Annotated in this window: 50 protein-coding genes (1 of these 50 running past the window's edge); 37 read left to right on the top strand and 13 right to left on the bottom strand. The window is 70.8% G+C overall.

What is annotated here, in order from left to right; all coding sequences use genetic code 11:
- The 9 genes from BM396_RS15625 to BM396_RS15585 all read left to right on the top strand — a co-directional run.
- Positions 1 to 383, top strand: the 3' portion of a protein-coding gene (locus BM396_RS15625; protein WP_007565544.1) for a DUF305 domain-containing protein. Its footprint begins 109 nt before the window's first position; the window shows 383 of its 492 coding nt (coding positions 110-492); its start codon lies beyond the left edge, outside the window; the stop codon is at positions 381 to 383.
- Between the two features lie 68 nt (positions 384 to 451).
- Positions 452 to 2,890, top strand: coding sequence for a heavy metal translocating P-type ATPase (locus BM396_RS15620; RefSeq protein ID WP_007565546.1), 2,439 nt, complete (start codon positions 452 to 454; stop codon positions 2,888 to 2,890).
- A 10-nt stretch (positions 2,891 to 2,900) separates the two neighbouring features.
- Positions 2,901 to 3,656 (top strand): aminoglycoside adenylyltransferase domain-containing protein, encoded by a 756-nt coding sequence (locus BM396_RS15615; protein ID WP_007565548.1) that lies wholly within the window; start codon positions 2,901 to 2,903, stop codon positions 3,654 to 3,656.
- Positions 3,657 to 3,723: 67 nt separating this feature from the next.
- Positions 3,724 to 4,026: a metal-sensitive transcriptional regulator gene (locus tag BM396_RS15610; protein WP_007565550.1), complete on the top strand. Its 303-nt coding sequence runs from the start codon at positions 3,724 to 3,726 to the stop codon at positions 4,024 to 4,026.
- A 99-nt stretch (positions 4,027 to 4,125) separates the two neighbouring features.
- Positions 4,126 to 5,298 (top strand): SIR2 family protein, encoded by a 1,173-nt coding sequence (locus BM396_RS15605; protein ID WP_007565552.1) that lies wholly within the window; start codon positions 4,126 to 4,128, stop codon positions 5,296 to 5,298.
- 609 nt (positions 5,299 to 5,907) lie between these two features.
- The gene (locus BM396_RS15600; RefSeq protein WP_007565553.1) at positions 5,908 to 7,269 is read left to right on the top strand and encodes a hypothetical protein; all 1,362 of its coding nucleotides are present in this window, start codon (positions 5,908 to 5,910) and stop codon (positions 7,267 to 7,269) included.
- 11 nt (positions 7,270 to 7,280) lie between these two features.
- Complete coding sequence (locus tag BM396_RS15595; protein WP_007565555.1) at positions 7,281 to 8,114, top strand: hypothetical protein; 834 nt, start codon at positions 7,281 to 7,283, stop codon at positions 8,112 to 8,114.
- 92 nt (positions 8,115 to 8,206) lie between these two features.
- Entirely contained in the window at positions 8,207 to 8,941 is a 735-nt protein-coding gene (locus tag BM396_RS15590; RefSeq protein WP_007565557.1) for a DUF4396 domain-containing protein, read from the top strand.
- A 637-nt stretch (positions 8,942 to 9,578) separates the two neighbouring features.
- Positions 9,579 to 10,967 (top strand): DNA-binding protein, encoded by a 1,389-nt coding sequence (locus tag BM396_RS15585; protein ID WP_007565560.1) that lies wholly within the window; start codon positions 9,579 to 9,581, stop codon positions 10,965 to 10,967.
- Between the two features lie 200 nt (positions 10,968 to 11,167).
- Here BM396_RS15585 and BM396_RS15575 read toward each other — a convergent pair whose 3' ends face one another.
- The 4 genes from BM396_RS15575 to BM396_RS15560 form a co-directional block, all read right to left on the bottom strand.
- On the bottom strand, positions 11,168 to 12,490 hold the full coding sequence (locus BM396_RS15575; RefSeq protein ID WP_007565562.1) for a hypothetical protein: 1,323 nt from the start codon (positions 12,488 to 12,490) through the stop codon (positions 11,168 to 11,170).
- Positions 12,491 to 12,677: 187 nt separating this feature from the next.
- Positions 12,678 to 12,992 carry an ArsR/SmtB family transcription factor gene (locus tag BM396_RS15570; RefSeq protein WP_007565564.1) on the bottom strand — a complete coding sequence of 105 codons (315 nt, stop codon included), beginning with the start codon at positions 12,990 to 12,992 and terminating at the stop codon, positions 12,678 to 12,680.
- A 628-nt stretch (positions 12,993 to 13,620) separates the two neighbouring features.
- On the bottom strand, positions 13,621 to 13,953 hold the full coding sequence (locus BM396_RS15565; RefSeq protein ID WP_007565566.1) for a hypothetical protein: 333 nt from the start codon (positions 13,951 to 13,953) through the stop codon (positions 13,621 to 13,623).
- A 17-nt stretch (positions 13,954 to 13,970) separates the two neighbouring features.
- The gene (locus BM396_RS15560; RefSeq protein WP_007565568.1) at positions 13,971 to 14,756 is read right to left on the bottom strand and encodes a hypothetical protein; all 786 of its coding nucleotides are present in this window, start codon (positions 14,754 to 14,756) and stop codon (positions 13,971 to 13,973) included.
- A gap of 759 nt (positions 14,757 to 15,515) precedes the next feature.
- On the opposite strand from BM396_RS15560, the gene BM396_RS15555 reads away from it, so the two are divergent.
- The 16 genes from BM396_RS15555 to BM396_RS15485 all read left to right on the top strand — a co-directional run bounded on the left by BM396_RS15555 (position 15,516) and on the right by BM396_RS15485 (position 33,429).
- On the top strand, positions 15,516 to 16,544 hold the full coding sequence (locus BM396_RS15555) for a hypothetical protein (protein WP_007565570.1): 1,029 nt from the start codon (positions 15,516 to 15,518) through the stop codon (positions 16,542 to 16,544).
- An 89-nt stretch (positions 16,545 to 16,633) separates the two neighbouring features.
- Positions 16,634 to 17,065 (top strand): hypothetical protein, encoded by a 432-nt coding sequence (locus BM396_RS15550; RefSeq protein WP_007565572.1) that lies wholly within the window; start codon positions 16,634 to 16,636, stop codon positions 17,063 to 17,065.
- A 51-nt stretch (positions 17,066 to 17,116) separates the two neighbouring features.
- The gene (locus BM396_RS15545) at positions 17,117 to 17,908 is read left to right on the top strand and encodes a metallophosphoesterase (RefSeq protein WP_007565574.1); all 792 of its coding nucleotides are present in this window, start codon (positions 17,117 to 17,119) and stop codon (positions 17,906 to 17,908) included.
- Between the two features lie 84 nt (positions 17,909 to 17,992).
- A complete protein-coding gene (locus tag BM396_RS15540; protein WP_007565576.1) occupies positions 17,993 to 19,936 on the top strand; it encodes an AAA family ATPase in 1,944 nt (647 codons plus the stop codon).
- Positions 19,933 to 20,913 carry a metallophosphoesterase family protein gene (locus BM396_RS15535; protein ID WP_007565578.1) on the top strand — a complete coding sequence of 327 codons (981 nt, stop codon included), beginning with the start codon at positions 19,933 to 19,935 and terminating at the stop codon, positions 20,911 to 20,913. The genes BM396_RS15540 and BM396_RS15535 overlap by 4 nt, the downstream gene beginning before the upstream one ends.
- A gap of 68 nt (positions 20,914 to 20,981) precedes the next feature.
- Positions 20,982 to 21,857: a 3'-5' exonuclease gene (locus BM396_RS15530; RefSeq protein ID WP_230364973.1), complete on the top strand. Its 876-nt coding sequence runs from the start codon at positions 20,982 to 20,984 to the stop codon at positions 21,855 to 21,857.
- 510 nt (positions 21,858 to 22,367) lie between these two features.
- Positions 22,368 to 23,774 carry a hypothetical protein gene (locus tag BM396_RS15525; protein ID WP_007565582.1) on the top strand — a complete coding sequence of 469 codons (1,407 nt, stop codon included), beginning with the start codon at positions 22,368 to 22,370 and terminating at the stop codon, positions 23,772 to 23,774.
- Positions 23,775 to 24,302: 528 nt separating this feature from the next.
- On the top strand, positions 24,303 to 24,812 hold the full coding sequence (locus BM396_RS15520) for a hypothetical protein (protein WP_007565585.1): 510 nt from the start codon (positions 24,303 to 24,305) through the stop codon (positions 24,810 to 24,812).
- Between the two features lie 464 nt (positions 24,813 to 25,276).
- On the top strand, positions 25,277 to 25,447 hold the full coding sequence (locus tag BM396_RS32805; protein ID WP_007565587.1) for a hypothetical protein: 171 nt from the start codon (positions 25,277 to 25,279) through the stop codon (positions 25,445 to 25,447).
- 108 nt (positions 25,448 to 25,555) lie between these two features.
- Positions 25,556 to 26,755, top strand: a complete 1,200-nt coding sequence (locus BM396_RS15515) for a hypothetical protein (RefSeq protein ID WP_007565589.1) — start codon at positions 25,556 to 25,558, stop codon at positions 26,753 to 26,755.
- Positions 26,755 to 27,450, top strand: coding sequence for a TnsA endonuclease N-terminal domain-containing protein (locus BM396_RS15510; protein WP_007565591.1), 696 nt, complete (start codon positions 26,755 to 26,757; stop codon positions 27,448 to 27,450). Before BM396_RS15515 ends, BM396_RS15510 begins: the two co-directional genes overlap by 1 nt.
- The gene (locus tag BM396_RS15505) at positions 27,447 to 27,668 is read left to right on the top strand and encodes a hypothetical protein (RefSeq protein WP_007565593.1); all 222 of its coding nucleotides are present in this window, start codon (positions 27,447 to 27,449) and stop codon (positions 27,666 to 27,668) included. Before BM396_RS15510 ends, BM396_RS15505 begins: the two co-directional genes overlap by 4 nt.
- Positions 27,650 to 29,911: a DDE-type integrase/transposase/recombinase gene (locus BM396_RS15500; RefSeq protein ID WP_007565595.1), complete on the top strand. Its 2,262-nt coding sequence runs from the start codon at positions 27,650 to 27,652 to the stop codon at positions 29,909 to 29,911. The genes BM396_RS15505 and BM396_RS15500 overlap by 19 nt, the downstream gene beginning before the upstream one ends.
- Positions 29,912 to 29,921: 10 nt before the next feature.
- Complete coding sequence (locus BM396_RS15495; RefSeq protein ID WP_007565597.1) at positions 29,922 to 31,049, top strand: ATP-binding protein; 1,128 nt, start codon at positions 29,922 to 29,924, stop codon at positions 31,047 to 31,049.
- A 10-nt stretch (positions 31,050 to 31,059) separates the two neighbouring features.
- A complete protein-coding gene (locus BM396_RS15490) occupies positions 31,060 to 32,919 on the top strand; it encodes a TniQ family protein (RefSeq protein ID WP_007565600.1) in 1,860 nt (619 codons plus the stop codon).
- 168 nt (positions 32,920 to 33,087) lie between these two features.
- Positions 33,088 to 33,429 carry a hypothetical protein gene (locus tag BM396_RS15485; protein ID WP_039903404.1) on the top strand — a complete coding sequence of 114 codons (342 nt, stop codon included), beginning with the start codon at positions 33,088 to 33,090 and terminating at the stop codon, positions 33,427 to 33,429.
- Positions 33,430 to 33,691: 262 nt separating this feature from the next.
- Here BM396_RS15485 and BM396_RS15480 read toward each other — a convergent pair whose 3' ends face one another.
- Positions 33,692 to 33,907: a DUF1289 domain-containing protein gene (locus BM396_RS15480; RefSeq protein WP_007565605.1), complete on the bottom strand. Its 216-nt coding sequence runs from the start codon at positions 33,905 to 33,907 to the stop codon at positions 33,692 to 33,694.
- A gap of 87 nt (positions 33,908 to 33,994) precedes the next feature.
- Between BM396_RS15480 and BM396_RS15475 the strand changes: the two genes are divergently transcribed.
- A complete protein-coding gene (locus tag BM396_RS15475; protein WP_007565607.1) occupies positions 33,995 to 34,273 on the top strand; it encodes a metal/formaldehyde-sensitive transcriptional repressor in 279 nt (92 codons plus the stop codon).
- Between the two features lie 13 nt (positions 34,274 to 34,286).
- On the top strand, positions 34,287 to 35,411 hold the full coding sequence (locus tag BM396_RS15470) for a nickel/cobalt efflux transporter (protein ID WP_007565609.1): 1,125 nt from the start codon (positions 34,287 to 34,289) through the stop codon (positions 35,409 to 35,411).
- A gap of 299 nt (positions 35,412 to 35,710) precedes the next feature.
- On the opposite strand, the gene BM396_RS15465 is transcribed toward BM396_RS15470, so the two are convergent.
- Together BM396_RS15465 and BM396_RS15460 are read right to left on the bottom strand one after the other, a co-directional pair.
- A complete protein-coding gene (locus tag BM396_RS15465; protein WP_007565612.1) occupies positions 35,711 to 37,045 on the bottom strand; it encodes an MFS transporter in 1,335 nt (444 codons plus the stop codon).
- Positions 37,046 to 37,053: 8 nt separating this feature from the next.
- Entirely contained in the window at positions 37,054 to 37,326 is a 273-nt protein-coding gene (locus tag BM396_RS15460) for a metal-sensing transcriptional repressor (RefSeq protein ID WP_007565613.1), read from the bottom strand.
- Positions 37,327 to 37,433: 107 nt separating this feature from the next.
- On the opposite strand from BM396_RS15460, the gene BM396_RS15455 reads away from it, so the two are divergent.
- The 3 genes from BM396_RS15455 (at position 37,434) to BM396_RS15445 (ending at position 42,342) form a co-directional block, all read left to right on the top strand.
- Positions 37,434 to 37,745, top strand: coding sequence for a hypothetical protein (locus tag BM396_RS15455; protein WP_007565615.1), 312 nt, complete (start codon positions 37,434 to 37,436; stop codon positions 37,743 to 37,745).
- 70 nt (positions 37,746 to 37,815) lie between these two features.
- Positions 37,816 to 39,045 (top strand): efflux RND transporter periplasmic adaptor subunit, encoded by a 1,230-nt coding sequence (locus tag BM396_RS15450; RefSeq protein WP_043380997.1) that lies wholly within the window; start codon positions 37,816 to 37,818, stop codon positions 39,043 to 39,045.
- A 3-nt stretch (positions 39,046 to 39,048) separates the two neighbouring features.
- Positions 39,049 to 42,342: an efflux RND transporter permease subunit gene (locus BM396_RS15445; protein ID WP_007565618.1), complete on the top strand. Its 3,294-nt coding sequence runs from the start codon at positions 39,049 to 39,051 to the stop codon at positions 42,340 to 42,342.
- Between the two features lie 617 nt (positions 42,343 to 42,959).
- Here BM396_RS15445 and BM396_RS15440 read toward each other — a convergent pair.
- Positions 42,960 to 43,553: an Nmad2 family putative nucleotide modification protein gene (locus BM396_RS15440; RefSeq protein ID WP_007565619.1), complete on the bottom strand. Its 594-nt coding sequence runs from the start codon at positions 43,551 to 43,553 to the stop codon at positions 42,960 to 42,962.
- A gap of 7 nt (positions 43,554 to 43,560) precedes the next feature.
- A complete protein-coding gene (locus BM396_RS15435) occupies positions 43,561 to 44,088 on the bottom strand; it encodes a hypothetical protein (RefSeq protein ID WP_007565621.1) in 528 nt (175 codons plus the stop codon).
- A 204-nt stretch (positions 44,089 to 44,292) separates the two neighbouring features.
- On the opposite strand from BM396_RS15435, the gene BM396_RS15430 reads away from it, so the two are divergent.
- The 5 genes from BM396_RS15430 (at position 44,293) to BM396_RS15410 (ending at position 50,289) form a co-directional block, all read left to right on the top strand.
- Positions 44,293 to 45,444: a nucleoside triphosphate pyrophosphohydrolase family protein gene (locus BM396_RS15430; protein WP_007565623.1), complete on the top strand. Its 1,152-nt coding sequence runs from the start codon at positions 44,293 to 44,295 to the stop codon at positions 45,442 to 45,444.
- Entirely contained in the window at positions 45,441 to 46,109 is a 669-nt protein-coding gene (locus tag BM396_RS15425) for a uracil-DNA glycosylase (protein ID WP_007565624.1), read from the top strand. Before BM396_RS15430 ends, BM396_RS15425 begins: the two co-directional genes overlap by 4 nt.
- Before the next feature lie 312 nt (positions 46,110 to 46,421).
- The gene (locus BM396_RS15420; protein WP_007565626.1) at positions 46,422 to 47,705 is read left to right on the top strand and encodes an SIR2 family protein; all 1,284 of its coding nucleotides are present in this window, start codon (positions 46,422 to 46,424) and stop codon (positions 47,703 to 47,705) included.
- Positions 47,706 to 47,779: 74 nt separating this feature from the next.
- Positions 47,780 to 48,235: a hypothetical protein gene (locus tag BM396_RS15415; RefSeq protein ID WP_230364976.1), complete on the top strand. Its 456-nt coding sequence runs from the start codon at positions 47,780 to 47,782 to the stop codon at positions 48,233 to 48,235.
- Positions 48,232 to 50,289: an ATP-binding protein gene (locus tag BM396_RS15410; RefSeq protein WP_007565629.1), complete on the top strand. Its 2,058-nt coding sequence runs from the start codon at positions 48,232 to 48,234 to the stop codon at positions 50,287 to 50,289. The genes BM396_RS15415 and BM396_RS15410 overlap by 4 nt, the downstream gene beginning before the upstream one ends.
- A gap of 1,518 nt (positions 50,290 to 51,807) precedes the next feature.
- Here the strand turns inward: BM396_RS15410 and asd are convergent.
- A complete protein-coding gene (asd, locus tag BM396_RS15405) occupies positions 51,808 to 52,710 on the bottom strand; it encodes an archaetidylserine decarboxylase (protein WP_043380867.1) in 903 nt (300 codons plus the stop codon).
- A 32-nt stretch (positions 52,711 to 52,742) separates the two neighbouring features.
- Here asd and BM396_RS15400 point away from each other — a divergent pair, with 32 nt between their 5' ends.
- The gene (locus BM396_RS15400; protein ID WP_043380866.1) at positions 52,743 to 54,434 is read left to right on the top strand and encodes an aminotransferase class III-fold pyridoxal phosphate-dependent enzyme; all 1,692 of its coding nucleotides are present in this window, start codon (positions 52,743 to 52,745) and stop codon (positions 54,432 to 54,434) included.
- Between the two features lie 40 nt (positions 54,435 to 54,474).
- On the opposite strand, the gene BM396_RS15395 is transcribed toward BM396_RS15400, so the two are convergent.
- On the bottom strand, positions 54,475 to 55,086 hold the full coding sequence (locus BM396_RS15395; protein WP_043380864.1) for a membrane protein: 612 nt from the start codon (positions 55,084 to 55,086) through the stop codon (positions 54,475 to 54,477).
- A 51-nt stretch (positions 55,087 to 55,137) separates the two neighbouring features.
- Complete coding sequence (locus tag BM396_RS15390; RefSeq protein ID WP_043380861.1) at positions 55,138 to 55,824, bottom strand: class I SAM-dependent methyltransferase; 687 nt, start codon at positions 55,822 to 55,824, stop codon at positions 55,138 to 55,140.
- Between the two features lie 680 nt (positions 55,825 to 56,504).
- On the opposite strand from BM396_RS15390, the gene BM396_RS15385 reads away from it, so the two are divergent.
- Complete coding sequence (locus BM396_RS15385) at positions 56,505 to 57,299, top strand: lytic murein transglycosylase (RefSeq protein ID WP_043380860.1); 795 nt, start codon at positions 56,505 to 56,507, stop codon at positions 57,297 to 57,299.
- Positions 57,300 to 57,478: 179 nt separating this feature from the next.
- Here BM396_RS15385 and BM396_RS15380 read toward each other — a convergent pair.
- Positions 57,479 to 57,671: transposase (locus BM396_RS15380; RefSeq protein ID WP_210187138.1), on the bottom strand; the 193-nt coding region annotated here is incomplete at its 5' end.

Below are 57,671 nucleotides of genomic sequence, written 5' to 3'. Positions count from 1 at the left end.
CCGTGAGGCTGCCGGAAGCGTGCAAGGCGGCCTCGGCGGGCAAGGAGGCGATGGTGAAGGACATGCAGGCGCACATGTCCCAGGCCATGCAGGGCATGGGCGGTCAGATGACCGAGACCCAGAAGGGCCTGCAGCGGGCGATGATGTCGATGAATGGCCCGATGATGCAGGGGATGATGGCGGGCGATCCCGACGTCGCGTGGGTCTGCACGATGATCCCCCACCACCAGGGCGCCATCGACATGGCCCGAGCGGCGCTGAAGGGCGCCGACAACGCCGAGAGCAAGCGCCTCGCCGAGAAGACCATCGGTGAGCAGGAGAAGAGCATTCAGGAGCTCGTCGCCTGGCTCGACAAGAACGCGAAGAAGGAAGGCAACCGGTAAGGCGCCGCGCGCCGCCGGACCGTTCGCGGTCTGGCGGCCAGGCCCTCGGCCATACGGAAGGAGCGGTGATGAGCGACGCGTCGCAGGGACATCCTCAATCTGCGGGAGGCCACGCCTGTGTCGGCGGCCACGATCATTCCGCGCACGCGCACGGCCACGGGCACGACCACCGTGCGCACAGCCATGCCGCACCTGCCTCGTCCGATGGCGCCTTCCGCGTGAAGGACCCGGTCTGCGGGATGACGGTGGACCCGCACGCGACGAAGTACCAGGCCGAGCACGACGGGCATCCGTACTACTTCTGTTCGAACGGCTGCCGGACCAAATTCGAGGCCGACCCCGTCCGCTACGTCGACCCCGCCTCCCCCGCGGCGAAGTCCGAGCCGGTGCCGGAGGGCTCGATCTACACCTGCCCGATGCACCCGGAGGTGCGCCAGGTCGGGCCAGGGGCTTGCCCGATCTGCGGGATGGCCCTGGAACCCGCGATGGTCGGTGCGGACGACGGTCCGAGCGAGGAACTCGTCGACATGACGCGCCGGTTCTGGGCCGGGCTGGTGCTGACCGTTCCGGTGTTCGTGCTTGAGATGGGCGGCCACCTGCTCGGGTTGACCGACCGCCTCGGCCAGCAGACCTCAAACTGGATCCAGTTCGCGCTCGCCACCCCGGTCGTGCTCTGGGCCGGCTGGCCCTTCTTCGTTCGGGCCTGGCACTCCGTCCTGTCCCGGAACCTGAACATGTTCACCCTGGTCGCCCTCGGGACGGGCACGGCCTACCTCTACAGCGTGGTCGCGACGCTCGCCCCCGGGCTGTTCCCGGAGGCGCTGCGCGGGCACGGCGGGGCGGTGCCGGCCTACTTCGAGGCGGCGGCGGTGATCACCGTGCTTGTGCTGCTCGGGCAGGTCCTGGAGCTCCGCGCCCGCGAGAGCACCGGCGGCGCGCTGCGGGCGCTCCTCGACCTCGCGCCGAAGACCGCCCGCCGCATCCGGCCGGACGGCGAGGACGAGGAGGTGCAACTCGATGCCATCGGGGTCGGCGACCGCCTGCGCGTGCGCCCCGGCGAGAAGGTCCCGGTCGACGGTGCGGTGGTGGAGGGCCGCGGCTCCGTGGACGAGAGCCTCGTGACGGGGGAATCGATGCCGGTCGCCAAGGAGGCCGGCGCCCCCGTCATCGGCGGCAGCCTCAACCAGTCCGGCTCGCTCGTCGTCGAGGCGACCAAGGTCGGGCGCGACACCATGCTGGCCCGCATCGTCCAGATGGTGGCCGAGGCCCAGCGGAGCCGGGCCCCGATCCAGCGCCTCGCCGACCGGGTCGCGGGCTGGTTCGTGCCGGCGGTCATCGGCGTGGCGGTTCTCGCCTTCGCCGCCTGGATGGCCTTCGGGCCGGAGCCCCGCTTCACCTTCGCGCTGTTGGCCGCGGTGGCGGTGCTGATCATCGCCTGCCCGTGCGCGCTCGGCCTCGCCACGCCGATGTCGATCATGGTCGGCGTCGGCCGCGGCGCCGGGGCCGGGGTGCTCGTCAAGAACGCGGAGGCGCTGGAGCGGATGGAGCGGGTCACGACCCTGGTGGTCGACAAGACCGGCACCCTGACCGAGGGCAAGCCGGCCGTGACCCGGATCGTGGCGGCGGCCGGCTTCGACGAGGACACGCTCCTGCGGCTCGCGGCGAGCGTCGAGCGCGCGAGCGAGCACCCGCTCGCCCTGGCCATCGTGGCGGCGGCCGGGAAGCGCGGGCTCTCCACAGCTCCCGTCACGGATTTCGACAGCCCCACCGGCAAGGGCGCGCTCGGAACCGTGGAGGGCCGCCGCGTGGCGCTGGGCAACGCCGCCTTCCTTCGCGAGCAAGGGGTCGACGTATCGACCCATGACGCCGAAGCCGACGAGCTCCGGCGCGACGGCGCCACGGCGATCTTCGCCGGCGTCGACGGACGGGTCGCCGGCGTCCTCGCCATCGCCGACCCGGTCAAGGCGACGACGGCCGAGGCGCTCGCGGCGCTCCGGGCGGAGGGCATCCGGGTGGTGATGCTGACCGGCGACAACCGCACGACCGCCGAGGCGGTGGCGCGTCGGCTCGGCATCGAGGAGGTCGAGGCGGAGGTGTTGCCCGACCAGAAGGCCGCCGTGGTCGAGCGCCACAAGGCGGCAGGGCAGGTGGTCGCGATGGCCGGGGACGGCGTGAACGACGCCCCCGCGCTCGCCGCGGCCGACGTGGGCATCGCGATGGGCACCGGCACGGACGTGGCCATCGAGAGCGCGGGCCTGACGCTGCTCAAGGGCGACCTCCTCGGCATCGTGCGGGCGCGGCGTCTGTCGCGGGCGGTGATGGGCAACATCCGCCAGAACCTGTTCTTCGCCTTCGTCTACAACGCGGCCGGCGTGCCGGTGGCGGCGGGCATCCTCTACCCGTTCCTCGGCATCCTGCTCTCGCCCGTCATCGCGGCGGCCGCCATGGCCTTGTCGTCGGTGAGCGTGATCGGCAACGCCCTGCGCCTGCGGGCCGCCCGGTTGTGAGACGGGCCGCGTGACCGAACTCCTGGACGCGACGGCTGTGATGCACCCGCTCGCCGCGGCGGCGGCGGAGCGGTACCTGACGGCGGTCGACGCGGCGCTGCCGGGCCTCGTCTCGGGCTTCCACGTGGTCGGTTCCGCGGCGCTGGACGACTTCGTGCCGGGACGGTGCGACCTCGACTTCGTCGCCGTCGTCGCCTGGCCCCCGGGGGCCGACGCGCTGGATCGGCTCGCGGACCTGCACGAGGGCCTCGGCGCGATGGGCGGCCCCGCCCTCGACGGGATCTACGTCGCCGCGGCGGACCGGCAAGGACCGGAGGACAAGGGTCCGGCGGTCCGGGTCGGCCGCTTCGAGCCGCTGTCCGGGCACAGGCGCCGCCCGGTGGACAGGCTCGCCCTCGCCGAGCACGGGCTGACCCTGCGGGGTCCGCCGCCGGGCTGGCTGAACGTGCCCGGGGTCGACGGGTGGGCGGCCGAGGCGTTCGGTTCCCTGCGGGACTCGGCTGGGACGGCCGAGGTCGACGAGGCCGTGCTGGGCGCCTGCCGGCTGCACTACCTGCTCGCGCTCCGGCGCATACCCTCGAAGTCCGAGGCCGGTCTTTACGGCCTGATCGCTCTCGACGAACGCTGGCGGCGGATCATCGACGAGGCGCTGCGCCTGCGCCGCACGCCCGACGTGCCGGCTTTGTACCTGAACGAGGACGAACGCCGCAGGGACGCGCTCGCCTTCGTCGAGGCGACGGCGGAGGACGGGCTGTCCCTGCCCTGAATGCGCGCCCCGGGGTTCCGGCGGCGCGCCCGAGCGCCTATCTTGGCAGTCGCAACACGGGCCCGAGATGAGCGAACCGGACGACAGACACGGCGGCGTGGCCGTGGACCATACCCGCCAGATCGCCCGGCTGCGCCGCATCGAGGGGCAGGTCCGCGGCCTGCAGCAGATGATCGAGAACGGGCGCTACTGCGTCGACGTCGCCCACCAGGCCGACGCCGTCATCGCGGCCCTTCGGCGGGTGCAGTCCGACATGCTGCGCGACCACCTGCAGGCGCTGGTACAGGCCACGCTAACCGGGAACCTGCCCGAGGAGGAGCGGGGTCGCCTCGCCGACGAGATGAGCCGCCTGATCGCCAAGGTGGTCTGAAGGGGGAGGAGCGCCGTGCCGAGAAGAAAACTTTTGCTTGTCGTCGGCGCCGGTGCGTCCCTCGAATTCGGGATGCCCCCGGTCGCAGGGGTTCGGGCCATGATCAACGACGCCATCCAGGTTCGCTACCCGTTGCTCGCCGAGCCCGCGACGAACCTTTACGAGCATGTCGAGGGTTTGGTCAGGACCCACTGGCAGCGGACGGTGCCCGAGTTCCTGCGCCGCGAGCCGCACTACGAGGACTTGCTGTACGCCATCTTCGCCGTCGCCGCGGCTTACCCCGCTGGCGCCGCGACCTCGGCGTTGGGCGCGGTCGTGACAGCCAAGGGGATGCCCGACGTCTCGCTTTTCGGTCGGCACGCCACGCCGGTCGGGCCGGACACCCTGCGCGATCTCGGCCGCGCGTCGGTTGATGCCGTCGTGGAGGCGTTCCGCGAGCGCTGCGCCGCCAGCGAGGCGGACAAGGCGTCCGAGTTCGCAAGGCTTCAAGTGCTGGTCGCCGCGCTGCAGGCCGAGTTCGACGTCGCGGTGGTCACCCTGAACTACGACAACGTGATGTACCGCGCCTTTCCCGGGATCGAGACCGGCTTCGACCCGGCGACCGGCATTTTCGACCAGGAGCGCATCCTCCGGCGGTCCGGCTGGGCATGCATGCTGCACCTCCACGGGTCCGTCCATTTCGACATGCAGCCCGGCCCGACCGGAGACATGCACGAGATCCGCTGGCAGCCGGATATCCGCGGCCGTTTCCATCAGAACGCCGGTGGCCGCAGCACGCGCTCCCACGTCGAGGGCATCGATTTCCCGACCTCGGTCATCGTCGCGGGATACGGCAAGACGACCCAGATCCTGAAACGGCCCTTCCGCACCTACTACTCCGAACTCGACCGCCTCGTGGCCGGCTGCGACGCCGTGCTCTTCGCCGGGTACGGGTTCGGCGACGAGCATCTGACAGTGGCCTTCGAGGGCTTCCGGGATGCACGGAACCGCCCGGTCGCCATCATCGATTTCGCTCGGGACGACGCCATGACGATGGGCGGCGCCGATCTCGGAGGCCCCAACGCCATGGTCGACGAGATGGTCCGGACGTTCCTGACCGAGCCGAGGACCATGCGCGCCCTCGGCTACTCCGCCCCGCAAACGGTCGCGGATCTCAGGGCTGCCCGGGAATTCGAGACCTGCCTGGACCCCGCGACGCCCCTCGCCATCTGGTACAACGGCATGCTCGCAGCCTGCGACGCGCCATCCAAGGTGCTCGCGCGTCTGGCGTGACGTTCGGGTCGAGGGACTGGTGCGCAACGACCCGGAGGGCGGTGCCGAAGGACCGTGGCTCTCCGGGACCGTACCGAAGGAATTCCGATTCCGCACCGTCCAGGAGGTGGCGCAGCTCAGGCGCCGACGCCAAGTCGACGTTGCGCTGGCGAGCCTCCCGTCGGGGCGGCCAGCATCGCCGCGACGCCCTGGTCGAAGGTGCCGGGTATGTCTTGGCTGGAATCATGATCCCTGCCCGCAGGGTCGCGGGACCGGTGTCGGTCGACAGAGCCAAGGGTTCGGTTGACGAGCTTGGCCAAGCGGTATGCGGCCAGCGTTCCGCGGAAGTCGTCGGAGGCGATGCAAGCCCTCCTTGCAGGATGACGGCGCCGTTCCATCGGGTTGATGCGCCGAGCGACGGCCCGAGGTCTTCGGAGATGGATGTAAATCTTGCTTCCGGTATCCGCAGTTGCAGTCGGCTGGGATGATACGGGGCTTCAGAAGCGCGTTAGTAGCTCTTCCGCAACACCGGCGGCGGAAAGCCTGTCCAAGGCGTGCATTCGCCCGACCGACCCTTCCAATATCCGCCCGACCAAAATACCCCTAAGGGGTATCGAGTCGGAGGGTGGCATGATCGGACGGCGGACATTCCTCACCGGCGCCCTGGCGTCGGCGGCCTCGGCCCCCTTGGCAGGGACCGCCGCGCGAGCCCTGGACGGCATCGAGCGGCGGGACGAGGTCAGCTTCCTCAGGGGGCCCTACAACCTCGCCTTCTACTACCGGCTCAACAAGGCCTACCGCATCGGCGCCGGGATGCACTTCTTCCACTCGAAGCAGCACGACCTGCTGCAGCACACGCGGTTCGAGGACCGCGCCGGGGTCGATGCCCGCTTCGACAAGGAGGCGCAGGAATGGCTGCGCGATCCGCCGGCCATCGAGCCGGAGATGCCGTACTACTCCAACTACGTCGACCGGGCGATGCACACGCTGTTCCGGACCATCGACTGGACGCACATGCATCACGAGCAGACCTACGACGTGATGGCGTTCCGCGAGATCCCGTGGGCCGAGAAGAAGGCGTGGACCGACCGCGCGGTCAGATACTACCTCACGATGCAGACGCCGGGCGTGCCCCGCAGCGTCGCCCCGCTGGAGCTGACCATGCGGCGGGCGGGCATCATGATGAAGCCATACTTCAACTACTTCCGGAACTTCTACCCGCTCGACCAGAGCCTGTTTTACGTCGCCCACTGGTGGCACCCGGCCGCGTACGAGACGCAGATGATCTCGGGCAACAGCGACCAGGAGGCCGCGATGGCCCAGACCATCGACCTCATGTACCGCGAGGTGATGGCGGACCGGCCCGGCCGCATGCTGCTCTCGCGCGAGATCATGCCGCGCTACGCCCGGATGAGTCCCGAGAGCGCGAACATCTTCGACAACCTGCACATGCTCCACGGGATCGCCTACTCGATCCTCGCCTATCCCGGCTGGTCCATCGAGGAGAAGCGGGCTGAAATGTACCGGGTCATCGAGGCCATGGGCTACCAGCCCGGCGACGAGGCCTACACGCGCAGGTTCCGGGAGCCCCATCCCGAATTCGATCCGAGGACCTATCCGGCGTGGGTGCGCTCGCCCCAGGGCGCCATGGGCATGATCATGATGGACATGCTCATGGAGATGCTGCCGATGATGTACCCGGGCGGCCTGTCCAAGGCATCCCACGCCGCCATCATGCAGCAGATGATGAAAAACGGGCGGCTTGGGATCGAGCCCGGCGAGATCCCCGGCTCGCTCCACGACGCATTCATGCAGGTCGCCCCCGGCATGCGGATGATGCCCGGCTCGACCGAACCCGGCGAGACCCCGACCATGATGGTCGAGCACATGCTCTCCGCCTGGAACGCCAAGGCCGCCGGCATCCCGGACGTGGCGCCCATCGACATGACCGTCGAGCCGAGCCTCGGCCCGGCCCGTGTCGCCGTCCGCTGAGGAGCCGCGCCATGCCGAAGCTCGTCCGCACCGCCCTCGCGGCCCTCCTCGCCCTCTCCGCTGGCTCGGCGATCGCCGCGGACCACTCCAACCTGGAGGAGGGGCTGCCCATCACCATCGAGGACGCCTACCCGATCAAGGAGAACGGCCTCGAAGTGCAGTCCTACTTCCAGTACAACCGCATCCGGAACGACCCGCGCGGCGCCAGCAGCCTGATGGCGGTGCCGCGCCTGGAATGGGGCGCGTTCAAGAACTTCCAGCTCTCGGTCGAGGCCCCGTACCGGCTCGGCAACGCGAGCGACACCGACCAGGGCGAATTCCTGGCGCAGGGGTTCTACAACTTCAACCAGGAGGGGCTAGTCCTGCCCGCCATGGCGGTCGCGCTCGGGGTGAACACGCCCTACGGCCATATGGCCGGCGGCACGGAGACCGAACTCAAGTTCCTGGCGACCAAGTCGCTCGGCACCCCCGATCCGGAGGGATTGTCGCCGTATTCCTACGTCCCGCGCCAAGTTCACTTCAACGCGTCGTGGTTCCACAACTACGACCCGACGACCGGCCGGGAGGCCGAGCGGCGCGACCGCTACCGGGTCGGCGTCGCCTACAGCCAGCCGGTCTCGAACTCCGTCGTGCTGGTCGCCGACGTCTACCGCGAGACCGACCGGGAGCGCGGCCGGGCGGTCAACCTGGCCGAGATCGGCGCTCGCTACATGGCGACGCCGCAGACGGTGCTGGTCGGGGCGGTCGGCGTCGGCTTCGGCGGCGACCGCCGGCAGGACTTCCGGGTCACGGCCGGCCTGCAGCACTCCCTGAGCTTCCCGTACTCCTGGGACCCGCCGCGCTGATCCGCCCACCGCCGGCATGGGAGGGTTGCACCGCGTCGGGGAACCTTACCCCTAGGGGGTATGTTGCACCGGCATTTCCGTGGGGGTGCCGCATGTTCCCGGAGTGGTTCCACATCCTGTCCGTCTGCGCCCTGCTGCTGGGCGCGGCGTGCTCGCTGCTGCTGTCGGTGCAGGTGATCCGGCAACCGCAGCACATGACGGTCATGAACGTCGTCTGGCCGGTGAGCGCGCTGTTCGGGACGCTCGTCGTCGTCTGGGCGTATTACCGCTATGGACGGCTAGCCACGATGGAGGCGCACCATAACGCCAAGGAGCGCGGCGAGAAGCCGCCGAACATGACGCAGACCCCGTTCCCGGTCATGGTGGGCAAGGGCGCGCTCCACTGCGGCAGCGGCTGCATGCTGGGCGACGTCGCCGCCGAGTGGCTCGCTTTCCTGGTTCCGGGCGTCGCCGTCTGGTTCGGCTGGCATTCCCTGTTCGAGGAGAAGATGTACGCGGTTTGGGTGCTGGATTTCGTGTTCGCCTACGCGCTCGGGATCGCGTTCCAGTATTACGCCATCGTGCCGATGCGCGGGCTCTCTCCCGGCGAGGGTCTGGTGGCGGCCGTGAAGGCGGACACCGTCTCGCTGATCGCCTGGCAGGTCGGCATGTACGGCTTCATGGCGTTCGCCCAATTCTTCCTGTTCCCGCACTTGACCGGCCAGCGCGCGCCGGTGAACTCGGTCGAGTTCTGGTTCGCCATGCAGGTCGCGATGGTGGCGGGATTCTTGACCAGCTATCCGGTGAATTGGTGGCTCGTCGGCTCCGGCATCAAGGAGCGGATGTAGGCCGGTCCGCGCCTATCGGCGAATCACGAGGAGCCAGAAGAGGACGGCGCACGCGGTCGCGAGCATGCAGATCCGGTATGCCGCCTCGTTCGGGGCAGGGCGCATGCCCGCCCCGGTGGCGGCGCGACAGCTCGGGCACCTCGTCGCCTCGGTGCGAACCGTCCGCCCGCAGCAACCGCACTTGGATAAGAGCATGGGCGCCCCTCCCGTCCCGTGCCGAGATCTCGCGGGCCGCCGCACCTCGGTGAGGCCTCTGCGTACGGGCCGACAGGATCACCCTCTGGTCGACCGCGATGGTCCTGAATGCCTTCGTAGTGCGGCGGGGCAGGCCGACGAAGTACGTCTTCGGTGGTAGCGAGGTTTCCGGCGGCTCAAGGCGGGATGGCGGCTGCTGCCGCCGGCGGTTGGCACGCGACTCAGAGACGTACGCATAATGAGTAACGTTATGCGTACGCGTTACACGACGGGGGCGTTCGCCGACTGGGCGTTCCTCAATCCGAAGGCCTCCCGCGGCCTATCTGTCCGGTCGCCCTCGGGTCCGGCTCGCTCTCGCGCCCACACCGAGCCTCCACGCGGACCGCGACCGTTTCTTCACCGCTCGCGGCGATGATACCGGTAACGGCTTGGGATGGCGGGCATGGTGACGGAGAACGGGGTCTGGACAGCCGCGGATCGGATACGGGCCAGGCCGGCACCGCCCGGTGGCACCAAGGAGCGGGTCTCGGTCCGCACGGTCCGGAGGGAACTCGGCGGCGGGTCGTTCGGCGACATCGCTCGCGAGCTCAGGAAGTGGAAGGACAGAGAGGACTACCGGCCGGCCATCGAGCGGGCGGACCTGCCGGAGGCGTTCGAGAGGCGGCTCACGGTGATCGGGCGGGAGCTGCTTGAGATGGCCCGGGTCGAAGCGGCCCGGGCGGGTCTGGCGGACTTCGTCGGAGCGGAGGATTGCAGGGCCGCGGCGAGGGATCTGCTCGACGAGGCGCTGGACCGGGTCGATCTCTTGGAGGAGCGGGTCGCGGCATTGCAGGCCGAGCTGGACCGGGTGCGGGCCGTCGGCACTCAGGCCGGCGGGGCCGCGCCGCCCGTTTCCGCCGCGGGTGAGGCGGACTCCCTCGCGCAGGGTCGCGCCGGGCCCAGGTTTGTCGATACCGCGCACGGGCTCAAGCTGGCGCGAGAGGCGAACGACTTCTGGGGACAGGTGCGGGACGCGGTCGAAGCGGCGGTGCGCCAACGCGGCCCCATGGCGGTCCACCCGCTCCTGAGAGCGCTCTCGACCCGGCTCAAGCAGGAGGGCGAGCGGGCGGGTTTCCCGCTCACAGAGGCGTGGCTGCGCTATCACCTCCTGCGCCTGGTGCAGGACGGCAACGGGCTGACCCTCGTCGGCCACCGGTTCGGGCTGGCCGAGCCCGAGCCCGAGCCGGACGTCGCGGCGACGTCCGAGCCGCCACTCGCCGAGGCGGTCGCGGCGATGGGGAAGCGGCCGTTCTGGCGCTTGTTCATGCGGGAGGTCCACGCCCTTCTCGCCAGGAGCGGGGCCCAGACGGCGGAAGGCATCCTCGGCGGCCTGGATCCTGAGTTGGTCGCGGCGACGGGGCGCTTCCAGAGGATCACGCCCCGGCTGCTCCGGTGGAAGCTGCGCCAGCGCATAGCGGAGCGGAGGCCGTTCGAGGAACTCCCGGATGGGCGCTTCGCCGCCCTCGTGGGCGAAGCTCCCTGGGACGGTGAGAGCCCGGCCGGGGTCCCGGCGGCGAGGGCCGGACGACGCCCGCGGCCGAGGCCCGCGGCGAGCGGGGCCACCGCGGCGCGACAGCCGACTTATCCGACGCCCGCCCGCAGGCTACGCCGCGGGGTCCGGCCGCACCGGCGGGGTTCGTTGTCGTGGGGCCACCGGCATCCCGGCCGGCGGCGGGGCATCGGCCGCGCCGCGAACGTCTTCGGCGACCGTCGGGATCTGCGCGTGCGGTCCGGCGCCCTCGGAACCCGCGCCCGCGGCCGGACGCCCGATGACGACGGCGGCCACCCGTGACACGGTGCTCGCCCATCGCGCGATGGTCGGACGGCACCAGCGGGTCGGGTCCAGGGCGTCGGCGTGGTGGTTGGTCGGTCCCTCGTCGAGGACGGCGCGATGGAGGCCGATGCGGTTGCGCGACCTCCGGACGCTCTCGGCCAGCCGCTGGAATGACGACCGAATCCCTCCGGCCGGCTTCGTCGCGCCGGTCACCGGGGTCAGCGCGGACGCCCGACGGGCTTAGCGATGGCGAGCACGCCCTTCAGGCCGCTCCCGAAGCGGGCGATCGTCTCCCGGTGCCCGCGCAGCTCGCTGTAGGGCAGGTAGCGCAGGTCGAGCTCGGCCACACGCGAGAAGGCGGGCCGGGCGAACTGCGCGCGCACGTCCTCCTCGCGGTTGTCGGGCGCCACCAGGAAGAAGTTGCGCGCGGCCCCGCCCTCGACCCCGAGCGCCAGGTCGAGCATCCGCACGATGCCCGAGTAGATGCTCGTCGTGTGCTCGACCTCGAAGGCGGCCGCGACGTCTCCGGCCGACTTGTCCAGCCAGATCACGTCGATGAGCCGGACCGTCTCGGCCGACCCGTTCGCCGTCAGGCGCCCGGGCAGGCGGTCGAGGCAGCCGTCGGACAGGCGGCCCGCGGCGTAGGGGCGGTTGCCGTCGTTCGACGCGATCCAGACGTCGAAGCCGAGGGCGAGGCCGAGGTCGCGCAGCCAGCCCTGGACCTCGGTGTGGGTGTGGTCGGCCTCACGCGCGGCCAGCGCGGCCTTGGAGGCCGTGTCGGCGGCCTCCGCGCGCACGCGGTCGAGGTCCTCGCGCCAGCGGGCCAGCGCGGCGGCCCCGTCGCGCTCCGGCAGCGGGTATCGCCCGGACCCGACGTCGAACAGGAAGCCCGCGATGGCGCCGTAATCGTTGGAGAGCAGGCCGCGATGGGCGGCGTTGAGGGCGACGATGCCCCGGCGCATGGCGAGGTACTCGTCCCACTTGCCGAGCTTCACATTGGCGCCGGCGACGGCGTTGTAGCCCTTCACGATGGCCGTGTTGAACGGGGGCACAAGGGTGGGGTGCAGGAAGTACAGCAGGTTCGCCGCGGCCGGACCCAGCCCCTTGATGCGTTGCCGGTCGAGGGCGTGGATGGCGGCCAGCACCCCGTCCTCTGCGCTGCAGCACAGGCAGGCGTCGAGGAACCGGCCGAACGCAACCTGGTTGGCGCGGTCTTCGTAGATGTCGGGGATGCGCAGCTTAGGCTTCCAGAGGAAGGCGTGGTCGGCGCCCTTGAAGACCTGGCGCTGCTCCGCGATGGAGTGGACCACCGTTTCCAAGGACGAACCGCGATAGGCGTTGCCGAACGCGTCGGCCCGGATCTCGTCGATCACCGCCTGGAGGCCGCGCCGGATCGAGCGGAAGTTCTTGATGCGCTCCTCCCACAGGAACCAGGTCCGATAGGAGGCGCCGGGGTCCTCGCGCCAATGCCGGATCAGGTTGCCGATCCAGGCGTCGTCCGAGGGGCGGTGATCCGTCCCGGTCTCTTCCGTCAGGCGCATCGGCGCGGCATTCCCAAAATCCGGATTCGGGCCGGAGCATACCATCGCCGCCCCGGTCGGCGCTGTCGTCGGCAAGTCTCAGCGGCGCGCCTCTGCCGGGCAAGGCCGCGCGGGCCCGGACAGGTCGCGGCGGTCGGGACGGCGCCGTTCGGGCGGCGGTTCCATGCCCGGTCGCGAGCCCGGTCCATCAGGCCGACACCGAACCGGGACCGGCCGACCACTTCCGGTGCCCCCCCTCAGCGAGGAAGCCGATCAGGGCGTTCATCGCCGGATCGACCGCCCGGCAGACCAGCGTCGTGGCTTGGCGTTCCTGGGCGACCAGACCGGTCTGGATCAGACGGTGGAGATGATGGGAGAGCGTCGAGGCCGGGACATCGATGCGCTGCTGGAGGGCACCGACCGGCAGGCCGTCTCGGCCCGCCCGCGCGAGCGTACGGTACACCCTCAGGCGGGTCAGATTGCCGAGCGCCTCCAACTGTCGTGCCGCTAGTTCGAGCTCCATGGAAGCACCATGAAGACGCGGGACGGGGTGCGCAACCCTTATTTCTATATATCTAGAACTATCGCCGCGGAATGGGCGTTCGACCACGCGCGCCGACGCAGGGAGGTTCCGCTCCCTCGCGACCGACCGCTGCGCCCCTTCACGCTCGGATGCCCGACCCCATCAGCGCGGCGCGATGCCGTGGGGCAGCGGATCCATCGCCACCGGCGCCGAGATCGGTCGCGAGGCGCGTGACCACGGTAACCGGCTCAATCTTCCGGCACGCACGCGAACCCGAACCGTCTCCGGCGGCACCGCCTGCCCGGGCGTCCGGCAGCGGCGCGGCATCCCCGATGCGCCGTCGCCTCGTCCCTCCCGGACAAAGCTTGGGCAGCTCGATCGACCGTTCCCTGACCATGGCGCAACCCCCGTGTCCCGGCTTGCCGATTATGCCGGGAGTCGGCCACCCGTAACGCGTTACGCATAACGATACCCGTTACACGTTCGTCGAGAGGGCGCGTCCGGGACGATTTCCGAGGCTTCGAACGCCGGTCTTTCGACGTGCGCCGGCTCGCGCTGCGAAGCGGAAGCCGGTCCTCGTCGGCTCGCATCCTCCGGGCGCCCTTGCCGTGGGCCGCCTGGGAAGCGGTCAAGCGTCGTCCGGCTCGTCGCCGCGGTACGGCGACAGGCCGACGAGAACGCACGGGTCCAAGTCCCAGTCGTCGAAACCGGGGTCGAGCAGGCCGACCCCGTCCGCCGACAAGGCGTAGAACGCCTCGTAGGGGTTCGCGTCCCGGTGCGGAGCCGCCGTCGGCGCCCGGTCGCGGGAGAGGTCGCCCTGACCGATCCGGGCGCGCGAGGAGCCCGCCCCGGCGCGCACCCGGCGAGCGCTTCCGGAGCGACCGGGACGAACGGTCCCGGGCGAGGCGACGCGCGGCCGGGGTGCCGGCGAGACGCGGTTCGGTTTCGTGCGGTCGATCATCGCTCTGGTCCTTTCCGTCAGGCGCGAAGGCGGGCGGGTTGCAATGCGCGGAGGCGAGCGGTCGCCACCGGCGTCGGGCGGGCTTTGCGGACGCGGTCGCCGACGGCCTCGGCGGTGCCGACGGGCGCGTCCCGGAGAAGCGGGTCGCCCAGGGCGGCGGCGCAGTCGAGGAGCCGCTCGTGCAGGGCACGGTCCCGGGCCGGGGAGAGCGGCGACATGAGCGCGGCCAGGTCACCCGCCTCGAAGCGCTCGGCGTCCGGATCCGCCGAAACGGCGAGGAGGGTGGCGGCGAGCGCGACCGCCGCGTACCGCATGCCGCCGCCGAGATCCCCCGCGAGCAGCCGCATCTGTTCCAGCGGCGAGAGCCTCGGCAGCCGGAGCGGCAGGACGCGCGGGGCGATCCGCCAGGCCGGCTGGCCGAGCCCGCTGTCGCAGCGAAGGTGCCACGCCCCCGACGCGGTCGCGTGCAGGGCCTGGGCCGCGGTCAGCCGGCACGCGGTGGCCACGACGCGAAGGTGCCCGGGTTCGCCCGGACCGCCCTCGCGAAGCAGGTCCGTCGGCAGGACGGCGATCACGTCGCCTTCCGACCGTGCCGCCAGTCCCGAGAGGACGGCCGCCGCGTCGCCGGGATCGGGGCGGAGCAGGTCGAACGAACCCGAGAGGCGTGCCAGGCCACAGGCCTGGGCGCCGTTGGCGCCGACGGCGACGACGGTCGGACGGGTGCCGGCGGCGGTCAGGCCGCCGGCCACCAGCGCTGCGGCCAGGAGGCCGGTGCGGTCGTTGGAATGGATGGTCGCGATCACGGCGTCCTCCTTTGGGCCGATGCATCGAGGGAATCTTGCCATCTATATTTCCATAAGTCTAGAAATACAGAAATTACTGGTTATCGGATCCCTGGTCGCGCCCGGCGTACTGTCTATCGCGCTTCGCGCGGTCCCGTGCTCGTGACGACCGCCATCGGCGTCCCGCCCTCCTCGAAGGCCGGGCCGTGGGCACGGCCCCTTGTCGCGTCCGTCAGCGCCCGCGAGATCCGCACCCGTCAATTCCTGAAAGGCCTGAGGTGTGGTCCCCTCGTGCGACGCCGCCGCCGGCTCATCCCGGCATCGGCGCCTGAACGGGCGACCGTCGCGCCGAACCGGCGATCACGACGGTCGGTCAAGGCCGGCTCTCAGGGGCGCAGCGGGTCGTCTGCGCGACGACCGCCTGGGGCGTGGAAATCCAAGGACCGGCCGGCTTCGACCGCAGGTAGCCGCTCGGGTCGCCGGGCGCGGTTCGAAAGTGTCACACGATGCCTCATGCCGGTCGCGGGGAGCGGCCTCCGGCATCGTGACGCCGTTTCACCTCGGGCGTATGCGTAAGTAATTCGAGGCGCCCAACACTGTACGCCACGCCACCGTTAACCATTCCAAAAATATGGCTCTTGATAATAGTTGGAATATGCTGTTCATTTCCGCTCTTTTGCCTTAAGATTCGCGGATCAATCACAACGTGTCCGACGTCGCGCGCCCTGTGGCCATTCCACCGGGCGTGCCGGCGTCCGGATTCCGTCATGGAGATTGCCCTTGATCTCTGCCTTCTTCGGTTCCGCTGGCCGGACCCATGCCGCCTACGCCGCGCTCCTTCTCGCCGACGCCTATGGCGTTCTCGGCCGCCCCGTCACGCTCCTGCGCGTCAGGTTCCCCGAGGAGGCCCCGTTGCCGGGCCGGACGGTCACGGAGGAGGGCCTCACCGTCAGCGAGCGCGAGGCGCGCGACGCACGGGAGGCGGGAGAGATCGCGGCCGAGGCCGTGGGGCGGGACGATGATCTCGTCCTCGACCTGCCGGCGGCGTGCCTGGGGAACCTCGGGCTGAGGGCGCGCATCGACGCGCCGGTGCTGCCGGTGGGCCCGACCCCCTTCGAGGAGCATGCCGCGGCGTCGGCGCTCGCGGGCATGAACCCGTCGGAGGATTTCGGTCTGGACGTGGTCTCGCCGCCCTGGCTCCTCGGGTGCGGGCGCAGCGGCGGAGCCGCCGCTGCCGACGCGTTCGGCCGCGTCATGCGTGGGCACGAGGCGCTCGTGCCGGGTCGAGGCCGTGTCCGGACCCTGCCGACGGTCGTGCCGGCGTTCGGCCGCGGGGAGGCACAGCGCATCGCCGAAGGGGATCGCACGAGCCGCAGCCTCGGGGCCTCCGTCACGCTGCTCGCCGCCCTGCGCGCCGCCGCCGCGAACCCACATGCCGCCGAGGTCGACCCCGCCGCGTTCGCCGCGAACCTCGGTGTCGACGTCGAACAGGCTCGGGCGCCGGACGAGCGCGAGGCCGGCGACCGGCTGCGCGACCTCGCCGACGAGCTCCAGGGGATCCGCGACCAAGTCAAGCCGACGCGGGAGGACCTGCACGGCGCCCCGCGCCTTGAGCGGTGGCGGGCCTCCACCCGGTCCGTGAGAGTGCTCACCGGCGAGGTCCACGGGCATCCGAACTTCCCCGACGGCCGCCGCATCACCACGAGCGATCTGTACGCGTCCGATGGCCGGCGCTGGGCGCGCACCCTGTCGAGGTATTTCGTCCTGGGCCAACCCGACACGGGCGCCGAGCGCCTCGACCGGCACTAGCCACCGCCATCCCGTCCGAACGAACCCCGCCCGCGCGCCTCGGCGCGCGGGAGCGGGTCCGTCTTGCCCGTCACGAGCCCGGAGGACGCATGCGCGCGAGCGACGATTCCCATCCCCGCGACCGGACCCTCCCGCGCCGCGAGCCGCCCGCGGGAAGCCATCCGCTCGCGCTCTGGCGCACGGAGCGGCTTCCGGACATCGAGGCCTCCGCGATCCGGGAGGTCCGCCGAGCTCTCGCCGGCGGCGTTTGCCTGCATCATCGGTCCTGGCCCGCGGCCCGGAGGGGCGAGGCCGCGGCCGCCATCGCCGTCACGCTCGACCTAACGCGGCGCGCCGAACCGGACCCCGCCGTCGTGGACCTCGCGCTCTCGACGGTGCTCGTCGCCGCCTGGCGGGGCGATGCGGCGGCCCGCACCGTCCTCGCCCACGTCCTCGCCGGCCTGCCGCCGGACGTGCGCGGCGGGCGTCCGGGCCGACCCGGAAGGCGGCGGCCCGGACGCCGCCCCCCGCCGCGGCGGTGACCGCCGCATCCCGAACAACGGGACGATCCCGACAACCAAGGAGTCGATCACGTGCGGATCTGGACCTTCAGCGACTTGCACCGCGACCTGTCGCGGGCGCCGTGGACGCCCGGGCACATCCCCGACGCCGACGTCGCCGTCGTCGCAGGCGATGTTGGGCAGGGCCTGGCGGACACCATCCTCTGGCTGGGCCAAGCCATCCGACCGATCATGCCGGTCGTGGTCGTGCCGGGAAACCATGAATTCTACGGCTCGGCCGTGGACGAGGAGCGCGCGCTCGGACGCCGGGCCGCGGAACGGCACGGCGTGACCCTGCTCGACGACGACACCGTCGAGATCGGCGGCGTCGCCTTCTCCGGCGGCACGCTCTGGACCGACTACGGCCTCGACGGCGCGGGAAACCGCCGGCGGGCCGTGGCGGCCGCGCAGGCCGGCCTCAACGATCACCGTTGCATCGCGACGACGCGCAACCCGGGCTGGCGCACCTTCCGGCCGGAAGACGCGGCGGCCCTGCACGCCGCCAGCCGCGCCTTCCTGGAACGCGCGCTGCTGGAGGTCGACCCGCCGGGCGCGCGGGCGCGACCGCACGTCGTGGTCACGCACCACGCCCCCGCCCGTGCCTCGCTCGACCCGAGCTTCGCCGGCAGCGTGCTGAACCCGGCCTTCGCGAGCGACCTCGGCGGCCTCATCGCCGCCAGCCGCCCGGACCTCTGGCTTCACGGCCACGTCCACGCCAGCCGCGACCACCGGATCGGTCCGACCCGGATCCTGTGCAACCCCCTCGGCTACGACGGCGAGAACCCCGCCTTCGACCCCGCCTGCGTCGTCGAGGTGCCGTCGTAGGCCGTCGCCGGCGGATGCCTGCCGCGACCCGGGCCCGACGTGACCCGGCCCCGGACCTCGACCCATCCTCGGAGCAAGGCGACCATGCCCCACCTGACATTCCTGCGCGACGACCTGAACGAGGCGGAGACCGGGGACGTCGCCGCCGACGAGCGCCGTCCCGCGACCGAGACGCTCGCGGCCTTCGCGCTCGAAGCGGCGCTCTCGCCCGCCCAGCGCCGCCGCATCGCCGCCGACCCCGCCTTCGCCCTCGTCGTCCAGGTTCCGGCCGCCGACTGGGTCGAGCCGGTCCGCGAGGCGTGCGGGCGCCTGGCGGCGTGGGGTCACGTGGTGGCGCGCAACGGCGGTTCGAGAAGCGAGGACCGTGCGGACCGCGGAAACGACCGAGTGGCGGACCGGCTCGCCCGCGGCGACCGGGTGCTCGGGGTCTCGCAATCGCCTGCGCGCTACCTGCCTTCGGCCCTCGTCGCCGCGGCGGACCTGCACGTTCGGCTCCCTGGCGCGACCGACGCCGTGATCGCGCGGGTCGTCCGGGCCGCCACGGGGCGGCGTCCGACCCTGCCGCCCGGGATCGCCCGCGGGCTGGACTTCTTCGAGATCGCCGCCGCGGTGCGCGGGACGACGGCGCGGTCCTGCGTCGCGCGCCTCGCCGCGGCGGCGCGCTCGAAGGCCACCGCGGATCCCGCCGTCGGGTCGGCGCCCGATTTCGCGACCCTGGTCGGCTTCGGCGATGCACATGCCTGGGGTACGCGCCTCATCGACGAGATCGCGACCTGGCGCGCCTCCGGCGGCGCGCCCGCGTTCCAGCGGCTCGACAGGCACGTCGCCCTCAGTTCCGCCCCGGGGTTAGGAAAATCATCTTTCGTCCGCTCGCTCGCGAAGGCCGCGGGCCTGCCGCTGGTCGCGACCTCGGTCGGCGCCTGGTTCACCGGATCCGACGGACACCTGGGTGGCGTGCTCCGCGCCTGGGATGCCGCGTACACGCACGCGTGCGCGCTGGCGCCTAGTATTTTGTTCCTAGATGAGGCTGATAGTATTCCTAACAGAGCCACGATGGACAACCACGCGCGCGAGTGGTGGACCCCCTTGTGCACGAGCATTTTGCTCGGTTTCGATGCGCTCAACGCGCCCGGCGCCCCCGAGGTGTGCATCATCGCGGCGACGAACCACGGCGACAGGCTCGATCCCGCCTTGATCAGGCCCGGACGGCTGGGCCGGGTGATCGAGATCAAGCCGCCCTCGGCCGCCGACCTGGCGGTCATCTTCCGGCAACACCTCGACGACGGCGAGGTGCCCGACATGGACCTCGCGCCGCTCGGCGCGCTTGCGCTCGGCGCCAGCGGCGCCCAGGTCGCCGGGTGGGTGTCCGAGGCCCGTGCCGCCGCGCGCGCCGCCGGACGGCCGATGCGCCCGGAGGACCTGCTCGGCCGCGTCGCGCCGCCGGATCAAGGGAGCCCGGCGGACCGACGTCGGAGCGCGTACCACGAGGCGGGGCACGCCGTGGCGTTCGAGCGGATCGGTGCCCGCGTCGCCCAGGTCGACTTGGTCCCGCGCCGGGATTCGCTCGGCGCGACCTCCGTGGCGACCCGCCTCGGCCAGTCGCCGACCCGCGCGGAGATCGAGGGCCTCGCGGTCGCGCTCCTGTGCGGACGGGCCGCCGAGATCCTGTTCCTCGGGGAGCCGAGCGCCGGGGCGGGCGGCGATAGCCGCTCGGACCTCGCGCGCGTGACGACCCTGCTCGCCGGCAACCACGCCTCGCTCGGCCTCGGCGACCGGTTGACGTATCGCGGCGCCCCCCACGAGGTCGCGGTCGCGCTGTCGCTCGACCCCGCCCTTCTCGGGGCGGTCGAGCGCGACCTCGACCGGCTGAGCGGCGAGGCTTTGGCCGTCATGGAGGCGAACCGCACCGCCGTGGCGGCCGTCGCCGAGCTGCTGATCGCGCGGCGCCTGGTCTCGGGCGACGCGCTCCGGGCGCTGATCGCCGAGGCGGACCAACACCGCGCCGCGCAGGACGGAGGACAGCCGTGACGCTCCACGTTCCCGATCCGGTGGCCCGGACCGAGGTGCATGCACCGGTACCGACGGAAGGCCCGTCCGCCGTGCCGGCCGCCCCCGGGGCGCGGTCCGCCCCGTCGGAGCCCGTCCCGTTCCGTCTGTGGACCCTGTCCGACCTCAGGGTCGACCGGGCGCCCCACGTGCTGCCGGACCCGCTGCCGGACTTCGACGCCTTGCTCGTCCCGGGCGGGATCGCGCCCGGCCTGTGCCGGTCCGTGCGCTGGCTTGCGGACGCGCTCGGCGGCCGCCAGGGTCGGCGGCCGGTCGTCCTCGTCCCGGGACCGGCGGAGTACCTCGACGGCGAACCCGTGGGCGAGGCGCTCGCCGAGGCCGTGCCGCTCGGGGCGGCGCTGGGCATCACCGTGCTCCACGACGGCGCCGTTCGCCTCGGCGATCCGCTCCGGCCCGGGTTGGTCATCCTGGGGGCGACGCTCTGGACGGACTTCGCCCTCGACGGCGTCGAGAACGCCCGGACCGCCCGCGCCCACGCCCGGAGCCGCTGGACGGTGACGGACAGGGCGGCGAGCGCGCCCGGGGTGCCCTTCTTCCCGCACGACGCGGCCGGCGCGCACGCCCGCTCGCGGGCCTTTATCGAGGACGCCCTCAACGCCGTCGCCGTCGGTGCCGGCCCGTACGGCCATATGCCGAATCCGGTCCTGCGCGACATCGGCCCGGGCGACCGGGCCGCGGTCGTCACCGGCTTCGCCCCATCACGGTCCTGCCTGCCGCCCACCCTGGCGAGGCCCGTGCTCGACCCGTGGCGGGTCTGCTGGCACGCCTCCGCCCTGGACCCCGTGATGGAGGGGTGGGGCGCCCCGGCCGTCTGGATCCACGGGAACGTGCCGCAGGCCTGCGACCTGCGGCTCGGGCGCACGCGCGTCGTGAGCAACCCCTACGACCCGGACGACCCGACGAACGGGTTCGACGCCAGCCGCACGATCCTGGTCTGACAGCCGCCCCGGAGAACCGCCCCATGCACGAGACCTGCTCCCCGTCGCCCCGGCTTCGGCTCCCCTCCATGTCCGACGCGAGCGCACCCGCGGCCGGCGCGCGCTCCGCCGTCCGCCACGACCGTCGGCCGGCGGCGGAACCCGGCGCGGAAGCGGACGCGCTCCTCGTCGTCGATATCGAGACCGTGCCGGACGAAACGCTGATGCCGCCGCCCGAGGTGTGGGCCCGGGACAGGTTTCCGAAATGCGCGTGGCACGCCGTGGTCGCGGTCAGCTTCGTGCAGGCGGAGATCCTGCGCGACGGCGACACGGGACTGGAGGAATATCGGGTCACCGCCTGCAGGAGCGGCGGCGAGGCGGGCTGGGACGAGGCCCGCATCCTGCGCGGCTTCTGGCGGCACTTCGCCTCCGGCAGATTCCGGCTCGTCACCTGGAACGGCCGCGGCTTCGACATGCCGACGCTGCTCCACCGCACGATGCTCCACGGCATCTCGGCGGAAGCCTGGTTCCGGCGCGGCACGCGCTGGTCGGGCTACGGCAACCGGTACGGCGGCGCCCACGTCGACGTCATGGACGAGATGTCCGGGTTCGGGTGCGCCAGCCGGCTCACCCTGGAGGAGGCGGCCGCGCTGGTCGGCATGCCGGGCAAACTCGGCGAGCACGGGTCGCTGGTGGCCGACATGGTCGCCGCCGGCGAGATCGAGCGCGTCCGGGCGTATTGCGAGACCGACACGATGACGACCTTCGGCATCTACGTCCGCCATGCGTATCTCGCCGGCCGGACCGACGCCGCGGCCCACGACAGGGCGATCGCAGGCCTCCAGGATTACCTGGAGCTGGAGCGGACCCGCAGACCGCATCTAGGCGCCTACCTCGATGCCTGGCGACGCCTGTCCGACACGCGGCCGGCGTTCGTCGTCGACAGGGACCGCCGGGGCGGATGACCCTCGCCCTCGGGTCCCGGTCCCGTCCTCCCGGGTCGCGGGGCGCGGGGCGCGGCACCCGGATCGGGCTCGGGGCCCCGGTCCAGATCGCCGCGTCTCGGGCCCGGGCCGCGCGGCGTCGCCGGCACACCGGACCGGCCGCCGGCGCACGCGCCCGGACCGGTGACGCCCACCGCGGGCGCCGTCGTGCGACGGATGCCGAAGCGGCGCGCCGCGGTCCGGCGCCCCATGCGTTCGCGCCGTGCCGCCTGAGGCGGCCCGGTCCCCGAGAACCCCTGGATGTCGAGGCGGGACATGGCGGAACGCGCGAGCGGAACTTCACCGGGGTCGCCGTCGGGAACGTCGCGGCCGGCGGCGGCGCGGCGGCACGTCCCGGCAGGGTCGGGGACGGCGTTTGTGCCTTGCCGCGCGCCTCGCACAATGGGCTGTGCGCCCGAATCCCGGGCGCCGTCCAAGGACAGGACCGACCCGGCCCGGCCTCCGCGCACAGTCCCGGTGCGAGGTCGTGCCGTGCGCCTCGACCGGACGCCCGCGCGCCTGGGGCACCGTCCGGCCATGCATCCCGACCCCGAATTCCCGGTTTCCCCCGCCGGCGTCCGCCCGGCGCGGGCGGACGTGCACGAACTCGCGCGGGCGCGGCAGGCCATCTCCGCCCTGGCCCATCCCGACACGCGGCCCATCGTTGATACGGCCATGGGCACCCTGCATGCGGCGCTCTCCGGGGGCGGTCTCCAGGTCTCCAAGATCCCCGGGCTGCAGAGCGCCATCCGCAAACACGTCAGGCAGGCCTGGATGGATGGCATCGTCGCCCCCCTCGCCCGGTCGCGCCATCCGGCCGACCGCGCCGTGCTCGACGCGATCCCGAAGGATTTCGCCCTGAGGGCCCACGCCGAGGTGCTGGCCGCCCTGGAACGGATCGCCCGTTGGGTCCCCGAGGATGCCGAAGGCACGCGGGCGCACCTCGGGCGGGCCTTCGAGTACCTGCGGATGCTGCCGCTCATCCTGCAGGCCCTCGCCGACCTCGAAGACCTCGCGCCGGGCGCCACTCGAACGGGCCGCCCCGCGTCCGGACCCGGTTCCGCGGCCCTTGCCGACGCCGCCGCACTGGTCCAGCGCCGGCTCAGGGCGGCGCTGTCGCCGGGCCTTCCATCCTTGATCGGCGACCTGGCCGACCTGGTTCACCGCGCCCCCCCGGCCGCGGCCGACGTCCCCGCGCTGCGCTGGACGGCCGCCGCGCTCCTCGCGCCGCCCGCGCGCGGCGCCCGGACATCGGACCGGGGCGGTCCGCAATGGCGCCGGAGCCTCGCCGGCGCGCTCTCCCGCGACCTGATAGACGAGGCGCTCGCGCCGGCCGCAGGTCGACTGCTGCGCCGGCATGCCGGCCTGGAGATCGGGGACGCCCGCTATGCCCGGCAAGAGGGACACGGAGGCCGGCTAGACCTCGCCCTGTCCCGCGCCGGCGTCAGGCTGCTCCTGACGGTCCGCTTCGACGTCGCCGCCGGGCGGTTCGAGCAATCCTCCGCGGTCGTCTCGTCGGACGGCGCGCCGACGACGCTCGCGCCCGAAGACACCGATGCACTCCTCGATGCGTCCATCCCCGACGAGCTCGACACACCCGCACATCGCGCGATGCGCCGCCTCTCGCGGCTGGACCGCGCGCCCATCCTCCACATGCACGTCAACGGGACCGGCGAGCTCCAGGTCGCTCCTGAGGCGGTTCGGACGCAGGATGCCGGGTTGCTGGAGGAGCTTGTCCGCACCGCCGACGAGGAGGGAAGCGCCGTCAGGTTCGACCCGGTCCGCGACCTCGTGCTGGCGTCCGGCTTGGTCGAGATCGGCTTCGAGTGGCACGACGGGCCGGCCGGTCGGTGCCTGATCCGCGCCCCGGCCCAACCCACCGGTCGGCCAGGCCCATGACGACCAGGTCCGGGACGGCCGGGTCGCCGACCGGCTCGGGGGCCCTGTCGACGGCAAAGCCGCTCGGCCAGTGCGAGGGTCGCGATACCCGCTGACCCCCGAGGGCCAGCTTGATGAACTGCGGCATACGCCTTCGTCTCGGCGCAGATGCTGATTAGAATACGCAGACCGACATTTGGTACGGCGGCCTGTGCTCGAATGAATGCTTCATCGACTTGAAGATCGACGAACGCGGACGTGGCGTTTGCGGGCGCCCTTGGTCACTTCGATGGTCGCCAGCCGTTCGATACACGCGACACTCCGCCGGAGGATGACCCGGGGACGCGACGGACAAGATTGGCCGGGTGCGCGATCCGGTTTCACTCACCCGGTCGACCGGGCCGACCGGGTGAGGTTCCGTTTACCACGTCCGGTGGACCTGGGCGAAAGAACTTGCGGCCTGGCGGGCACCCGGTCTATGGTCCGATCAGCAGGTCGCGGAGCTACTCCGGACCTGGATGCGGACCTGGACCTGGTCGGGGGTGCCGAATGGATGTGATCATTCAGATGTGCCAGGAGCGCGACCGGGCCCGGCAAGCCGCCGCGGACAGGACGCGGCAGCTTCAGGAGCTCATGTTGGAACACGTGAGCGCCATCGCGGCGGAGACAGCCAAGGCGGCCCGCCTCGACCAGGTGATCGCGACCCTGCGGCAGGGGGCTGCCTACGCGCCGGAGCCGACGCCGGCGGCCGACCAGGCCGAGACGGAAGCGCCGGCCCAGCCGCTGCCGGCCGACGAGCCGGTCTCGGGCGGGGCCGAGCGGGAGCCGGTGCCGCAAGTCTCGGGCCTGGTCGCCCAAGTCATCGTCGACGCACTCGCGAAGGCGGGCGCCAAGGGGCTGTCGGGAAGCGAAGTCAATGACGCGGTTCGGGACGCCGGCTTCACGCTCGATGCCTCGGAGAAAAACAAGACCCGCCTTAAGAATAAAAACCTCGTTTACCATGATCGCAAGGCACAACATTGGTATCTGAAAGATCCAACGAAGGCCTCGGCGTCATAAGACCAGTCTAGATCCAACAACTCATCAATCATCGAGGAGAATGGCAATGCGCAACATATCTCGCGCAGCCCTCCGCGCGCGCTCGCGCGACCCACCGGATCGGGAAGTGATCGGAGCGGCAAAATAAAAGCGCACGGTCCGATCCGGACCGCACGCTTTGAGCTTGCCCGCAACCGAGCTGCGAAGCCGTAGCAGGTTAGGACTGGCCCGTCGGCCGAGAGCTTGAGCCCTCTCGACCGCGTCATTGCCAGACCTCGTGATCACGATTGCCGAAAACCAGACCGGCCAACCACCGGGATCAAGGCCGACATTCGAGACCGACGACGTATGCCAGCTCTCGCCTGCGAAAGCAAGCGGGCTGCGCTCCGCCTCCTCGGGATCCGCCGGCCCAAGCCGGCCGCGCCCGGACCGTCCCCGCGACGGATCCGGACCGGCCCCGCGCGACCCCATCCGAGGAGAGCATCATGAACGAGCCGTACCGCGTCGAGCCCCTCACGGCCGACTTCCAGCCGCCCCTCGCCCCCCTGATCGACCGAGCCTTCGATGCCTGGGACGGGGACGTCGCCGCGCTGCTCGGCGTCCCGCGGGGGACGTTCGAGCGGGAGACCGAGGCCAGCGAGCCCACCGAGTTCTGAGCCGCCGACGAAGCCCCGGCCTCCGGGCCGGGGCCGCCATCCCATCCCATCCCATCCCATCCAATCAACAAGGCTGGCCCCGTCCGCCTTTCAAGGACCCATACGACCATGAAGCAGCTCGAACTTTTTCCGTCGACGACTGCCGACGCTGACCGTCTCCGGGCCGAGATCCAGGCCCTCGACGAGATGACGGAGCGCGAGCGCGCCGCCGCGCTGCGCCGCCACCGCTATGTGCGGGCGGTCGAGGACCTCCCGCAGGGACGGCGGGGTGACCGCCACCTGCGGGCCGCGATCCGCGCCGTCTGCGAGCTGAGCGACGACGTCGATCCGCCCACGCCGCGCCAGGTCAGGACATGGGAAGCGCGGCTTAGGGAGGCCGGCGGCAACCCGGCCGGCCTCGCCGACCGGCGGATGGCGCGGTTGCCCCGGCAGCAGACCCACTGGGCCCCGTGGATCGGCGAGCTTGTCGACCAGGTCGTGGCCGAGGCCGACCCGCGCCTGGGCGTCACGCTGACGGCCATGGCCCGCCTCGCACAGGCGAGGTGCTTGGAAGCGGCGCCTGCGCGGGGCGGCGCGGCCGCCCACGTTCCCGGTTTCCGGACCCTCGTGCGGATGGTCGGCGACCGTCTGCGTTCCCTGCAGCAGGCGTATCGGTACCGGCAGCTCTCGTGCGGGCGTCCTCTCGCCGAGGTCGTCGTCGCCCGGGAAGTCCTGCGGCTCGCCATCCCGGAACTCGGCGCCGACCGCGTCCACCTGGTCACCGCACGCGACAGCTACAGCGGCGTGATCGTGGCGGCGGCGCTCGGCATTGCGCCGCCGGACGGGGAGGACCTGCTCGGCCTGTTCGGGGCGCGGACCGCGACGGCTGCCGCGGAGCCGCTCGGCGCCGCCCGCCTGTGCATGGGGCTGCCGGAGGTGATCGTGCTGGACCATGATCCCGCCTTCCTCGGCGCCACGTTCCAGCATTCCGCGGCGGCGCTCGGCATCCGGCTGCACTTCGCCGGGGTCGACCATCCGGGCGCTCCCTGCCGGGCAGCGGGCCTGCAGCGCTGGCTGACGGCCCGGGGGGAGGCGGTCGAGGACGCAGGAGGCCTGATGGCGGGGGCGCACGCCTGGCTCGCCGATCTGGACTTCCGCCGCTCCGGAGCGGACCGGCGGACCCCGCTGGACCGCTGGCAGGAGGGGGTCGCTCGCTATCCCATCCGGCTGTCGCCGGGGGCCGCTCCCGCGATCCGGACCGGCGAGGAATCGGGTGGCGCCGACGCAGCCGAGGGGCCTGACGGCCGCGACACCCGGCGGCGGCCCTGATGCCGGCGACCCTGCGAAGCCGTCATGTCGGCAAGCCGAGCCCGTCGCGCCCGGTCGTCACCGGCCGACGGGACTGCATCACGGGCGAGGTCCCCTCCGGCAAGGTGGGGATGGGCTATCGCATGGTGGCCTACGAGGGCCTCCTCGCGCGGGACTTCATCCTGATCCTGGAGCAGGACGATGCCGTCCTGCGCTACCAGGAGGAGCCCGCTCCCTTCCGGTGGCACGACGGCGTCCGGTGGCGCCGCTACACGGCCGACTTCGCCGTGGAGATCGACGACGGGCGGCGCATCGCCGTCGAGGTCAAGCCGCGGAAGAGGGTGATCAGGCTGGGCTGGGACGGGATCCGGCCCCGCATCGAAGCCGGCGCCAAGGCCGCCGGCTACGACGGCTTCGAGCTCTGGACCGAGGTCGAGGTCGACGCGCTCCGCGTCGCGAACGCCGCGCTCGTCGCGAGCGAGCGCACCTTCGTGGCCGACGAGGCGGAGCAGCACACCATGCGCGTCGTTCTCGACCGCTTCGGCGGCCAGGGCCTCGTCCGGGACCTCCGGGCGGCATCGGGGCTCCAGGCCCGCGCCTTCCGGGCCGTCGTGGCCCTGGTCGCGCGAGGCGAGGCCGAGCTGGCCGACCCCGGCCGACCCTTCGACGACCACGCCATGATCCGCCGCCCCGCGAACCTCAGGAGTGCACCTTGAACAGGCTCGACCAGCAGTTCCGCCTTCCCATCGGCGCGGTCGTCGTCGTCGACGGCGTCCCCTACGCCTCCGTCGCCCGCGAGCGGGCGGGCCTCGCCCTGCGCAGGCTCGCGGGCGGTTCCGAGACCGTCGTGCTGAGCGACGCCGTCCTGGTGGACCTCCACCGCGGCGGGAGGGTGCGCATGGCGGGACCCGGTGCATGCGGGGGGCTGCGCTGACCATGGGCGCGTGCCAGATCCGTCTCCAAGCGGACGCGCTCGTCATCGTCGAGGGCGTCTACCACAAGGTGCTCTCGCGCGACGAGGCCGGCGTCACGCTGCGCACCCTCGGGGCGAGGCCGGTCACGGTCACGAAGACCCATGCCGAGTTGGCCGACCTCTACTTCGGCGAGCCCAGGCGGCTCCAACTGGTGGAGGACACCGCCGCCGGGCTCCCCCAAGGCGTCAGGGACAACCTCCTGCGCAACATCGACACCTTCGACGTTCGCCAGCAGGACGCGGCGCTGATGCGCCTCGACTACGTGCAGGCCTGCGACCGGTGCTTCGCCGAGCGGACCCATAGGAAGGTCCCGAAGGGCTACGCCGATATCGCGAGGCTCGTCGCGGCCGAGCGCCGGCAGCGGGCCATCGAGAACGAGGGCTCCCATCCCGACGACGTGCCGCTCGAACGGGTGAGCGGCTCCTCGCTGAAGGGTTGGTACGGGCGCTGGCGCAAGGGCGGCAAGTCCATCGTGGCGCTGATCCCGCTGGACGACCTGAAGGGACGGGCGGGTTTCCGCCTCGATCCCGAGGTCGAGATGATCATCGCGGAGCGCGTGCGCGAGGACTGGCTCACCCGGAACGGACCGCCGCTGAGCCATGTCATCGTCTTCATCCAGGGCAGGATCGAGCGCGAGAACAAGACGCGCACCGTGCCCTTCGACGTGCCCGATGGCATGACGATCCGGCGTTGGGTGAAGGCGAACGTCAGCCAGTTCGACGTGATCTACCATCGCGAGGGCCCCGCGGCGGCGGAGCAGGCCTTCCGGCACGTCAAGAAGGCCCCCCAGGCGACGCGGCCGCTCGAAATCGTCGAGGTCGATCACACGCCCCTCGACGTGCTGGTCCTGGAGGGCGACGGCACGCCGGCGCGCGACCGGCGCCGCAAGGACAAGCGCACGAGGCGGGTCTGGCTCACGGTCGCGATCTGCGCCGCGACCCGCATGATCGTGGGATTCCACCTCAGTGACGAGCGTCCCTCCTGGACTTCGGTGATGCACTGCCTGCGCATGGCGGTGCTGCCGAAGGACCTGACCGGCATCCGGGTCGACACGGCGTGGCCCGTGTTCGGCGTGCCGGAAGTGGTCAAGCTCGATAACGGGAAGGAATTCCACTCCCGGTCGATGAAGGCGGCCGCCGGGCAGCTGCGGTTTGAGCTCCGCTACATGCCCCGGCGCAAGCCCCACCTGAAGGGCAAGGTCGAGCGCGCCCTCGGCACTATCGCGCGCGACTTCTGCGCCTACCTTCCCGGACGGACCTTCCGCGACGTGCGCGAGCGCGGCGACTACGACAGCGTCGGGCAGGCCGCCCTGACCCTGGCCCAACTCGTCGAGTTCTTCACCATCTGGGTCGTCGACATCTACCACAACCGCAAGCATGGCGGGCTGCTCGGACGAACGCCCCTGCTGCGCTGGCAGGACCTGGCGGGCTATGGCACGCGCCTGCCGCCGTCGGCCGACGACCTCGACCCGCTCATCGCCCTGGTGGTCCCGCGGACCATCCAGCGGAACGGGATCACCTTCCTCGGCCTCACCTACCAGTCCGACGAACTGAAGGGCGTCCGTCGCAGGAAGGGCTTCCACTTCGGCGACGAATTCCTCGTCAAGGCCGAAGCGTCCGATCTCGGCCACCTCCTCGTCCTGGTGGACGAGGAGGCCGGTTGGATCAAGGTCCCCTGCGAGGACGGGTTGGCCGACGGGACGTCTCTGGCGGAGTGGCGAGACGTGGTCCGCACGGCGCGTCGGATGACGCAGGAAGGCCAGCGCGTCGCTCGCGCGACGCTCGTCCGCGCGATGGAGCTGCTGCGCGCCGAATGCCGCAAGGCCGGCGTCAAGCCGAAGCGCCTGGCGAGCGCCGACGTCGACTGGTTCCGCGACCACGCCGACGACCCGATGTTCGAGGTCGCCTGGGACGTCGCGGACGAGGGCGCCCACGAGGAAGAGCGGCTGCGGACCCGACGCCCGCGGAAGGCCGCGCCGCCGGCCGCGGCCGACGCGGCACCCGCGCCCCGGGTCGGGCAGGGTGGCCGCAAGACCGCCCCGCGCCCGGCCAGCGCCCCGCAGGAAGCCCCGCAGGACGCCGCGCCGGCGGCCCGACCGGCCGGTCCGAGGCCCGTCGCCGCCGAGGCCGATCCGCGGAGCGTGACGGCGGATGTCGGCGCCGAGTTCGACCCCGACGATCCTGACAACTGGACTGCCGAGTGAGGGCCATCGCATGCCGCAAAGCCAGGACGGGGAGATCTTCCGCCCCGACGTCACCATCCTTCCCGGCCCCCAGGCCGCCCCGGTCCGCCGTGAGCGGTTCGCGATCCGCTTGAGCCCGCAGGACCTCGAACGGCGGGCCTGGAAGCGACGCGTCGACACCATCCACGTCAACACCGACGTCGTGATCAAGACCGTCGCGCGCTTCGACGAGATGCTCAAGGACCTCGGCGACGATGTCGAGGGTCAGTGCCTCGTCATCCCGGCCGCTTCCGGGGCCGGGAAGTCGCATCTGCTCGCCCGGTTGCAGCTCCGCCCGGCGCTCGTGCCGTTCCGCGACGAGTTCGGCCCCGTGCGGCCGCTGGTCTACATCAAGGCGCCGAGCCCCTGCACGCTGAAGACGCTGGGTCTCGCGCTGTACCTCGCCATGACGGAGAAGGAGCTCAGCGCCAACCTGAAGGAGCACGATATCTGGACCCGGGTGCGCCACCAGATGCACGCCCAACTCGTCTCCATCATCATGATCGACGAATTCCACCATGCCTTCCGCGGACGCACCGGTGACGAGCGGCGCACCCTGGTCGAGACGCTGAAGAACCTCGTCATCCCGGATCCGGACGATCCGCTTCGGCCGCCCGGTGCGGAGTTGCGCCCCGTCTCCCTCGTGCTCTCGGGCATGCCCTGGCTCAAGAAGGTGCTGAAGGAGGATTTCCAGCTCCTCCGGCGCTGCGTCTTCAAGCCGATCAAGCCGCTGGGTCACTCGGAAGCCTGCGTGAAGAAGGCCACGAAATTCCTGTCGCTGGTCGAGGCAAGGCTCGGCTTCCCGGCCGCGTGCGGCCTGTCGGAGCACGACATGGTTCAGCGCATGCTCAAGGCTTCGAACGGCTACACCGGTCGCATGATGCACCTCGTCAAGAAGGCGGCCTTCCGCGCCATCCAGTCGGGCAAGCCGAGCATCGGGCAGGTCGACCACCTCGGCTTCGTCTTCGAGGAGATCTTCGAGCTCGGTCCGCGCAGGAACCCGTTCCTGGTGGTCGACATCTCGACCCTGCCGAAGATGAAGGAGATCGAGTTCGAGAGGCTCACGCGCCTGACGGGGACCGCCGAGGCCGGGGTCGAGACGCAAGCCGACGACGCGTAGGGGGAAACCGATGCGGCTGACCATCATCCCGCCCGTCATCGACGGGGAATCCGCCGCGGCCCACCTGCTGCGCGCCTTCGACGTCAACGGCGAGCCGTGGAGCCGCGAACGCCTCAGGACCGCGGGCCATTCCATGAGCGACATCCTGCAGGGCCGCGCCGCCGGCCCCCTCGCGGATCGGCTCGGCCGTGGCGAGGACGCGTTCCGGGGTTGGACGCCCACCGAGATCACCAAGAAAAAGGTCGTGATCGCGGACGAGGTGGTCCACCGGGACGATTGGACGACGAACGTGCGGCGGTGGTGCCCCTGCTGTTGGCAGGACGACCTTCGCAGGACGCCGTCGGGACGACACGCGCACTGGAACATCCACCGGCGCTTCTGGTGGGACGTGGCCGCCGTCGGCACCTGTCCCCTCCATCATGTCCGCCTGGAGGCGTCCTGCCCGATTTGCCGGACGGGCGTCACCTGGGAAGCCGGCTCGCTGACCCGTTGCAGGAACGGCCATTCCCTTCTCGCCTGCGACGGCGCCAGGGTCCCGCCCGCGACGACGCTGGCGGACGCCTACGTGGTCGGCCGCCTCGGCGGCATGGCCCGGACCAGCGTGCCCCTCCTCGACGGCCTGACGCTCGCCGAGGCCTGCGACGCCATGGAGCGGTTCGGCGTCGCCCTGCTCGGGGGCGCCGACGGGGCCCTCTCGAAGTTTCCGGCGGAGCGCCATCCGGAGGTGTTCTCGGCCGGTCTCGCCACCGCCCGGGACTGGCCGCACGCCTTCGACGCCCTGCTCGACGGGATGGCCCGAGCCGACCATGTCGGCCTCGGCGCCTGGGGGGCCGAACAGGTCTATGGCTACCTGTATCTCTGGGCGAAGCGGCTGCCGGCGGGAGCGAGCGGGGATGCGGTTCGGGCGGCCCTATACGCGCATCACGCCGGTCGGGGCCCGGTTCACAAGACCTCGGTGGTGATCCGGCATGCCGACGTCCCGTTGGTCAGCCTCGCCGACATCGCCGCGGAATGCGGCCGAAGGCCGGAGTTCATCGCCGGCTACGTCAAGGCCCTGGGCGCCTGGCCGCAACGGACGAGGAGGGGTACGCCCATCGGCATCGCCCGCGAGACCGCCGCCCAGATCCGGGCGATCCTCGACCGCGCGCTCCGCGCGGAGGATCTGCCGGCGGCGCTCGGGCTGGCGAAGCGCCAGACGCGGATGTTGGTCGCGGCGCGAATCGTCCCACCCGCCGAGATCCACGCGCGCGCCGGCATCAAGGCCGACGTCTTCGACCGGGATGCCGTGGCCGCCGTGCTATCCCGGATCCGTGGCTCGGCGCCGACCGTCGGGGCCACGCCCGCCGGCCTCCTTCCGCTCGCGCGAGCCAGCCAGCACGGCAAGGTCGACGGCGTGCGCGGCACCTGCGACATGATCCTGGCCGGCCAGCTTCGGGTCAGGGCGGTCCTGCGGGACGTACCCGGCCTCGCGGGCTTCCTGGTCAACCCGGAGGACATCAGGGTCGCGCGGCGTTCGCGCGAAGGTGGGGGTCTCACCCTCGAAGAGGTCGGCCGGCGGCTCACGGTCCCGACGGACAGCGTCGGCCTGATCGTCCGGGCGGGCCTCATGGCGGGGACAGCGATGCCGTGCGGGGAGATCCTCGTGCGGGACGATGCGCTCGCGGCTTACGAGGCCGAGTACGCCACCACGGGTGCGCTCGCCAGGGAGATGGGATCCGGCGCGCGGTGGGTGCGGGAAGCCTTGGATCGGGCCGGCGTCAGGCCAGCTTTCGCGATCACATGCCGAAAGACCACGACGGTATGGCGCCGGATGGATGTCCCGACGGACCTTCGGCGCCGCATCGCCAAGACCCACGCGCCGCGACCCTAGGAGCACGCCGGGACCGCCGTTCCGCGCGAGCGCCGTCGGCGCAAAGCCATGAGCGGGGCGATGAGGATCTGCGCGGGGCGTCGACCGAGGAAGGATGTTACGCCGTCTTGGTTCGGGGACCCCGTCGCCTTCCAGGGGACGTGAACAGATTGGATCATCGCCGCGACCGTGATCGCGGCGGCCCATCGGTTCGGCTGGCGCGGCCTCGCGCTCGGATCCGTCCTCGGTGCGACCGGCGTCGCGGTGCTGGCGGCGCTGCAGGCGGCGACCTGCCGGATCGCCCGGCATTGGCTGGATTGGATCTCCGTCCTGCCGCCGCTCGGGTTCGGCCTCCAACGCGCTTATGAGGTCACCGCCGGCCTGCAAGGCCGAGACGGTGCCGACGTCCACCCTCGCGGTCAGGCTTGCACCTGCCCATCGACGCCGGCGGGCTCGGTTCGCGCCTCGGGCATCGGCAGCGGCGGGGCTGGTGAGCCTCGTGGTCTGGCCCGGCGTGTCCCGGCGCAATAAGACGGCGACCGCGACCGCCGGAAACGGATCGGGGCTCGCCGTCCTCGTCCGCCGGGCTTGCTGCTGTGGGATGGAGCGCATCGTCCGACGCATGCCGCCCGACGTGCCGGACGCAATCGCGGCGGTGACGGTCACCGGTCACGACGCCTTTCGATTCCGGCTCGGCTACACCGGCGTGGCTTGACGGGGCGTCCGGCTGGACGAAACCCATGTCGGGGACGATCTGACCGGGGCCGCCGTTCCGCCCTGCGGATCCTGCGATCTAGGAGCGGCTCGGGGTCCTGCCGGGCTCGACTTCGACCTGCGCGACGGCGACCTGCTGAACGCGCCGCGGCAGTTCGCGAGCGAGGGCGGCCTTCCTGTAAGGCGTCATCTTCCGCCACGCGCGTATTTCCGGGACCGTGCGGCCGCAACCGAGGCACCAGCCGGTCCGCCCATCCCACTGGCAAACCCCGATGCATGGGTCGTCCTTCCTCATGCTAGGGCCTCCCCGCCACGCGACGCATCGGTCGCTGGACACAGATAGGGTACCCCCCTATATATTGCGAGTACGAGGACGCCATTCATGGCTCACACGATCAAGGACAGGACCAAGCTGCTGGCGCGGGTGCGCCGGATCAAAGGACAGGCGGAAGCCGTCGAGCGGGCCCTGGAAGCCGAGCTCGGCTGCAGCGACGTCCTGATGCTGGTCGCCTCGATGCGCGGGGCCATCAACGGCCTGACCGCCGAGCTGATGGAAGACCACATCCGCCACCACGTCGTGAACCCGGACGCCGAGCCGGACGCCGAGCGCGCCCGGGGCGCCGCCGAGCTGATCGAGGTGGTGCGGACCTACCTCAAATGACGAGAGCCGCCCCATGACCCCGTTCGCCGACCTGCTGCAGCAGGGGACCGCGCATGCCTGGCTGTTCGTGCCGAGCGCGATCCTGCTCGGCGCCCTGCACGGCCTGGAGCCCGGCCATTCGAAGACGATGATGGCCGCCTTCATCATCGCGGTCCGGGGCACGGTCACGCAGGCGGTCCTGCTCGGGCTGGCGGCGACGCTCTCGCACACCGCGGTCGTCTGGGTGATCGCGCTGGGCGGACAGTATCTCGGCCAGGAATGGGGAGGCGAGACGGCCGAGCCGTATTTCCAGCTGGCGTCGGCGGTGCTCATCGTCGGCATCGCGCTCTGGATGGCGTGGCGGACCTGGCGCGAGCAGCACCACGGTCACCATCATCACCATGGCGAGCACCGGCACGTCGTGACCGGCGACAGCCGGTTGACGCTGGAGGTGTACGAGGACGGCGTGCCGCCGCGCTGGCGCCTCCGGGCCGGGACGGGTCCGCTGCCCGCGCCGGGTGCGGTCACCGTCGAGACGGTCCGTCCGGACGGCGGGCGGCAGACGTTCGCCTTCGCCGATGGGGGCGACTTCCTGGAGAGCCTGGAGGAGATCCCCGAGCCGCACGCCTTCACGGCGCGACTGCGCCTTGACGGGTCCGAGGGTGCGGAAACTCACGAGGTCGCGTTCGAGGAGCAGGATCACGACCACGGTCACATGAACCTGGGCGACGAGGACGACGCCCATGCCCGGGCGCATGCGGAGGACATCCGGCGACGCTTCGCCGGGCGTCAGGTGACGACTGGACAGATCGTGCTGTTCGGGCTGACCGGCGGCCTGATCCCGTGCCCGGCCGCCATCACCGTCCTGCTCCTGTGCATCCAGCTCAAGCAGTTCAGCCTCGGCTTCGCGCTGGTCGTCTGCTTCAGCATCGGCCTCGCGGTCACGATGGTCTCGGCCGGGGTGCTGGCCGCCCTCAGCGTCAAGCACGTCGCGTCGCGGTGGTCCGGGTTCGGTGCCTTCGCCCGTCGGGCGCCCTACGCCTCGGCAGCCCTGATCGTGCTCGTCGGCCTCTACACCGGCTGGCTTGGCTGGCAGGGCATCCATCCCGACCCCGCGGCGCACGCGGTCGGGATCGTCCCATCGGTCAGCCCATCGTAAGCGCGGTCCCGGCGGGCTTGGTCGCCCCGCCGGTCCTCGCCGCGAAAGCCCACAGCCGTCGAGGCGCCGGTGCATCGGCGGATTTAGGCGAGATGGACGCGGCTGCCCGCTCGGAGCGAACCGGTTGAGCCTCAGGACGCGTGGGTCAAGCCGACGGACTTACCGGGCTGCCACCGCGAAGACCCGCATGGCGGGGTTCCGGCGGCGCATCGCCCCGCACCTTCGCCATTCGATCGAAGCCGCGGCGCGTGGCATCCACGGCCTCGTGACCGAAGCGCCCGACGAACATCCGGCTCGGTTCAACCCGGCCGGGCCGCGGGCCAGCGTTGGTGCAGGTCGTCGATGACGAAGGCGTGGGCATGCCGGCGCGTCCCGACGCCTTCCAGGTGCGGATGGCCAGATTCGAGGTCGGGGTGCGCGTGCTCGACGACGTCCGGGTCCGAGGCCGGCCAGAGCGCCGCCGCCGCGGCGATGGCGACCAAGGTCAGCGCGCCCAGCACCGCCAGCGTGACCGGCATGCCCGCCTTCGCGCCGAGCCAACCGGCAAGTGGATAGGTCAAGAGCCAGGCGACGTGCGAGAGCGCGAACTGGGCCGCGAACACGGCCGGGCGGTCGCCGGGCGTCGCGGAGCGCCGGAGCAGCCGTCCGGTCGGGGTCTGCGCGGCGGAGTAGCCGATCCCGAGCGCCAGCCAGGCGGCCAGCAGCATAGGCCAGCCGATGACGCCGCCCCAGGTCGTGGCGGCAAAGCCGAGCAGCACGACGCCGAGGAACGCCGCCGCCGGGAGCATGACCGTGCGGTCGGGCAGCCGGTCGAGCACCCGCGGCAGCAGCAGGGCCGCCAGCATCGAGCCGCCCCCGAACAGCCCGAGCGCCACCGCGACGTCGTTCTGGGGCCGTTGCAGGAGGGCCTGCACGATCACCACCGTGTTGACGATGACCATGGAGCCGGCCGCCGCCACCGCGAGGTTCAGGGCGAGAAGCCCGCGCAGCCGCGGCGTGGCGAGGTAGATCCGCAGCCCCCGCGTGGTGCGCTCGTACACCCCCGCTTGGCGCTCGGGCGGCGTCGGGGACGGGAGCGCCACCGAGACGACCAGGGCGGCCGAACACAGGAATCCGACGACCGTGCCGCCGAACAGCCAGTGGAAGTCGATGACCGTCAGCAGCAAGGCGGCCAGTGTCGGACTGAGCAGGTTCTCCAGGTCGTAGGCGAGGCGCGAGAGCGACAGCGCCCGGGTGTAGTCACGCTCGTCCGGGAGGATGTCCGGGATGGTCGCCTGGAAGGTCGGCGTGAAGGCCGCCGAGCAGGCTTGCAGCACGAACACCAGTAGGTAGACCTGCCAGACCTGGTCGACGAAGGGCAGGATCAGGGCGACGCCGGCCCGGACGAGGTCGGTCGCAACCAGGAAAGCGCGGCGGGGCAACTGCCCGGTGAAGGCGTTCGCGATGGGCGCCACCAGCACGTAGGCCACCATCTTGATGGCGAGCGCCGTGCCCAGCACCGCCCCGGCCTCTGCCCCGGCCAACCGGTAGGCGAGCAGGCCGAGGGCCACCGTCAGCAGGCCGGTGCCGATCAGGGCGATGACCTGCGCGGCGAACAGGTGCCGGTAGGTGCGGTTCGCGAGGACGCTCAGCATCGGGGCCTTCACAGGTACTTGGCCAGCGCCTTGAACTCGGCCAGCGCCGCCTTGGCGGACTTGCCGCCGTCCGCGACGCCGTCGCCGATGCAGTGCTCCATGTGGTCCTCGATCAGCGTGCGCTTCGCGTTGGCGATGGCGCTCTCGACCGCCTGCAACTGCTGGGCGAGGTCCACGCAGGGGCGGCCCTCCTCGATCATCGCGATGACGCCGGCGAGATGGCCGTGGGCGCGCCTCAGCCGCTTGATGATCTCCGGGTGGGAGGCGTGCACGTGATTCATGTTGACATGCTATCCCCCCGGAGGGGATAAGGGAAGGGTGTTCGACGCGCCGGGATGGACGGCGCTCGCCGGGAAGAGGGTGTCGGGTGTCATTCGGACGGCGTCTCATGACGGTGGCCGTCGCGTTGCTCCTGGCGGCCGTGACGGTGATGCCGTTGCTCGCCGAGGCCCGGCACGCGGCCTCCGGTCCCGTCGCGATCGCCATGCCGCCGGTGGCGGGACAGGACCACGCCAAGGCCCACCAGGATGCCGATGACCTGGTCCACCACGCGCAATCGCACGCGCAGGGCGTGATGCCCGTCGCCGCCAAGGCTCCCGCGAGCGTGACCACGTCGGCGGCGCGGTCGTTCGCTTGCCTGGACGACGTCTTTCGAGCCGGGGGCGGGGCGCAGGGACCGTTCGAGCCTCCGAGGACCTGAGGCTTTCCGCCTCTTCCCATCCTCGAACGACGGCGCCGTGCGAGTGCGGCCGCCCGTCCATGGCACCGACATGTCCAGACTTCTCATCCCCGTTCTGCTGGCCCTCGCCGGCGGCGTCCTGATCGCGACCTGGTGGCCCGGCGCTCCCGATGCGGTCCGCACCATGCTGGCGGGCGCCAGGGGGGCCGCCGCGCCCGCCAAGCCCGAACCGCACGCGGCGGCCGGTCCGGAGCCGGAGAGATCCGGCCTCGTCAAGCTGACGGACGACCAAGTCGGCAAAGCCGGCATCCGCACGGACGGGGTCGGTGGCGGGAACCTCTCGCGCCACCTGCACGTGCCGGGCACCATCGTCCCGAACGCCAACCTGACCGCCCGCATCGCGGTGAAGACCACCGGCACGGTGGTGGAGCTGCGCAAGGGGCTCGGCGACAAGGTCGCCAAGGGCGAGGTCGTGGCGCTCCTCGACAGCCGCGAGATCGCCGACGCCAAGGGAGAATACTTGGCGGCACGCGTGTCGGCCGCCCTGCAGAAGACGCTCTACGAGCGCGACAAGGAGCTCTGGGACAGGCGCATCTCATCCGAGCAGCAGTACCTGCGCTCGCAGGCGAGCTACCAGGACCTGAAGGTCAAGGAGGACGCGGCCCGCCGCAAGCTGACCTTCCTCGGCCTCAGCCAAGCCGAGATCCAGGCGTTGCCGAACCAGCCGGAGGCGCAGTTCGAGCGCCAGGAGATCCGCTCGCCGCTCGGTGGCAAGGTCGTGGAGCGGCGCGTCGACCTCGGGGCGGCCGTCGGCCGGGACAACCTGGAGACCGAGCTCTACAGCGTCGTCGACCTGTCAACGGTCTGGGTCGATCTCGCGGTGAGCCCCGGCGACCTGCCGCTGGTCCGCGAGGGCCAGACGGTGGCCGTGCGGGCCGAGGCGACCGGCGGGGCCGCGCGCGGTCGCATCGTCATCATCGTGCCCGTCCTCGACCAGGCCACGCGCGCGGCGCGGGTCGTCGCGGAACTGGCCAACCCGGACGAGACCTGGCGGCCCGGGTCTTTCGTGGGTGCCGAGATCGTGATCTCCGACAAGCCGGTGCGGGTGCTCATCCCGGCCTCGGCCATCCAGACCTTGGAGGGCAGACCGAACGTCTTCGTGCGGGTGGCCGCGGGCTTCGAGGCTAGGCCGCTGAAGCTCGGGCGGTCGGACGACGCCGCCGTGGAGGTGACGGAGGGGCTGGAGCCCGGCGAGGCCGTGGCGGTGGCCAACACCTTCACGCTGAAGTCCGAGCTCGGCAAGGCCGCGGCGGAGGACTGAACCGTGATCCGCCCGATCCTCGCCTTCTCCGTCGCCAACCGCTACGCGGTCATTCTGGTGACGCTCATCGCGGCCGCTTTCGGGGCCTGGTCGCTTGCGCGGCTGCCCATCGACGCGGTCCCGGACGTCACGAACAACCAGGTCCAGATCAACGTCATCGCGCCGGCTCTGACGCCGGTCGAGATCGAGAAGCAGGTCACGGTGCTGATCGAGCGCGCGCTCGCCGGCACGCCGAGCCTGGAGAGCATGCGAAGCTTCTCGCGCAACGGGTTCGCCCAGCTCACGGCCGTCTTCAGCGACAAGGTCGACGTCTACTTCGCCAGGCAACAGGTGAACGAGCGCCTGGGCGAGGTGCGCAACACCCTGCCACCCGGGGCCGAGGTCAGGCTCGGGCCGATCTCGACCGGCCTCGGCGAGATTTACTGGTGGGCGGTCGAGTACCAGGCCGCCGGCGACGGCGCCCCGGTCCGCGATGGCCTGCCGGGCTGGCAGTCGGACGGCAGCTACCTGACGCCCGAGGGCGAGCGGCTGAGGTCCGACTTCGAGCGCACGGTCTACCTGCGCACGGTCCAGGATTGGATCATCCGGCCACAGATGAAGAGCGTGCCGGGCGTGGCCGGTGCCGACGCCATCGGCGGCTTCGTGAAGGAGTACCAAGTCCAGCCCGACCCGATGAAGCTCGTCGGCTATGGCCTGGGCTTCGCCGACCTGACCCGGGCCATCGGAGCCAACAACGTGACCCGGGGCGCCAACTACGTCGAGCGCAACGGCGAGGGCTATGTCGTCCGGGCCAGAGGGCTGATCGAGAACGTCGACCAGATCCGCGACGTCGTCGTGGCGACCCGGGCCGGGATACCGATCCTGGTGAGGGACGTCGCCGAGGTCGGGATCGGCCGCGAGCTCCGGACCGGCTCGGCCAGCGAGAACGGCCGCGAGGTCGTGCTGGGCACCGCCCTCATGCTCATCGGCGAGAACAGCCGAACCGTCTCGGCGGCCGCGGACGCCAAGATCAAGGAGATCAACAAGCTTCTCCCGCCGGGCATCCAGGCCCGGACGCTGCTCAGCCGGACCGACCTCGTCGACGCCACGGTCCGGACGGTGTCGAGGAACTTGGCCGAGGGGGCGCTGCTGGTCGTCGCGGTGCTGTTCCTGGCGCTCGGCAACATCCGGGCGGCAATCATCACGGCCCTGGTCATCCCGATCGCCATGATGCTGACGGCCACCGGCATGCTGGCGGGCCGCATCAGCGCCAACCTGATGAGCCTCGGCGCGCTCGACTTCGGGCTCATCGTCGACGGCGCGGTCATCATCGCCGAGAACAGCCTGCGGCACCTGGCGGAGCGGCAGCACGCGCTGGGACGGAAGCTGAGCCTGGACGAGCGGCTGGAGACCGTGCGCGTCTCGGCCGAGGAGATGATCAAGCCGAGCGTCTACGGGCAGGCCATCATCATCCTGGTCTACGTGCCGCTGCTGACCTTCACCGGCGTGGAGGGCAAGACCTTCGCACCCATGGCGCTGACGGTGCTGATCGCGCTCGTGGCGGCCTTCGTGCTGTCCCTGACCTTCGTCCCGGCGATGGTCGCGACCTTCATCACCGGGCGGGTCGGCGAGGGCGACAACCTGCTGATCCGAGGACTGAAGGCGGCCTATCGACCGGTGCTGGGCGGGGCGGTTCGGACGCCCTTGGCTTTCATAGGCGGCGCGGTGGTCGTCCTCGGGCTGGCCGGGGCCCTGGCGACGCGGCTCGGCCAGGAGTTCACCCCGACGCTCGACGAGAAGAACATCGTCATGGAGGCGCGGCGCATCCCCTCGACGGCCATCTCGCAGTCGCAGGCCATGCAGCTCGGCGTCGAGGACGCCATGAGCAAGTTCCCGGAGGTGGCCTTCGTCTACTCGCGCTGCGGCACGCCCGACATCGCCGCCGACCCGATGCCGCCGAACGCCTGTGACACCTACCTGATCCTGAGGCCCCAAGCGGAGTGGCCGGACCCGTCCGAGGCGAAGGAATCGTTGATCGCCCGCATGGACGCCGAGGCGAAGCTGATCCCTGGCACGCTGCTCGGGTTCTCGCAGCCCATCCAGATGCGCTTCAACGAGCTGATCGCGGGCGTTCGCGACGACCTCGCGGTGAAGGTGTTCGGCGAGGAGTTCGGCCCGATGGTCGAGGGCGCCCGCAAGATCGCCGGCATCCTGCGCAGCCTGGAGGGCGCCGCCGACGTAAAGGTCGAGGAGGCGGTCGGGCTGCCTTTCCTGGAGATCAAGGTCGACCGGCGCGAGATCGCCCGGCGCGGCTTGAGCATGGCGGACGTGCAGGACGTCATCGGCACGGCGGTCGGCGGCAAGGACGCCGGGCTGGTGTTCGAGGGCGACCGCCGCTTCGCCATCGTGGTCCGGTTGGCCGACGACGTCCGGGGCGACGTCGAGGCGCTGAGGAACCTGCCGGTGCCGCTACCGCCCCCGCAGGCCGCGCCCGCGCGGTCGGGCACCGGGGTCCCGGCCGCTCCCGCGCCGGCCGGCGGGATGAGCGTGCCGCTGCGGCAGCTCGCCTCGTTCGCCTTCGGCGAGGGGCCGAACCAGGTGAGCCGCGAGAACGGCCGCCGCCGCGTCGTGGTCACCGCAAACGTGCGCGGGCGCGACATCGGCTCGCTGGTGGCCGAAGCGCAGGCGCGCATCGCCGCCGAGGTGCGGCTGCCGCCCGGTTACGAGGTGAAGTGGGGCGGGCAGTTCGAGAACCTGACGGCCGCTCGCCAGCGCCTGACGGTGGTCGTGCCGGCCTGCTTCGCGCTGATCTTCATCCTGCTCCTCGGGGCGCTCGGGTCCGGGCGTGACGCGCTGATCGTGTTCAGCGCCGTACCGATGGCCCTGACCGGCGGCGTGGCGGCCCTGTGGCTGCGCGAGATGCCCTTCTCGGTCTCGGCAGCGGTCGGGTTCATCGCGCTCTCGGGCGTCGCGGTTCTGAACGGCTTGGTGCTGCTGAACCACATCCGCGCGCTCGTGGAGGAGGGAACGGCGATTCCGGATGCCGTCCGCGAGGGCGCCCTGACCCGGCTGCGGCCGGTGGCGATGACGGCCTTGGTCGCCGCCCTGGGCTTCGTGCCGATGGCCCTGGCGACGGGCACGGGTGCGGAGGTGCAGCGGCCGCTGGCGACCGTCGTCATCGGCGGCTTGGCCAGCGCGACCGTCCTGACGCTGCTGGTCCTTCCGGCGCTTTACGTCCGGTTCGGCAAGGCCAAGGCGTCCTTCCCGTCCGCTCCACGAGGCCATGTCGTGGCGTGGACCGACACACCAACACCTTAGCCGGACGACCTCGTGAGCGGTCGGATCAGGGCGTCCGCATCGCGGCGCGACAAGGTCCCGGGCAAATCGGGACAAGCTGTGTTGAGAGCGGCGCTGTCGCGGAGCCGAAAACGGGACAAGCTTTCATGAGAGTGTGTCCTGCGCAGCCGCGCGCATGGATCGGCATCACCGAGGCTGCCCGGACCGAATGAGATGGCGCCCAAGCGGCGGGGCGGCGTAACCCGATGCGTGCCGCCGTCATTCATCGCCTTTGGGAACGCCCTGTCTCTGATCGCGTGCCGCCACCGTGGCTCGACGGATCGAGGCCAGATCGGGGGCCACGAGCGGCTGTCCGCCCGGGCTTCCGACCGGCTCGGATGAAAGGTCGCCGCCCGTCGCCCCTACTCGAAAGCCCCTGGGCATCGCACGGGACAACTCGGCGGTAGAGGCTTCTGAGCCAGGCTCATTCCGGCAGGCGCCGCGCCTTCCGAGCCGCCCGTCGGGGGCAGCCGGCGCGCGGCGTCGATGTCGCCGAAGGACCGGGGTGAGGCCACCTCGCCGCGGGTCACGCCCATGGCCTCGTGGCCGGGTTCGCCGGCCGTCCTCGCCGGCGGTGGGGCCGCCGGGGCGCTCGGCTCTCAGGCTGGCCAGTTCGCCGGCCGACCCAGGAAGCCGCGGCCCGGCATGCCGCGGAGCCATGTCACGAAGGCGCTCACCCGCTCGGGCGTGAACTGGTTTCGATGGCCCTGCGTGCTGTGCACGAGATCGCGCAGTTCCTGGGGGACCAGCGGGCCCGACCCGCCCCAGTAAGCGTATTCGCGCCCGAGAAGCACCCGGTCCGTCCGACCGGTGTCGCGCACCAGGTTCGGCAGGCTGGTGACGCCCCCCGGCTCGCTATGGAAGGAATCGGCCTGGACGAAGGTGCCGTCGGCCAAGCGGCGATAGATGTTGTCGCCGTAGATCTGCATGCGGCTGCCGGACATCACGGGTCGCTTGGCGCCGAAGCGAGCGTCGTCCCAGTACCGGTCGAAGGTGAGGATCTCGTCGACCCGCATCCAGTAGACGACACGGTCCTTGATCCCGTTCGGGATCGAGCCGGTCCCGACCACGAAGTCCCCGACGCTCGCGTGCTGCCGGATCAGCGGTTTGCACGCGCTCAGCGTGCACACCCGGTGAAACGGATTGGGCGCGAACCCGAGGTCGTGGTCGATCACGTAGGAGTGGACGCGCACGCCGGCCTCAGCACTTGTTCCGCTTGGTCTGGCGCTCCGCCCGCGGCTGGGCGTCGGGCTTCAACCACTCGGGCTTCGCGTTCCTCCGCGGTAGGGCGCCCCGCAGGCTGCCCGCATCCCAGGGAACGGTATCCCCGCCGTAATCCTCGAACGCGCGCGGCAGCGTTTCGTCCTGGGTTCCAGGAGGCCAGATCCCGATCACGCGACGACCCTGGGCGGCGGCCCGCTGCATCACGCGCCCCAGCTCCTCGTCCGCGAGGCAATCGGGAGACAGCACAATCACCCCCAAGTCCTCGTCCGGCGTCTCGGCGTGACCGGCCGGGGCCTCGTCATCCGCGGGCGCGGGCTCGTCGTCTTCCGGTGCAACGGGATCCTCGACGTGCTCGCCGTCTTCCTCCTCGTCGTCGTCCCCTTCGTCGGGCTCGACGGCGGCGACCTCCTCGTCCACGACCTCGCAGCCCGCCTCGGCCAAGAGCTTGAGCAGGGCCGTGCGTTCCTCGTCGTCGACAGGACCGAGCACGCAAACCTTCGGCATGTGCGGCTTCTCCCCGGTGCCCAGGTCCTTCCGTCGCGCATTCCGCCCGGGAGCCTGGCTCAGTAAAGCTTAGGTGGTCAGCCGCGGTCGGTATGGCAAGGGTGCGTCCGGAGCGTGTGTGGGTACAGGCAACCCTGGACTGAGCGCCGGAAAGGTCCGACGATGGCAACCTGAGGATAGGCCAACCGGGAGCGGGGAGGGGACATGGATACGGTGCCGCTTAGCCTGAACGGTTATCAAGCCGGGGCGGTCCGGACGGACCGGACGCGAGGGAAGGGCACCGGCCTCGACCTGGCCGTGCTCGGCCTCTTCGGCGAGACGGGCAGCCTGCTGAGCGAGACCAAGAAGAAGCAGCGCGACGCGCGGTCCTATCTCGGCTACGAGGCGAGCGTCGTCGAGGAGATGGGCGACGCGCTCTGGTACCTGGCGGTGATCGCCGATCACGCCGGGCTGCGCTTGGGGGATCTCGCCGGCCGGGACCTCGCCGGGGGACCCGAGCCGACCTTCGCGGACCTGCAGCCGCAGCGTGCCTTGCCTTTGCACGTCCCGACCGTCGCCTTCGAGCACACCCTGCTACAGCTGGCCGGGGCCGTCGGCCGGCTGGCCGCGCTGGGGGCGCGGGGCGACCTCGCGGGAAGCCCGGACCTCCTGGAGCGTCTCTCCGCAGTGTTCGGCCTTCTCGTCGCGGCCGCGAACGAGGCCGGCGTCACCCTGGAGCAGGCCGCCATGCGCAACCTCGCGAAGGCCGAGGACCGTTGGCCGGCGACGCGCGTCGCCCCGCCGCTGTTCGACGAGGCGTTCCCGGACGAAGAGCGCCTGCCCCGCGCGTTGACCATCGACATCTTCGAGCGCACCGGCGGGAACGACAGGCGGTACGTCGTGCAGCGATGCAACGGCATCTTCATCGGCGACCGCCTGACCGACAACATCATGAAGCCGGACGATTACCGGTTCCACGACGCCTTCCACTATGCCTACGCCGCCGTCCTCGGCTGGTCGCCGGTGACGCGCGCGCTGTTCCGCCTGAAGAGGAAAAGCGAGGCCCGCGTCGACGAGGGGCAGGACGGAGCGCGCGCGATCCTGATCGAGGAGGGCGTGGCGACGTTCGTCTTCGGTGAGGCGAAGCAGCTCGGCTTCTTCGAAGGACAGCGCCCGGGCGACCTGAGCTTCGCCTTCCTGAAATCGGTGAGGCAATTCGTGCGCGGCTACGAGGTCGAGGCCTGCCCGCTCTGGCTTTGGGAAGAGGCCATCCTCGCCGGTAACGAAGCGTTTCGTTTCTTGCGGGAGAAGCGCCGCGGGCGCCTTCGGCTCGATCTGGTCGGGCGGAAGATGCTGGTCGAGGACCTGCCGACATGACACCTGGCGCCTTCATCGAGGCCCTCGCGGCGCTTCGCTTCATCGACACCTTCAACCCCTACGCCGAGGCCTGCCCGGACCACGACGGCGTCGGTGCGCCCCAGGTCCGGCGTGAGAACCTGCGCCTCGTGCTGGAGGCGGCCCTCGCCGGAGGCGTCGACTCGATCTGGATCGCGCGCGACCTCGGGTACCGTGGCGGGCGGCGCACGGGCCTGGCGCTCACGGACGAGGCCCACCTCTCCGCCCATGCCGGCCTCTACGGTCAATTGCCGCTGGCGCGGGCAACCCGCGGCCCCGCGATGACCGAGCGCACGGCGACGGTGATCTGGCAGGTTCTCCGGGACCTGCGACGTCCGATCTTCCTCTGGAACGTCTTCCCGCTCCATCCGCACGCGTCGGGCGACCCGCTGTCCAATCGCTGCCACACTCGCCGGGAACGGCAGGCGTCCCGCCACCTCCTCGAATGGCTGGTGTCGGAATTGCGGCCCCGGGTCCTGGTCGCCATCGGGAGGGATGCCGAGGCGGCGTTGGCGGACTTGGGTATGGCGGCCGAGCGGGTCCGGCACCCCAGCTACGGAGGTCAGACCGAGTTCGTCGCTCGGATGGGCGAGTTGTACGGCCTACCCGCCAAAGCTCCGCACGCGGTGCAACTCACGCTGCCGTAAGGAAACCGCAGCCGGATCTTCCCGACGTTGGTCTGGCGGGCCTCCAGGTCAGGCATGACGCACCAGCACGTGTTCGTATGCTGGCCCGGGATGAGACGCCTCGAACCTTCCCATCGCCCCGGCGGCCACGCGCACCTATGCCGGCGAGACTTCCAGGGTGCGACGCACCGGTGAACCCTAGGGGCGGGCAACGGGAAGCCGGATCACCTTGCTTTACCTTAGGCGTGCCTCCGGTCTATCGCCTTGGCGAAGATCCGGCGGACGAAGGGGGGCGGTTTGGACGCGGCGGTTCGTGCGCGATTGCTCGCCTCCATGGAAGCCGGGCGCCTCGTCCTCCTCTGCGGCGCCGGCCTGTCGATGGCGCCGCCGAGTTCCCTGCCGTCGGCCTGGACCGTGGCCGCCAGGTGCTACGACCGCTATGTCATGAGCATCGATCCGGCGTGCCCGCAGGAACTGCGCGGCGACCTGGAGTCCCTGGCGGAGATCTTCGCCAAGGAGGACATGCTCGGGTCGGTCTTCATCGACGCTCTCGTGCCCTGGGAGGATTTCGTCCGGCCGCCCAACGTCGGGCACGCCGCGGTGGCGGACTTCCTGATCACGCGCTTGGCCGCCGGTGTCGTGTCGGCGAATTACGACACCCTGATCGAGCGCCGCGCGCAGGAATACGGGTTCGATCTCCTCGCCTCCCTCGACGGCGACGAGGCAAAGGTCCAGGCCCGCAAGCACGCGCCCCTGCTCAAGTTTCATGGCTGCTCCGTCCGCGAGCGGCGCGCCACGGTCTGGACGGCCTCACAGCTCACCGAGGACCGGGTGATCGCCGCGCGCATCGAGAAGACGAAGACGTGGATGGCCCACCACCTCCGCGAGAGCGACCTGCTCGTCGTCGGCTTCTGGTCGGATTGGTCCTATCTCAACACCGTTCTCGCCGAGGCATTGACGGGCGTCGCGCCGCTGTCGGTGACGCTGGTCGACCTGGCGCCCGAGGACGTCCTGCAGGCCAAGGCGCCCGAACTCTGGACCCTGGCCAATTCGGAGAACGTCCGGTTCACGCATGTTCAGCGTTCGGGGGCCGAAGTCCTGGACGAACTCCGGAGGGCGTTCTCCCAGGCGTACCTGCGCAAGGTCCTGCACGCCGGGCGCGCCGCGTTGGAGAGCGAGCTCGGGGCGGAGTGCGAGGCGGGCTGGCTCGATCCGCCCGACCTGGGCAGCGAGGAACTCTACGACCTTCGACGGGACGCCGAGGGCGTGCCGGCCACCGCCGCGGCGACCTTGCGGAACCCGGGGCCGTCCGAGGTCCTGGGCTACGCGCACCTGTTGCTGCGGCGTGCCGGTGCCAGCCAGACCCCCGTCGGCTATGATCTCGCGGGCCGCCGGATCAGGGTCGTGAACGGCTCGGGCATGCTGCTCCAGACGGTGCAGGACCGGTTCAGGGAGACGCCGTTCGAGGTCGCCGACATCGTGGTCTGCGCCGGAGCCACCGACGTCGGCCTGCCGTTGAACGTCGTTCGGGAAGGGCGACCGGGCGACATAATCCGGCCGAGCGCCTCCGCGGCATGGCTCGACCTTCCCGCCGCCCGCAGGGAGCTCGAAGTGTGATGGACATAGCGACCCAGTCCGAGGTGCTCCTCCGGTCGGCAGGCTATGAGACTTGGACCTGGCCGGGCGGCAGCGTGCCGGTCGTCTGCTTCGAGAACGCGGCGGTCGTCGGATTCCTGCACGTCTTCGCGAGCGGCGAGAGCCTGCTCGCCGATTGGCAGCAAATCCAGCAGACCACGCTCGGCCGGCATGCGGCCTCGTTGCGCTCTGCAGGCACAAAGGCCTGGAACGTTTACGCCTTGTTCCTGGCTTGCGGCTCCGAACCGGCCCTCGCGCGGCAGATCGAGCGGATCGAGGAGGACTTCTCCATGACCCGAAAGATCGCGCGCGGCGACTTGCGCACGGTCGCCGATTTGCGAAGAACGTTGTTGCCCCTCCTGCCGGTTCTCAGCGCACCCGAGATCGGCGGGGCCGATTACCGGGCCCGTCTGCGGGCGCGGTTGAGCGACCTGCCGGACGACGCGGTGGCCGCGTTCCTGGGCGCGGCGAGCGCTTCCGAGGTGGCGCGCATCCTGGTGGATGCGCCATGAGGCTCGACTACCTCGAACTGTGCGGCTTCCGGGGCTTCCTGGAGCGCCAACGGGTGGATTTCGGCACTGGCTTCACCGTGATCTGCGGACGCAACGGCGTCGGGAAGAGCACGCTGTGCGACGCGGTCGAGTTCGCCCTCACCGGCCAAATCGACAAATACCTCGTCGACAAGGCGGCGAAGGAAAGCCTCGACGACTACGTCTGGTGGCGCGGCGAAGGCCAGCCGGAGGCGCACTTCGTCACCGTGGGATTCCGCGCCGATGACGGGAGCGGCTTCGCGGTGACGCGCTCGCGCGAGACCGGCGCAGACCGGGACGCGGCACGCATCGAGGCGATGCTCTGCGTTCCGGGCGCGAAGCCCGAGCGGGCCCTCCAGCAGGTCTGCAGGACATCCATCATTCGCGACGAATGGATCGCTGCGCTCAGCCTCGACCTAACGGAAACGCAACGGTTCGAGTTCGTGCGCGCGGCGCTGGGCGCCATCGAGGGTCCGGATTACGCCGCCAAGGCTCGCGAGGCCCTGTCCTCCGCCGAGGCCGTACACAATGCCGTCGCGCAGGCCTATGAGGAGGCGCGCGCACGTCTGACCGCGGCGCTGACCGACTTGGAGCAGATCCGGGACGTCGCCCTGCAGGCCGGGGACGTCGCGGCCGTCCTTGCCACCCTGGACGAGCTTACGCCTGGGGCCGGCCCCGACCTGGGAGCTCGGGTCGCGGCAGCTCGGAAGACGCTGGCCAGGCGCCGGTCGAACCTCGGCGAGATGGGATGGGTCGCCGACGAGGCTCGCGCGGTGGCCGCATTGCGCGACACGGTCGCGCGACAGGGCGACAGCGCAGGCCGGGACGCGGTGGCGGTGGCCGAAGCCGAGGTCGCGGTCCAGGAAGCCCGCCGCCAGCTGCAGGCCGCCGAGGCGCGCCTGGACCGGGAACAGGAAAGCGACGGCCTCGCCGCGTCGCTCGCGATCCTGGTCGATCACGGCAGCCGGATCGGCCTGCATGACGACCGTTGCCCGCTATGCCGCGCGCCGCAGGGCGCCCCCGAGTTCGAGACGGGGCTCGCATCCGCGCGCCAGCGCCTCGCCGCCCGGCGGTCGGCAGTGCCGGAGGCGCGAGGCGAGGTCGCGGCGGCCCGAACCCGGGTCGAGGATGCCGGCGAGATCCTGAAGCAGGCCGAGACGGTCGTCCATCGCCTCGCGTCCGCCCAAGCCGAGCTGGAAGCCCGGGAAGAGGCGCTTTCGGCCGAGCTCGTGCGACGTTCCCTGGATGGAGAGCTGGCCTACGACCCAGAGGCCCTGGAGGAGGTGGTGGAGGCCGAACGGAGTCGGTTGATCGACCTGGAACGGAGCATCCTCACCTTGGAAGCTTCGCAGGCGGTGGAACGCGTAACGGAGCTCGAAGCGCGCCTCGAAGCGCTTCGGGCAGAGGCCGACGACGCGAGCGACCGGCTCGCGCGCGCCCACGCTGCGGTGACGACCGCCCGGACGCTGGACCGTACGGTCCGCAGGACGAATGCCGAGATCATCGACGAGCGCCTGGCGGTTATCAGCCCGCTGCTGAACGAGCTGTACCAGCGGCTTCGCCCGCATTCCGAGTGGCGGACCATCGATTACGGCATACGCGGCGACGTCAGGCGTTTCCTGAGCCTGCGGGTCGGCAACGGCTTGAACCCGCAATTCGTGTTCAGCAGCGGGCAGAGGCGTGCGGCCGGGCTGGCCTTCCTCCTCTCCGTTCACCTGTCCCGGCCGTGGTGCAATTGGCGGACGCTCATGCTCGACGACCCGGTCCAGCACATCGATGATTTCCGGGCCTTGCACTTGGTCGAGGTCCTGTCGGCCCTGCAGCGGTCGGGCCGGCAGATCGTCTGTGCCGTCGAGGATCCGTCGTTGGCGGAATTGCTGTGCCGGCGCCTCATGAGCGAGCCCACGGCGCTCGGTCGCCGCCACGACCTGGATCTTGTTCCCGGCGGGGGTGCCTCGGTCACTCGCTCGACGGACATCGCACCAGCCATGGTCGGCGTGCTCAGGAGGGCAAGGGACCTGAGCGCGGCGAGCTGAAACGGCCTTGATTACCGACGGCGTCGGGACTGTGCTCGCCCCGGACCGGTGCTTCGACCCGCGGTCCCCGATTTCGTGACCTCGACGAGGGAAGAGGGCAGGGAGCTCGACGACCGCCTCGCAAACGCTCCCCGCTCTCCGCAGACCCCGTCCGACGTGGGTGGCGCCCTGCCCGTCGAAAGCGGAGAGCATTCCTGCGCGCGGCAATTCCGGGGAGTGGATGCCCGATCAGGCCGCGAAATCGAAAAGGTTTCGTCCCGGCCAGCGGTCCTGGCTCAAGCCCGACACGGGGATCATCATGTCCGCAGAGGGGCGCGCGGTCACGGGCGCCCCTCTGCGGAGGCCATCGGGTTCAAGCACATCCCGGGCGTGAGGACAGGATTCCCTGACAATCGGGACAAGCTCTCTTGAGTGCATACCATTGGCAGGGCCGCAAATCGGGACACGCTTTCCTGATAGTCTGCCTCGGCTGTCCTAGCCGTCCGGCTCGCCTCGTCCCGAGGCGGCTTCCTCGTGCGTGCCGGGCCGCCGTCCAGATCATCGTGGAGCGGCCGATCCGACCACGTGAGGACCGCAGCGACTGTATCGGCGAAGCCAGCCGAGCCGACCGCCAGGACGCCTTCGCGGGCCTGACCGATCTGGGCGCTCGACCGGATGCCCACCCCGGCGTTGGGGGCCGGTGGTATCCTCGCGGCCATTCCGAAAAGAAAGTACGGAAACCCGAAGGGCATGGCCCGGTCCGCAGATCACACTAAGGGTGCGGTCTGGACCCATCGGCCCTATGATCGAGCCGGCATCGGGTTTGATGCCGGCCTCTGTTTCCAAGGGTTGGACCAGGCATCCGCGCCTGGGCATGTCGGGTCTAGGGAGCAGGCGGACCACGTTCCCTACAAATCGAGATAAACTTAAATGAGGCCGCCCCTCGGGGAGTAACAGAAATCAAAACAAATTCTCATGTTAGCTTGCACCAAGGCGGGTTGTCGGATCTACTGCGGGCTGTGCTGCGCAGACTCGTTTCCGGAACCAGGCTGTAGTACAGCCGCCTCAATCCGAAAAACTGTGCCGGCGTGACGGTGAGACGAGGGCAATCTGTTATCCTCCGAGCCATTGAGGAAGCCGCAGTCGGTCGAGAACGCGGAAACGCGAGGCTGAGCGGACGTGAGGGGCCGTTCGCGAACAAGGTCAAACTTCTCTGTAAGCATGGATCTGTAAGGACAGAGTTCCGTGTGCTTTGGGCCAAGCTCATTTGAGAGCACTCCCTGTGGGGATCCCTCAAATCAGGACAAGCTTTGCCGAGAAATGACACAGCCTGTGTGATGGCGCGGTACAGCACGGTCCGGCCTCTGCCGAGCCGGGAGGCGCGCGCACGTGGTGGGCAGCGCCGGCGCATCCTGCCCGTCGCGTGCTGATCGGGGCCGTGTGAGTCCCCAGTGAAGCGCATCGCAGAGCGTGCCGGGTCGGCAAGGCGCGGCTTCTCCAGCCCGGCGCGAAAGGTGCGGGCGAGGGCGGCGCAGATCGTCAGCGGATGGGCGGCTCCGGAAGGCGCATCAGGGGCTCGCCGACGCGCAGACGCGACCCCACGGAGAGTTCCGGACAGAGCGTGAAGCCCGGCGGTGCCAGCACCACGATGGTGGAGCCGTGCTCGAACCAGCCCATCTCCGCGCCCTTCGCCAGATGCGCGGCGCTGGGCAAGGTCCGCCCCCCGGTCTCGCGCAGGGCAAGCCCTTCGGGCAAGAAGCCGAGGCGTAAGCCCGCCACGAGGATGGCCGCCACGGGCACCAGGGTCACGGCATGGCCGCCTTCCGCGAGGCGCAGGCGCAGGATCGCGCGCTCGTTCCGGCAGAACAGCGCCTCGACACGCTTCAACGCGATCGGATTCACGTTCCAGGTATCGCCCCAAATGTGCCGGACCGACTCGACGCGCAGATCGTGCGGCGCGTGAAACCGATGGTACATCCCGGCCGTCAGCCGCAGGGTGGCATAACAGCCGCCTTCATGGGCGCGCGCCAGCGTGACGTCGCCGCCGAGCAAATCGGCGAGCGGATAGGACAGGCCCTTGATCTGAAACAGGCGTCCCGCTTCGATGCGGCCATGGGCGCCCAGGATCGCGTCGCTGGGGCTGGTGAGCACTGCGGGATCGGGGGCAACCGGCCGGGCGCCCGGGCGTAGGGCGCGCACGAAGGCGGCGTGAAGGCTGGGAAAGCGCGTCTCCTCGGCGTCGCGGAGATCGACGTCGCAGAACAACCGCCACGTCGCGATCGAGAGGTCGCGCACCAGGGGCTGTTCGATCCGGCTGAACCGGCCCATGAACCGGGTGGCGAACCGGCGCGGAAGGCGGTTCGTCAAAAGGAAATTGAGATCCTCCTGCGCGCCGACCCGCGCCAGGACCGCCCGCAACCGGGATCGGGCAACCGTCATCATGCCGTGAACCGTCTCCGATAGGGCGCGGGGCGATGTCCGCGCTCCTCATCACCCTGTCCGCCACCGCCGCTGCCGCGGTTCTCGCCCTGCCGCGCGCGGCAGGGCGCCTGCAATTGTCGCGGGCGAAGCACCGTTCGCTCACCGGCCATGCCCGCATGGCCCGGCGCGTCGCCGGGCTGATCCCGCACTACGCCTATTCGGAGCGCGCCTTCTTCCGGTCGGACGAACCGGACGAAGCGGTGGCTCTGCGCCGCGAGGCGGGTTTCGCCGGGCTCTCCGACCGGTTCCGGACACGCTTCGCCCGGACGCGGGCCGAGACCGAGGCGGTGCGCGACGGTCTCTCGGATCTGCAATTCACCGGGCTGTACCGGGTGCCGTTCCAGTATGCCCGCCACGTGCGCGCGCATCTGGGGACCGGCGCCTTCGCGGCGTCGGCCGCGGGCGTGACCGTCACGGATCTCGACGGCAACGTGTTCTACGACCTCGCCGGCTCCTACGGCGTGAATCTGTTCGGCGTCGATTTCTACCGCGCCTGTCTGGAGGAGGGCGCCACCCGCGTCGCGGCGCTCGGCCCCGTGCTCGGGCCGCTGCACCCGGTCGTCTCCGGCAACGTCGCGCGGCTGAAGGCGATCTCGGGACTCGACGAGGTCTCGTTCCACATGTCGGGCACCGAGGCGGTGATGCAGGCGGTCCGACTTGCCCGCTACCACACCGGCCGGCGCCGGATCGTCCGGCTCTGCGGCGCCTATCACGGCTGGTGGGGCGAGGTGCAGCCGGGCATCGGCAACCCGGTCCCGACCCGCGACACGCTCACCCTGGCCGACATGTCGGAGCGGACGCTGCGGGTGCTCGCCACCCGCCGCGACGTCGCCTGCGTCCTCGTCAACCCGCTCCAGGCCCTGCATCCGAATGCCGGCGCGCCGGCCGATTCCGCGCTGGTGGACAGCGGTCGCAGGGCGTCCTTCGACCGCGCCGCCTACACCAAGTGGCTCCACGACCTGCGGGCGGTGTGCAGCGCCCGAGGGATCGTGATGATCCTCGACGAGGTCTTCCTCGGCTTCCGCCTCGCCCGCGGCGGCGCGCAGGAGTATTTCGGCGTGCGTGCCGACATGGTCACCTACGGCAAGACGCTCGGTGGCGGGCTGCCCGTCGGCGTCCTGTGCGGGCGCGCCGACCTGATGCGCCGCTACCGGGACGATCGTCCGGTCGACATCTGCTTCGCCCGCGGGACCTTCAATGCCCATCCCTACGTGATGGGCGCCATGGGCGCGTTCCTCGAACGGCTGGACACCCCAGCGGTCGCTGTCCTCTATGCCGACCTCGACGCGACCTGGGACGGGCGGGCGCGGCGCCTCAACGCCCTGCTGGCGGACGCCGACCTGCCGGTGCGGGTCGCCAACATGTCGACGGTGTGGACGGTCCTGTACACCAAGCCGTCGCGCTACAACTGGATGCTGCAATTCTACCTGCGCGCGGAGGGATTGGCCCTGTCGTGGGTCGGGACCGGCCGGTTGATCTTCAGCCTCGCCTACGACGACGCGGCCTTCGACGCCGTGGCGACGCGCTTCGTGGCGGCGGCGCAGGCGATGCGGTCGGATGGGTGGTGGGAGGGTGGCGCCCCCAGCGACAAGGCGATCCGCCGGTCAATCCTGCGGGAGGTCGCGGCGGTGCGCCTGGGCAGGCTCGGCACCCGGCTGGGCCTGCGCGCCCCGGATCACGACTGATCCGGGGCGCCGAGCCGCACGCTCGGCGCGGGATCCAGCCCTAGGCCCCGCGCTCGTGCGGCTCCTGCTCCTCGACCAGTTCGCCGTGCAGCAGCGCGAGCGGCGCCTTATGGTAGAGCTTGATGTCGTGAAACGGGTCCGTAAGGATCTTGGCGACCCAGACGAGACCGGTCTGCACGTCGCGCAGGATGAAGAGTTGCACCATTCGGAACAGCAGCCCGGCCAGCGCCAGCCACAGCCAGATCCAGCCCACGTTGCGGATCAGGTCCGCGGTGGTCTGGTGCGGTGAGATCAATCCGAACAGGCTCGGGTCGAAATAGAGCGGCAGAGGCGACAGGGCCCAGATCGCCAGGAGGACGACCTTGCGTTGCAGGTTGTAGCCGACCTTGATCTCTTCCTTGTGCTCGTGCGTCGCGTCGTTGATGTGGTCGTAGCCCTTCGGCTCGAAGAAGAGGTGGCCGGCCTGCCGGGAGGTCATCGCCACGAGCCAACCGATCAACGCCGCCGTGGCCGGATCCTTGAACGCCAGGGCATAGGCGACCAGAAAACTGATCGCGCTGACGACGTGCAGGCTCTGGTTGATGCGGTTGTGGTGGTAGTATCGATGATCGTCCCAGCGCTGCACGCGCAGCGCATCCAGAAAACTCGCCATGGTGTTCGTCCCCGCTCGGATTTGGGTGGGCTGGTCGGAGGTGAGGCGCCCTCAGGCGTCGCGCTTGCGCAGGCGGAGGAGGGAGAAGTGGCCGAGGGGCGGGAGCGCCCGGCGCTCGACGATCTCCACGGGTGCAGTCACGGCCCAGGCGGCATAGCGCTCCCAGGCGAACTCGGTCCGCCAGCCGAGGCGGCTCGTCACCGGCGCGAGGGCGTGCTCGACGACGCGCCGAAGGCCCGACTCGGCACCGATCCGGGTGGTGATCACGATCTCGCCGCCGGGGCGGAGCACCCGGGCGAACTCGTCCAGCGCCGCCTCGGGATTGGGCACCGCCGTGACGACGTACTGCGCCACCACCACGTCGAAGGACGCGTCGGCGAAGTCGAGATGCTCCGCGTCCATCACGGCGAGACGCTCGACATTGCGCAGGCGCAGCCGCGCCACCCGTTGGCGCGCCTTCTCGAGCATGGGCGCCGAGATATCGATCCCGACGATGCTGCGGGCGTGCCGGTAGGCGGGCAGGGACAGACCCGTTCCGACCCCGACCTCCAGGATCCGGCCGCCGATCCGTTCCGCGGCCGCCGCTGCCAGGGTCCGGCCCTGCGCGAAGACGGGCCCGAAGACCAGATCGTAGACCGGCGCCCAACGGCCATAGGCCTTGGCGACTCCGTCGCGGTCGAGATCGGGACCGAGCTTCGCCGGACGCGAGGAACCGGTATCGTGCATTCCGATGGCCATGAGCATCCTGTCTCGATGTCGGCAAGGTCGGCGCAGGGGCGGTCTTGGTCTGACCGCCGGTGTTGCGGATTTCGGTCGTGCGTTCGGGATCGAATTCGTGTCAGCGCGGGTTCGGACCGGCTGCTCCGCAGGCGGAGGATGCGCGACCGCCTGCGCCCTGGCCCGATCGACCGCAAGCTTTGCGAGACAGCATCGGCCGATCAGGAGGAGCGCAAATGCGGGTGGCGGACTCTTGGTTCATGCCGAGCCACACCGACAATCATCGACCCCACGCCGCCCCTCCGCAGAAGTCTTTCCGCCGGCAAAGCTATGTCCGTCGTTTGACAGCGTTGTGACAGTATCATCAACGGCGCGAGCCAATCCTAATTTCGTTGGCAAAATAGCGATGATCCAGACGGAACATCTTCGACCGACGCCAGGAATGCGATCCGCCCAATGCCTGTTCTTTGAACCGTGGCTCGCGCCTCTCAAGCGGTGGCTACGCCTGAAAACGCGGCATTCACGATGCCGCCAACCCGCAGCCACCGCGCTCTCGTCGGAGATCCGCGGATGCGCAATGATTTGAGGGCGAGAAAGGTGAAGGTCGCCCCTTCGACATCTTCTCGCCCTCTTATCGACCAGATGTGGCCCGGTATCGCCAGCAGGACAGGGCGCGAGGACGCGCCGAAGGAGTGTTTCGCGTGATCGAGAATTTGCGGCGTCAGACCATCGCGGTCGCGGCCTTTGCCGGGATCGCCCTCAGCGCCGGGCAGGTGCAGGCTGCGCAGTGCGGCAACACAGCGGCCGGGTTCGATGCGTGGAAGCGGCAGTTTGCCGAGGAGGCGCGCGGCCGGGCCAGCGCTGCCAGCCTCGCGGCATTGCAGAACACCACCTATTCCACCGCCACGATCTCGGCGGATCGCGGACAGCACAGCTTCAAGCTGTCGCTTGAGCAATTCCTCGCCAAGCGCGGCGGCCCGACCATCGTGTCCCGCGGACGCGCCCTGAAGCGGCAGAACGCTGCCCTCTTCGAGTCCATCGAGCAGCGTTACGGCGTCCCGCCGGGACCGCTCCTAGCGATCTGGGGCATGGAGACCGGCTTCGGCGCCGTGCGCGGCAACGTCAATACGCTCTCGGCGGTGGCGACGCTCGCCTATGATTGCCGCCGCTCCGAATACTTCACGGATCAGCTCTACGCCGCCTTGACCCTCGTCGATCGCGGCCTGCTCACCCCGAGCACCCGCGGCGCGGCGCATGGCGAGGTCGGCCACACGCAGTTCCTGCCGAAGAACGTGCTCACCTACGGCACCGGCGACCTCAACAATGTCGGGGCGGCCCTGTCGTCGACCGCGAACTTCCTCAAGGCCCATGGCTGGCGGGCCGGCGCCGGCTACCAGCCCGGCGAGCCGAACTTCGCGGCGATCCAGGGCTGGAACGCGGCCCCGGTCTACGAGAAGGCGATCGCGCTGCTCGGGCGTCAAATCGACAACGACTAGCAGTCTATCGCACATAGATCCGTGTCTTAGCCCGCTTTATTCACCAGGGTTTGGCTGGCGACGTGTTTTGAGCTGAAGGCGAGCGGGATCGTGCGTCTGTCCTGACGCGTATGGATCTGGTTGTGCTGTCGGCGCTGGAGGGACGGGAGCGGTGTCGATGGGGCATCACGCCCCGTGGTTCAGGCTGGCGCTGGGGCGAGTGCGCCCGCGATATGGCGCAGCAAGTCGGCCTCGGGACAGGCGGCGGCGAAGGCGAGACGAACACGGGCAGTGGTCTCGTGGATGCGAGCCCCAAGCTTGAGCAGGCGCAGGCGGATCGTCGCGAACTCGGCCTTGGCCAGGCGATGGGGAGCCGGGATGGCGTCGCGCACG

Origin of the sequence: Methylobacterium sp. UNCCL125, from assembly GCF_900116795.1 — a bacterium.
Lineage (GTDB): Bacteria > Pseudomonadota > Alphaproteobacteria > Rhizobiales > Beijerinckiaceae > Methylobacterium > Methylobacterium fujisawaense.
Note: the sequence above shows the minus strand (reverse complement) of the source record. Positions and strands in the feature narration are given on the sequence as shown.

Bases quoted from the DNA above. Each gene is read 5' to 3' on its own strand.
- BM396_RS15620 (WP_007565546.1), top strand. From the start codon at position 452: ATGAGCGACGCGTCGCAGGGACATCCTCAATCTGCGGGAGGCCACGCC.
- BM396_RS15610 (WP_007565550.1), top strand. From the start codon at position 3,724: ATGAGCGAACCGGACGACAGACACGGCGGCGTGGCCGTGGACCATACC.
- BM396_RS15605 (WP_007565552.1), top strand. From the start codon at position 4,126: ATGATCAACGACGCCATCCAGGTTCGCTACCCGTTGCTCGCCGAGCCC.
- BM396_RS15600 (WP_007565553.1), top strand. From the start codon at position 5,908: ATGATCGGACGGCGGACATTCCTCACCGGCGCCCTGGCGTCGGCGGCC.
- BM396_RS15595 (WP_007565555.1), top strand. From the start codon at position 7,281: ATGCCGAAGCTCGTCCGCACCGCCCTCGCGGCCCTCCTCGCCCTCTCC.
- BM396_RS15590 (WP_007565557.1), top strand. From the start codon at position 8,207: ATGTTCCCGGAGTGGTTCCACATCCTGTCCGTCTGCGCCCTGCTGCTG.
- BM396_RS15585 (WP_007565560.1), top strand. From the start codon at position 9,579: ATGGTGACGGAGAACGGGGTCTGGACAGCCGCGGATCGGATACGGGCC.
- BM396_RS15575 (WP_007565562.1), bottom strand. From the start codon at position 12,490: ATGCGCCTGACGGAAGAGACCGGGACGGATCACCGCCCCTCGGACGAC.
- BM396_RS15570 (WP_007565564.1), bottom strand. From the start codon at position 12,992: ATGGAGCTCGAACTAGCGGCACGACAGTTGGAGGCGCTCGGCAATCTG.
- BM396_RS15565 (WP_007565566.1), bottom strand. From the start codon at position 13,953: ATGATCGACCGCACGAAACCGAACCGCGTCTCGCCGGCACCCCGGCCG.
- BM396_RS15550 (WP_007565572.1), top strand. From the start codon at position 16,634: ATGCGCGCGAGCGACGATTCCCATCCCCGCGACCGGACCCTCCCGCGC.
- BM396_RS15540 (WP_007565576.1), top strand. From the start codon at position 17,993: ATGCCCCACCTGACATTCCTGCGCGACGACCTGAACGAGGCGGAGACC.
- BM396_RS15530 (WP_230364973.1), top strand. From the start codon at position 20,982: ATGTCCGACGCGAGCGCACCCGCGGCCGGCGCGCGCTCCGCCGTCCGC.
- BM396_RS15520 (WP_007565585.1), top strand. From the start codon at position 24,303: ATGGATGTGATCATTCAGATGTGCCAGGAGCGCGACCGGGCCCGGCAA.
- BM396_RS32805 (WP_007565587.1), top strand. From the start codon at position 25,277: ATGAACGAGCCGTACCGCGTCGAGCCCCTCACGGCCGACTTCCAGCCG.
- BM396_RS15515 (WP_007565589.1), top strand. From the start codon at position 25,556: ATGAAGCAGCTCGAACTTTTTCCGTCGACGACTGCCGACGCTGACCGT.
- BM396_RS15510 (WP_007565591.1), top strand. From the start codon at position 26,755: ATGCCGGCGACCCTGCGAAGCCGTCATGTCGGCAAGCCGAGCCCGTCG.
- BM396_RS15500 (WP_007565595.1), top strand. From the start codon at position 27,650: ATGCGGGGGGCTGCGCTGACCATGGGCGCGTGCCAGATCCGTCTCCAA.
- BM396_RS15495 (WP_007565597.1), top strand. From the start codon at position 29,922: ATGCCGCAAAGCCAGGACGGGGAGATCTTCCGCCCCGACGTCACCATC.
- BM396_RS15490 (WP_007565600.1), top strand. From the start codon at position 31,060: ATGCGGCTGACCATCATCCCGCCCGTCATCGACGGGGAATCCGCCGCG.
- BM396_RS15480 (WP_007565605.1), bottom strand. From the start codon at position 33,907: ATGAGGAAGGACGACCCATGCATCGGGGTTTGCCAGTGGGATGGGCGG.
- BM396_RS15475 (WP_007565607.1), top strand. From the start codon at position 33,995: ATGGCTCACACGATCAAGGACAGGACCAAGCTGCTGGCGCGGGTGCGC.
- BM396_RS15470 (WP_007565609.1), top strand. From the start codon at position 34,287: ATGACCCCGTTCGCCGACCTGCTGCAGCAGGGGACCGCGCATGCCTGG.
- BM396_RS15465 (WP_007565612.1), bottom strand. From the start codon at position 37,045: ATGCTGAGCGTCCTCGCGAACCGCACCTACCGGCACCTGTTCGCCGCG.
- BM396_RS15460 (WP_007565613.1), bottom strand. From the start codon at position 37,326: ATGAATCACGTGCACGCCTCCCACCCGGAGATCATCAAGCGGCTGAGG.
- BM396_RS15455 (WP_007565615.1), top strand. From the start codon at position 37,434: ATGACGGTGGCCGTCGCGTTGCTCCTGGCGGCCGTGACGGTGATGCCG.
- BM396_RS15450 (WP_043380997.1), top strand. From the start codon at position 37,816: ATGTCCAGACTTCTCATCCCCGTTCTGCTGGCCCTCGCCGGCGGCGTC.
- BM396_RS15435 (WP_007565621.1), bottom strand. From the start codon at position 44,088: ATGCCGAAGGTTTGCGTGCTCGGTCCTGTCGACGACGAGGAACGCACG.
- BM396_RS15430 (WP_007565623.1), top strand. From the start codon at position 44,293: ATGGATACGGTGCCGCTTAGCCTGAACGGTTATCAAGCCGGGGCGGTC.
- BM396_RS15425 (WP_007565624.1), top strand. From the start codon at position 45,441: ATGACACCTGGCGCCTTCATCGAGGCCCTCGCGGCGCTTCGCTTCATC.
- BM396_RS15420 (WP_007565626.1), top strand. From the start codon at position 46,422: ATGGAAGCCGGGCGCCTCGTCCTCCTCTGCGGCGCCGGCCTGTCGATG.
- BM396_RS15410 (WP_007565629.1), top strand. From the start codon at position 48,232: ATGAGGCTCGACTACCTCGAACTGTGCGGCTTCCGGGGCTTCCTGGAG.
- asd (WP_043380867.1), bottom strand. From the start codon at position 52,710: ATGATGACGGTTGCCCGATCCCGGTTGCGGGCGGTCCTGGCGCGGGTC.
- BM396_RS15400 (WP_043380866.1), top strand. From the start codon at position 52,743: ATGTCCGCGCTCCTCATCACCCTGTCCGCCACCGCCGCTGCCGCGGTT.
- BM396_RS15395 (WP_043380864.1), bottom strand. From the start codon at position 55,086: ATGGCGAGTTTTCTGGATGCGCTGCGCGTGCAGCGCTGGGACGATCAT.
- BM396_RS15390 (WP_043380861.1), bottom strand. From the start codon at position 55,824: ATGGCCATCGGAATGCACGATACCGGTTCCTCGCGTCCGGCGAAGCTC.